The sequence below is a fragment of the Kitasatospora sp. NPDC002040 genome (assembly GCF_040296785.1).
Classification (GTDB): domain Bacteria; phylum Actinomycetota; class Actinomycetes; order Streptomycetales; family Streptomycetaceae; genus Kitasatospora.
Window position 1 is genome coordinate 398,766 of the sequence record NZ_JBEOXV010000004.1, and the last position, 55,937, is coordinate 454,702.

Annotated in this window: 53 protein-coding genes, 2 tRNA genes and 1 riboswitch (2 of these 56 cut by a window edge); of the genes, 14 read left to right on the forward strand and 41 right to left on the reverse strand. The window is 70.8% G+C overall.

All coding sequences use genetic code 11. The features are described from left to right. On the forward strand, positions 1–20 hold the 3' end of the coding sequence (locus ABT118_RS14890; RefSeq protein WP_350668467.1) for a hypothetical protein. The gene continues 1,027 nt to the left of window position 1, outside the view; the window shows 20 of its 1,047 coding nt (coding positions 1,028–1,047); its start codon lies beyond the left edge, outside the window; the stop codon is at positions 18–20. Between the two features lie 71 nt (positions 21–91). Here the strand turns inward: ABT118_RS14890 and clpX are convergent, their stop codons facing one another. From clpX to ABT118_RS14920, 6 genes are all read right to left on the reverse strand, one after another. Continuing rightward, complete coding sequence (clpX, locus tag ABT118_RS14895) at positions 92–1,381, reverse strand: ATP-dependent Clp protease ATP-binding subunit ClpX (protein ID WP_350668469.1); 1,290 nt, start codon at positions 1,379–1,381, stop codon at positions 92–94. A 236-nt stretch (positions 1,382–1,617) separates the two neighbouring features. Beyond that, positions 1,618–2,265 carry an ATP-dependent Clp protease proteolytic subunit gene (locus ABT118_RS14900; protein ID WP_184919476.1) on the reverse strand — a complete coding sequence of 216 codons (648 nt, stop codon included), beginning with the start codon at positions 2,263–2,265 and terminating at the stop codon, positions 1,618–1,620. A 55-nt stretch (positions 2,266–2,320) separates the two neighbouring features. Continuing rightward, on the reverse strand, positions 2,321–2,938 hold the full coding sequence (locus ABT118_RS14905; RefSeq protein ID WP_502884554.1) for an ATP-dependent Clp protease proteolytic subunit: 618 nt from the start codon (positions 2,936–2,938) through the stop codon (positions 2,321–2,323). 309 nt (positions 2,939–3,247) lie between these two features. After that, entirely contained in the window at positions 3,248–4,618 is a 1,371-nt protein-coding gene (gene tig / locus ABT118_RS14910; protein WP_350668471.1) for a trigger factor, read from the reverse strand. Positions 4,619–4,869: 251 nt separating this feature from the next. Further along, positions 4,870–6,312: an MDR family MFS transporter gene (locus ABT118_RS14915; RefSeq protein WP_350668472.1), complete on the reverse strand. Its 1,443-nt coding sequence runs from the start codon at positions 6,310–6,312 to the stop codon at positions 4,870–4,872. Positions 6,313–6,423: 111 nt separating this feature from the next. Continuing rightward, positions 6,424–6,497, reverse strand: a tRNA-Pro gene (locus tag ABT118_RS14920). Positions 6,498–6,671: 174 nt separating this feature from the next. On the opposite strand from ABT118_RS14920, the gene ABT118_RS14925 reads away from it, so the two are divergent. Continuing rightward, a tRNA-Gly gene (locus ABT118_RS14925) sits at positions 6,672–6,745 on the forward strand. Positions 6,746–6,882: 137 nt separating this feature from the next. Here ABT118_RS14925 and ABT118_RS14930 read toward each other — a convergent pair. From ABT118_RS14930 to ABT118_RS14990, 13 genes are all read right to left on the reverse strand, one after another. After that, on the reverse strand, positions 6,883–7,371 hold the full coding sequence (locus ABT118_RS14930) for a hypothetical protein (RefSeq protein ID WP_350668473.1): 489 nt from the start codon (positions 7,369–7,371) through the stop codon (positions 6,883–6,885). Positions 7,372–7,494: 123 nt separating this feature from the next. Continuing rightward, positions 7,495–8,643: a tyrosine-type recombinase/integrase gene (locus ABT118_RS14935; RefSeq protein ID WP_350668474.1), complete on the reverse strand. Its 1,149-nt coding sequence runs from the start codon at positions 8,641–8,643 to the stop codon at positions 7,495–7,497. Continuing rightward, positions 8,643–8,858: an excisionase family DNA-binding protein gene (locus tag ABT118_RS14940; protein ID WP_350668475.1), complete on the reverse strand. Its 216-nt coding sequence runs from the start codon at positions 8,856–8,858 to the stop codon at positions 8,643–8,645. Before ABT118_RS14940 ends, ABT118_RS14935 begins: the two co-directional genes overlap by 1 nt. Then, positions 8,851–10,191 (reverse strand): replication initiator, encoded by a 1,341-nt coding sequence (locus ABT118_RS14945; protein WP_350668476.1) that lies wholly within the window; start codon positions 10,189–10,191, stop codon positions 8,851–8,853. Before ABT118_RS14945 ends, ABT118_RS14940 begins: the two co-directional genes overlap by 8 nt. Next, on the reverse strand, positions 10,188–10,376 hold the full coding sequence (locus tag ABT118_RS14950) for a hypothetical protein (protein ID WP_350668477.1): 189 nt from the start codon (positions 10,374–10,376) through the stop codon (positions 10,188–10,190). Before ABT118_RS14950 ends, ABT118_RS14945 begins: the two co-directional genes overlap by 4 nt. Positions 10,377–10,474: 98 nt before the next feature. Continuing rightward, on the reverse strand, positions 10,475–11,023 hold the full coding sequence (locus ABT118_RS14955) for a GGDEF domain-containing protein (RefSeq protein ID WP_350668478.1): 549 nt from the start codon (positions 11,021–11,023) through the stop codon (positions 10,475–10,477). A 91-nt stretch (positions 11,024–11,114) separates the two neighbouring features. Further along, a complete protein-coding gene (locus ABT118_RS14960) occupies positions 11,115–11,651 on the reverse strand; it encodes a DUF6197 family protein (RefSeq protein ID WP_350668479.1) in 537 nt (178 codons plus the stop codon). Between the two features lie 14 nt (positions 11,652–11,665). Beyond that, a complete protein-coding gene (locus ABT118_RS14965; RefSeq protein WP_350668480.1) occupies positions 11,666–11,854 on the reverse strand; it encodes a hypothetical protein in 189 nt (62 codons plus the stop codon). 15 nt (positions 11,855–11,869) lie between these two features. Further along, positions 11,870–12,061 carry a mobile element transfer protein gene (locus ABT118_RS14970; protein ID WP_350668481.1) on the reverse strand — a complete coding sequence of 64 codons (192 nt, stop codon included), beginning with the start codon at positions 12,059–12,061 and terminating at the stop codon, positions 11,870–11,872. 14 nt (positions 12,062–12,075) lie between these two features. After that, positions 12,076–12,726, reverse strand: coding sequence for a DUF2637 domain-containing protein (locus tag ABT118_RS14975; protein ID WP_350668482.1), 651 nt, complete (start codon positions 12,724–12,726; stop codon positions 12,076–12,078). Positions 12,727–12,803: 77 nt separating this feature from the next. Next, the gene (locus ABT118_RS14980) at positions 12,804–14,177 is read right to left on the reverse strand and encodes an FtsK/SpoIIIE domain-containing protein (protein ID WP_350668484.1); all 1,374 of its coding nucleotides are present in this window, start codon (positions 14,175–14,177) and stop codon (positions 12,804–12,806) included. Positions 14,178–14,182: 5 nt separating this feature from the next. Next, positions 14,183–14,524 carry an SCO3933 family regulatory protein gene (locus ABT118_RS14985; protein ID WP_350668485.1) on the reverse strand — a complete coding sequence of 114 codons (342 nt, stop codon included), beginning with the start codon at positions 14,522–14,524 and terminating at the stop codon, positions 14,183–14,185. A gap of 139 nt (positions 14,525–14,663) precedes the next feature. Next, entirely contained in the window at positions 14,664–15,443 is a 780-nt protein-coding gene (locus tag ABT118_RS14990; protein WP_350668486.1) for a GntR family transcriptional regulator, read from the reverse strand. Positions 15,444–15,461: 18 nt separating this feature from the next. On the opposite strand from ABT118_RS14990, the gene ABT118_RS14995 reads away from it, so the two are divergent. Further along, a complete protein-coding gene (locus ABT118_RS14995; protein ID WP_350668579.1) occupies positions 15,462–15,932 on the forward strand; it encodes an NUDIX hydrolase in 471 nt (156 codons plus the stop codon). Between the two features lie 393 nt (positions 15,933–16,325). On the opposite strand, the gene ABT118_RS15000 is transcribed toward ABT118_RS14995, so the two are convergent. Both ABT118_RS15000 and ABT118_RS15005 read right to left on the reverse strand, forming a co-directional pair. Then, complete coding sequence (locus tag ABT118_RS15000; protein WP_350668487.1) at positions 16,326–17,171, reverse strand: TIR domain-containing protein; 846 nt, start codon at positions 17,169–17,171, stop codon at positions 16,326–16,328. 337 nt (positions 17,172–17,508) lie between these two features. Further along, a complete protein-coding gene (locus tag ABT118_RS15005; protein ID WP_350668488.1) occupies positions 17,509–18,510 on the reverse strand; it encodes a M23 family metallopeptidase in 1,002 nt (333 codons plus the stop codon). Between the two features lie 3 nt (positions 18,511–18,513). Further along, positions 18,514–18,666: riboswitch (cyclic di-AMP (ydaO/yuaA leader) on the reverse strand. A 358-nt stretch (positions 18,667–19,024) separates the two neighbouring features. Here ABT118_RS15005 and ABT118_RS15010 point away from each other — a divergent pair. Beyond that, positions 19,025–19,759, forward strand: a complete 735-nt coding sequence (locus ABT118_RS15010) for a DUF6348 family protein (protein ID WP_350668489.1) — start codon at positions 19,025–19,027, stop codon at positions 19,757–19,759. 31 nt (positions 19,760–19,790) lie between these two features. Here the strand turns inward: ABT118_RS15010 and ABT118_RS15015 are convergent, their stop codons facing one another. Then, positions 19,791–19,985: a hypothetical protein gene (locus ABT118_RS15015; RefSeq protein WP_350668490.1), complete on the reverse strand. Its 195-nt coding sequence runs from the start codon at positions 19,983–19,985 to the stop codon at positions 19,791–19,793. A gap of 344 nt (positions 19,986–20,329) precedes the next feature. Then, positions 20,330–21,478 carry a PP2C family protein-serine/threonine phosphatase gene (locus ABT118_RS15020; protein ID WP_350668580.1) on the reverse strand — a complete coding sequence of 383 codons (1,149 nt, stop codon included), beginning with the start codon at positions 21,476–21,478 and terminating at the stop codon, positions 20,330–20,332. 277 nt (positions 21,479–21,755) lie between these two features. Here ABT118_RS15020 and ABT118_RS15025 point away from each other — a divergent pair, with 277 nt between their 5' ends. After that, positions 21,756–23,036 (forward strand): GNAT family N-acetyltransferase, encoded by a 1,281-nt coding sequence (locus tag ABT118_RS15025; protein ID WP_350668491.1) that lies wholly within the window; start codon positions 21,756–21,758, stop codon positions 23,034–23,036. 74 nt (positions 23,037–23,110) lie between these two features. On the opposite strand, the gene ABT118_RS15030 is transcribed toward ABT118_RS15025, so the two are convergent. Together ABT118_RS15030 and ABT118_RS15035 are read right to left on the reverse strand one after the other, a co-directional pair. Further along, positions 23,111–23,596 carry a ribose-5-phosphate isomerase gene (locus ABT118_RS15030; RefSeq protein WP_057238497.1) on the reverse strand — a complete coding sequence of 162 codons (486 nt, stop codon included), beginning with the start codon at positions 23,594–23,596 and terminating at the stop codon, positions 23,111–23,113. Between the two features lie 51 nt (positions 23,597–23,647). After that, entirely contained in the window at positions 23,648–24,247 is a 600-nt protein-coding gene (locus ABT118_RS15035) for a biotin transporter BioY (RefSeq protein WP_350668492.1), read from the reverse strand. A 362-nt stretch (positions 24,248–24,609) separates the two neighbouring features. On the opposite strand from ABT118_RS15035, the gene ABT118_RS15040 reads away from it, so the two are divergent. Beyond that, entirely contained in the window at positions 24,610–25,911 is a 1,302-nt protein-coding gene (locus ABT118_RS15040) for an amino acid permease (RefSeq protein WP_350668581.1), read from the forward strand. A 68-nt stretch (positions 25,912–25,979) separates the two neighbouring features. On the opposite strand, the gene ABT118_RS15045 is transcribed toward ABT118_RS15040, so the two are convergent. Then, positions 25,980–26,615: a mycothiol-dependent nitroreductase Rv2466c family protein gene (locus ABT118_RS15045; protein ID WP_350668493.1), complete on the reverse strand. Its 636-nt coding sequence runs from the start codon at positions 26,613–26,615 to the stop codon at positions 25,980–25,982. Positions 26,616–26,786: 171 nt separating this feature from the next. Here ABT118_RS15045 and pepN point away from each other — a divergent pair, with 171 nt between their 5' ends. Then, entirely contained in the window at positions 26,787–29,351 is a 2,565-nt protein-coding gene (gene pepN, locus ABT118_RS15050; RefSeq protein WP_350668495.1) for an aminopeptidase N, read from the forward strand. Between the two features lie 54 nt (positions 29,352–29,405). Here pepN and ABT118_RS15055 read toward each other — a convergent pair whose 3' ends face one another. From ABT118_RS15055 to acnA, 5 genes are all read right to left on the reverse strand, one after another. Beyond that, on the reverse strand, positions 29,406–30,350 hold the full coding sequence (locus tag ABT118_RS15055; RefSeq protein ID WP_350668497.1) for a carbohydrate ABC transporter permease: 945 nt from the start codon (positions 30,348–30,350) through the stop codon (positions 29,406–29,408). Between the two features lie 12 nt (positions 30,351–30,362). After that, positions 30,363–31,295 carry a carbohydrate ABC transporter permease gene (locus tag ABT118_RS15060; protein ID WP_350668498.1) on the reverse strand — a complete coding sequence of 311 codons (933 nt, stop codon included), beginning with the start codon at positions 31,293–31,295 and terminating at the stop codon, positions 30,363–30,365. Between the two features lie 83 nt (positions 31,296–31,378). Further along, the gene (gene ngcE / locus ABT118_RS15065; protein WP_350668499.1) at positions 31,379–32,779 is read right to left on the reverse strand and encodes an N-acetylglucosamine/diacetylchitobiose ABC transporter substrate-binding protein; all 1,401 of its coding nucleotides are present in this window, start codon (positions 32,777–32,779) and stop codon (positions 31,379–31,381) included. Positions 32,780–33,153: 374 nt separating this feature from the next. Then, positions 33,154–34,458 carry a glycoside hydrolase family 18 protein gene (locus ABT118_RS15070; RefSeq protein ID WP_350668500.1) on the reverse strand — a complete coding sequence of 435 codons (1,305 nt, stop codon included), beginning with the start codon at positions 34,456–34,458 and terminating at the stop codon, positions 33,154–33,156. 136 nt (positions 34,459–34,594) lie between these two features. Then, positions 34,595–37,240, reverse strand: coding sequence for an aconitate hydratase AcnA (gene acnA, locus ABT118_RS15075; protein WP_350668501.1), 2,646 nt, complete (start codon positions 37,238–37,240; stop codon positions 34,595–34,597). Positions 37,241–37,550: 310 nt separating this feature from the next. On the opposite strand from acnA, the gene ABT118_RS15080 reads away from it, so the two are divergent. The 4 genes from ABT118_RS15080 (at position 37,551) to ABT118_RS15095 (ending at position 40,107) form a co-directional block, all read left to right on the forward strand. Next, on the forward strand, positions 37,551–38,066 hold the full coding sequence (locus ABT118_RS15080; RefSeq protein ID WP_350668502.1) for a SigE family RNA polymerase sigma factor: 516 nt from the start codon (positions 37,551–37,553) through the stop codon (positions 38,064–38,066). 21 nt (positions 38,067–38,087) lie between these two features. Further along, positions 38,088–38,945: a hypothetical protein gene (locus tag ABT118_RS15085; RefSeq protein ID WP_350668503.1), complete on the forward strand. Its 858-nt coding sequence runs from the start codon at positions 38,088–38,090 to the stop codon at positions 38,943–38,945. Positions 38,946–39,078: 133 nt separating this feature from the next. Then, positions 39,079–39,483: a type II toxin-antitoxin system VapC family toxin gene (locus ABT118_RS15090; RefSeq protein WP_350668504.1), complete on the forward strand. Its 405-nt coding sequence runs from the start codon at positions 39,079–39,081 to the stop codon at positions 39,481–39,483. A 102-nt stretch (positions 39,484–39,585) separates the two neighbouring features. Further along, positions 39,586–40,107: a superoxide dismutase family protein gene (locus ABT118_RS15095; RefSeq protein WP_350668505.1), complete on the forward strand. Its 522-nt coding sequence runs from the start codon at positions 39,586–39,588 to the stop codon at positions 40,105–40,107. 13 nt (positions 40,108–40,120) lie between these two features. Here the strand turns inward: ABT118_RS15095 and argF are convergent, their stop codons facing one another. The 3 genes from argF to ABT118_RS15110 all read right to left on the reverse strand — a co-directional run bounded on the left by argF (position 40,121) and on the right by ABT118_RS15110 (position 45,515). Continuing rightward, a complete protein-coding gene (argF, locus tag ABT118_RS15100; RefSeq protein ID WP_350668506.1) occupies positions 40,121–41,122 on the reverse strand; it encodes an ornithine carbamoyltransferase in 1,002 nt (333 codons plus the stop codon). Positions 41,123–41,298: 176 nt separating this feature from the next. Next, positions 41,299–43,899, reverse strand: a complete 2,601-nt coding sequence (locus ABT118_RS15105; RefSeq protein ID WP_350668507.1) for a polynucleotide kinase-phosphatase — start codon at positions 43,897–43,899, stop codon at positions 41,299–41,301. Then, positions 43,896–45,515: a 3' terminal RNA ribose 2'-O-methyltransferase Hen1 gene (locus ABT118_RS15110; protein WP_350668508.1), complete on the reverse strand. Its 1,620-nt coding sequence runs from the start codon at positions 45,513–45,515 to the stop codon at positions 43,896–43,898. The genes ABT118_RS15105 and ABT118_RS15110 overlap by 4 nt, the downstream gene beginning before the upstream one ends. Before the next feature lie 126 nt (positions 45,516–45,641). Here ABT118_RS15110 and dapD point away from each other — a divergent pair, with 126 nt between their 5' ends. Further along, a complete protein-coding gene (gene dapD, locus ABT118_RS15115; RefSeq protein ID WP_502884552.1) occupies positions 45,642–46,631 on the forward strand; it encodes a 2,3,4,5-tetrahydropyridine-2,6-dicarboxylate N-succinyltransferase in 990 nt (329 codons plus the stop codon). A 294-nt stretch (positions 46,632–46,925) separates the two neighbouring features. On the opposite strand, the gene ABT118_RS15120 is transcribed toward dapD, so the two are convergent. The 7 genes from ABT118_RS15120 to ABT118_RS15150 form a co-directional block, all read right to left on the reverse strand. Next, a complete protein-coding gene (locus ABT118_RS15120) occupies positions 46,926–47,855 on the reverse strand; it encodes a DUF6099 family protein (RefSeq protein WP_350668511.1) in 930 nt (309 codons plus the stop codon). Between the two features lie 172 nt (positions 47,856–48,027). Beyond that, positions 48,028–48,348: a nucleotide pyrophosphohydrolase gene (locus tag ABT118_RS15125; RefSeq protein ID WP_350668512.1), complete on the reverse strand. Its 321-nt coding sequence runs from the start codon at positions 48,346–48,348 to the stop codon at positions 48,028–48,030. A 2-nt stretch (positions 48,349–48,350) separates the two neighbouring features. Further along, on the reverse strand, positions 48,351–49,628 hold the full coding sequence (locus tag ABT118_RS15130; RefSeq protein ID WP_350668513.1) for an AAA family ATPase: 1,278 nt from the start codon (positions 49,626–49,628) through the stop codon (positions 48,351–48,353). Between the two features lie 125 nt (positions 49,629–49,753). Then, positions 49,754–50,614 carry a putative RNA methyltransferase gene (locus ABT118_RS15135; RefSeq protein ID WP_350668515.1) on the reverse strand — a complete coding sequence of 287 codons (861 nt, stop codon included), beginning with the start codon at positions 50,612–50,614 and terminating at the stop codon, positions 49,754–49,756. A gap of 43 nt (positions 50,615–50,657) precedes the next feature. After that, positions 50,658–51,089, reverse strand: coding sequence for a fic family toxin-antitoxin system, toxin component (locus tag ABT118_RS15140; protein WP_350668516.1), 432 nt, complete (start codon positions 51,087–51,089; stop codon positions 50,658–50,660). After that, positions 51,086–51,322 carry a toxin-antitoxin system HicB family antitoxin gene (locus ABT118_RS15145; RefSeq protein ID WP_057238448.1) on the reverse strand — a complete coding sequence of 79 codons (237 nt, stop codon included), beginning with the start codon at positions 51,320–51,322 and terminating at the stop codon, positions 51,086–51,088. Before ABT118_RS15145 ends, ABT118_RS15140 begins: the two co-directional genes overlap by 4 nt. 154 nt (positions 51,323–51,476) lie before the next feature. Continuing rightward, positions 51,477–52,712, reverse strand: coding sequence for a calcium:cation antiporter family protein (locus tag ABT118_RS15150; RefSeq protein WP_350668518.1), 1,236 nt, complete (start codon positions 52,710–52,712; stop codon positions 51,477–51,479). 166 nt (positions 52,713–52,878) lie between these two features. Between ABT118_RS15150 and ABT118_RS15155 the strand changes: the two genes are divergently transcribed. Beyond that, a complete protein-coding gene (locus tag ABT118_RS15155) occupies positions 52,879–55,380 on the forward strand; it encodes a hypothetical protein (RefSeq protein WP_350668519.1) in 2,502 nt (833 codons plus the stop codon). Then, positions 55,377–55,937: the 5' portion of a phosphotransferase family protein gene (locus ABT118_RS15160; protein ID WP_350668520.1), read on the forward strand. It continues 429 nt past the right edge of the window; 561 of the gene's 990 nt are visible here — the first part of the coding sequence; the start codon lies at positions 55,377–55,379; its stop codon lies beyond the right edge, outside the window. The genes ABT118_RS15155 and ABT118_RS15160 overlap by 4 nt, the downstream gene beginning before the upstream one ends.

Consider the following 55,937-nt stretch of genomic DNA (forward strand, 5'->3'; position numbering starts at 1 on the left):
CCGTGGTGGTCGCCAAGTAGTCCGCTCCGGCCGGTGCACGCGGAAGGCCCCGCACCCTGACGGGTGCGGGGCCTTCTTCGTCGGCTGCGGGTCAGGCGCTCTTGTCGCGCCGCTCGCGCTTGATCATGTCGCGCGGGACCAGGGTCGGGATCGCGTGCTTGGAGACCACGTCACCGGTGACCACCACGCGGGCGACGTCCTGCCGGGACGGCACCTCGTACATCACGGACATCAGCACCTCCTCCATGATGGCCCGCAGGCCACGGGCGCCGGTGCCGCGCAGGATCGCCTGGTCGGCGATCGCCTCCAGCGCGTCGCGGGTGAACTCCAGCTCCACGCCGTCCAGTTCGAAGAGCTTGCGGTACTGCTTGACCAGCGCGTTCTTCGGCTCGGTGAGGATCTGCAGCAGCGCCTCGCGGTCCAGGTTGTGGACGCTGGTGATCACCGGGAGGCGGCCGATGAACTCCGGGATCATCCCGAACTTCACCAGGTCCTCCGGCATCACCTGACGGAAGTGGTCGCTGCTGTCCGACTCGCGCTTCGAGCGGATGTTGGCGCCGAAGCCGATGCCCTTGGCACCCGCCCGGCCCTCGACGATCCGCTCCAGGCCGGCGAAGGCGCCACCCACGATGAACAGCACGTTGGTGGTGTCGATCTGGATGAACTCCTGGTGCGGGTGCTTGCGGCCGCCCTGCGGCGGCACGCTCGCGGTGGTGCCCTCCAGGATCTTCAGCAGCGCCTGCTGGACACCCTCGCCGGAGACGTCGCGGGTGATCGACGGGTTCTCGCTCTTGCGGGCGACCTTGTCGATCTCGTCGATGTAGATGATCCCGGTCTCGGCCTTCTTGACGTCGTAGTCCGCCGCCTGGATCAGCTTCAGCAGGATGTTCTCGACGTCCTCACCGACGTAGCCGGCCTCGGTCAGCGCGGTGGCGTCGGCGATCGCGAACGGCACGTTCAGCATCCGGGCCAGGGTCTGCGCGAGCAGCGTCTTGCCGGAGCCGGTCGGGCCGAGCAGCAGGATGTTGGACTTGGCCAGCTCGATCGCGTCCTCGCGGCCGTTCCCACCGCTGCGCCCGGCCTCGCCGGCCTGGACGCGCTTGTAGTGGTTGTAGACCGCGACCGAGAGCGACTTCTTCGCCGTGTCCTGGCCGACCACGTACTGGTCCAGGAACTCGTAGATCTCGCGGGGCTTCGGGAGCTCCTCGAAGCGCACCTCGGAGGTCTCGGCGAGCTCCTCCTCGATGATCTCGTTGCAGAGGTCGATGCACTCGTCGCAGATGTACACGCCGGGGCCGGCGATGAGCTTCTTCACCTGCTTCTGGCTCTTGCCGCAGAACGAGCACTTGAGCAGGTCGCCACCGTCTCCGATGCGTGCCACGAGGTGCTTCCCCTTCGCCAGGGGCCCCGCGGGGGTTCCGGGGCCTGGTGCTGTGGACCGGTTCGCCGTCGAGCGATCGGTCTCGCTATCCGACGGTACTCTGCCGAGCCGGTAATTCCGCCGTCTTCGACAGCTCTGCCGTACGCCCAGGGCGAATTGATACCGAACAGATGCCGTCGAAGACACGGGCGGAGCATGGCGCGGGGCCATGCTCCGCCCGGTGAGCCCGGCCGGGCTCAGGAGGTCAGAGAAGACTTCCGGGTCGAGATGATCTGGTCGATCAGCCCGTACTCCAGGGCCTCCTCGGCGGTCAGGATCTTGTCCCGCTCGATGTCCTCGCGGACCTGCTCGACCGGCTTGTTGGAGTGCTTCGAGAGCATCTCCTCCAGCTGCTCGCGCATCCGGAAGATCTCCCGGGCCTGGATCTCCAGGTCGGAGACCTGGCCGCGGCCGGTCTCGGTGTAGGGCTGGTGGATCAGGATCCGGGCGTTCGGCAGCGCCATCCGCTTGCCGGGGGTGCCCGCCGCCAGCAGCACGGCCGCCGCGGAGGCCGCCTGGCCCATGCAGACGGTGGTGATGTCCGGCTTGACGTACTGCATGGTGTCGTAGATCGCGGTGAGCGCCGTGAAGGAGCCACCGGGCGAGTTGATGTACATCTGGATCTCACGGTCCGGGTCCATCGACTCGAGGCAGAGCAGCTGCGCCATGATGTCGTTGGCCGAGACGTCGTCCACCTGGGAGCCGAGGAAGATGATGCGCTCCTCAAACAGCTTGGCGTACGGGTCGTACTCGCGGATGCCCTGCGAGGTGCGCTCGACGAAGCGCGGGACGATGTAGCGGCCCTCGGCCCTCGGGGCGGTGAACTCGGTGCGCGCGGTGTTCATGGGGTGTTCGGTCCTCCGAAGCGTGACGGTCGGTTGGGTCTGCTGCCGGCTGCTGTCAGGCGCCGGTGCCGCCGCCGCCGGGAACGTCCGCGGCGCTGTGCATGATCGAGTCGATCAGGCCGTACTCCTTGGCCTGCTCCGGGGTGAACCAGCGGTCCCGGTCGGAGTCCGCGGTGACCCGGTCGAAGGACTGGCCGCTGTGCGCGGCGATCAGCTCCGACATCCGCTTCTTGGTGCGCAGCAGCTGCTCGGCCTGGATCCGGATGTCGGTGGCCGAACCGCCGAGACCGGCGGAGGGCTGGTGCATCAGGATGTTGGCGTTCGGCAGCGAGAACCGCTTGCCCTTCGCGCCCGCGGTCAGCAGGAACTGGCCCATCGAGGCGGCCATGCCCATCGCGATGGTGACCACGTCGTTCTTGATGTACTGCATGGTGTCGTAGATCGCCATGCCCGCGGTGATCGAGCCACCGGGCGAGTTGATGTACAGGTAGATGTCCTTCTCCGGGTCGGCCGCCAGGAGGAGGAGCTGGGCCGTGATCTTGTTGGCGATGTCGTCGTCGACCTGCTGGCCGAGGAAGATGATGCGCTCGTTGAGCAGTCGGTTGTAGACCTGGTCGCCCAGGCCGCCGAGCACGTCACCACCGGCGGCGTGCGGCGCCATCAGGCCAGGCATCTGCATCTGCGGGAACGTCACTTAGCCACCTGCTCAGTCGAATTGGACGGCCGCGCTACAGCCGCCGCTCTGTCGCACAGCTAGATATCACTGCGTGAATGTCACTGTCTAAGGACCCTAACGCGCAGGCCCGGCCGCAGAATCCCCCACGCAGAACTGTTCGCTGTGAGCGCAGGGTCGGGGCGGGCTCCCGGCGGGCCCCGAGCGGGCCCGGAGCGGCCTCCCGAGGGGTCCTGGTGCGGGAGAACGCAGAACGGTCCGGACACCCCGTCAGCGGGGTGTCCGGACCGTTCTCTACAGCGGTGGGGATCAGGCCTCGGTGGTCTCGGCGGTCTCGCCGGACTCCTCGGTCTCCTCGTCGTCCTCGAACGAGACGACCTCGCCGTTGGTGTCGGTGACCTTGGCGGCCTCGACGACCAGCGCCAGCGCCTTGCCGCGGGCGACCTCGCCGACGAGCAGCGGCACCTGGTTGCCCTGGACGACCTGCTGCGCGAACTGGTCCGGCGTCATGCCGGAGCCCGCCGCACGGCGGATGAGGTGCTCGGTGAGCTCCTCCTGGTTGACGCCCAGCTTCTCCTTGTCGACGATCTCGTCGAGCACGAACTGGGTCTTGATGCCCTTCTTGGCCTGGTCCTCGGTCTCCTGGGCGAAGTCCTCGACGGACTTGTCCTGGGTGGCGAGGTAGGTCTCGAGGGTCAGGCCCATGGGCTCGAGCTGGTGGTGCTCGAGGTTGTGCTTGCGGGTCTCGACCTCGTCCTTGAGGAGCTTCTCCGGGTAGTCCATCTCGACCAGCTTCAGCAGCTCGTCGAGCACCCGCTCCTGGGCCTGGGTGGCCTGGTCGAACTCACGCATGCGCTCCAGGCGCTTGCGGGAGTCGGCCTTCAGGTCCTCCAGGGTGTCGAACTCGCTCGCCAGCTGGGCGAACTCGTCGTCCAGGGCCGGGAGTTCCTTCTCCTGGACGGCGGTCACGGTGACGGTGACCTCGGAGCTCTGGCCGGCCTGGGTGCCGCCCTTGAGCTCGGTGGTGAAGGTCGCGGACTCGCCGGCGGACAGGCCGACGACGGCCTCGTCGATGCCGTCGAGCAGGCGGCCGGAGCCGATCTCGTAGCTCACGCCGGTGGCGGTGCCGTCGTCCGGCACCTCACCGTCGACCTTGGCCTCCAGGTCGACGACCACGACGTCGCCCTCGGCGGCGGCGCGCTCGACGTCCTTGACCGAGGAGAAGCGCTCGCGCAGCTGCTCCAGGGACTTCTCGACGTCCTCGTCCTCGACCACGATCGGGTCGACGACGACCTCGATGCCGGCGAAGTCCGGGAGCGTGATCTCGGGACGCACGTCGACCTCGGCGATGAAGCTGAGGTCACCGCCGTCGGCGAGGTTCTCGACACCCTGGATGTCGGTGATGTCGGGCTGTCCGAGGACCTCGATCTTGCCCTCGTCGACGGCCTGCGTGTAGAAGCGCGGCAGCGCGTCGTTGACGGCCTCTTCCAGCACCGCGGCACGGCCGAAGCGCTGGTCGATGACGCGGTTCGGGATCTTGCCCTTACGGAAGCCCGGGACCGAGACCTGCGAGTTGATCTTCTTGTAAGCCGCGTCGAGGCTCGGCTTGAGCTCCTCGAAGGGCACCTCGACGGTGAGTCGAACCCGGGTCGGGTTCAGAGTCTCGACGGCGCTCTTCACGGTTTGGTCTCCTAGGGGCTTGCGGTCAGGTTGTCTCCGCCCTCGGCCGGCCGGCCGTGGGCCGATCGGGTTCGGGCGAGACGGGCGATGGGCGGTTGGAGCTGCATCTCCCGTACGGGGGTGGACGGTGAGCGTGACTCCTCGCCCTCGGGCGGCTTGACCTGTACACATGCCACAGGGACGACCGCCAGCGGCCCATCCTACCGGTACCACGAAAGGCGGACGCCAGGGCGCCGCGCTTCGGGTCGTACTCAGACCTCGACGGGCTCCGGCGCGGTGCGTTCCGCCGGGCCCCGCATGGTCGCGGCGGCATCCGAATCCCGCACGAACAGGGCCGCGACGGCCGCCACCAGCGCGAGCCCCGCCGCGGTCAGGAAGGCCGCCTGGTAGGCGGCCAGGTTCGCCGTCGGCGTACCCGCCGCCGAGGTGGTGACCGTCCCCACTCCGGCCAGCACCGTGCCGAGCACCGCGACCCCCAGCGCGGAGCCGAGCTGGCGCTGCGCGTTGTAGAGGGTGGAGGCGGCGCCGGTCGCCGCCATCGGGACGGTGGCGAAGGCCGCGGTCTGCGAGGGCATGAAGACGTGCGCCATCGCGAAGCCGGTGACGAAGAGCAGGGCCCGGACGGCCCACAGGTTGCTCTCCGGGCCGATCGTCGCCATCAGCGCCAGGCAGACCGCCACCGCGGTTGCCCCCGCCACCAGCAGCCGGCGCGGGCCGAACCTCGGGTAGAGCCGACCGGCCACCTGCGAGGCGATCATCACCCCGATCGCCTCCGGAAAGACCATCAGACCGCTGTGCAGGGCATCCATGCCGAGTGCGTCCTGCATCAGCAGCGGGATCAGGTAAAGCATGCCGAGGAAGGCCGCACCGGAGAAGAGGGAGAGCAGGTTGGTCGTCCTGAAGATCCGGTCCCGGAACAGCCGGAGGTCCAACATCGGTGCCGCGCTGCGGAGTTCGACCAGCACCAGGGCGACCAGCGCGGCGCCGCCGACCGCTGCGGCGGTGACGATGCCGGGGCTCCCCCAGCCCTGGCCCGCCCCCTCCGAGAGCGCGTACATCACCAGGCCGAAGCCGGCCGCGGCGAGCAGGAAGCCGGCCGCGTCGAAGCGGCCGGCCCGCTCGGTGCGGTAGTCGGGCAGGAAGAGCAGGCCGAACACCAGGGTGAGCACGCCGATCGGGATGTTGACGATGAAGACCCAGTGCCAGGACCAGCCGTCCACCAGCCAGCCGCCGAGCACCGGACCGAGCGCGGGGGCCACGGCGGTCGGCAGCATCAGCACCCGGGTCGCCCGCATCCGCTCCTCCTGCGGGAAGGCCCGGAACAGCATGGTCATCCCGACCGGGGTGAGCAGGCCGCCCGCCGCCCCCTGGAAGATCCGGTACACCGTCAACTGCCCGAGGCTCTGGGCACTTCCGCACAGCAGCGAGGCCACCGTGAACAGCGCCAGCGAGACCAGGAACACCCGCCGGGTGCCGTACCTGTCCCCCAGCCAGCCGGACAGCGGCACGAACACCGCGAGGCTGACCAGGTACCCGACGTTGATCACCCCGACCGAGGCCGGATCGACGGAGAACTGCCGCCCGATGGAGGGGAGGGCCACGTTCACGATGGTGGTGTCCATGATGGACATGAACAGGGAGGCCACGAAGACCACGCCGACGGCGATCCTGGGCTCGACGGTGCGGACGGACATCTCTGCGGGCTCCGGTGCGACTGGTGGGTGAATGCTCAACATTCCACCTTGCCCGCCCGACCCCCGAAACGCCAACAGGGCCCCGCTCGTCGACGAGACCCTGCCGCACTGTCGGGGTGGCCGGATTCGAACCGACGGCCTTCCGCTCCCAAAGCGGACGCGCTACCAAGCTGCGCCACACCCCGTGGTGCCGAGAGGAAGCGTACACGCCGCCCATGCCGCCCCAGCGGTCATATCGGAGACCCGCCGAACCGCCCCGACCCCCAAAGCGGTGTGCAACCAACCGACCCGACCAGGTACGCTGACCCTGTCCTCGCGACCGGCAACGGCCCGGGGTCACTCTGTGCCCAGGCACACACGCGGGTGTAGCTCAATGGTAGAGCCCCAGTCTTCCAAACTGGTCACGCGAGTTCGATTCTCGTCACCCGCTCCACCAACTCGGCCCCAGGTCAGCGACATTGTCGCCAGCCTGGGGCCGAGGTCGTTTGAGGGTCCGTCAGAGCGCTGTGCCCGTGGCGTGCCCGTCCAAGCCGGGCTTGGTGCCGGGGTCCGGGTCGGGCTCCAGGCCGGCTAGGTCGCCGGGCTGAGTGCACCCGCTATTCCAAGGTCCGAGCGTGCCCGCCCGTGGAACTCGCCGAGGGCCGCGATCAGCCCCGCACCGACGCTGTCCCAGTCGCTGTCCTCGCCCTGCTGGCGGCGAGCCAGGCGAAGGGCATCCCAGAGGCGGCCGTTCACGGCGTTCGCCGCTGTGATCGCCGAGGGCTCGGCCAGCAGGATGAGGGTCTCGAAGAGCACCGACCGCCGGCTCTCGGCGTCATCCATCTCGGCGAGCAGAGCCACTGCTTCATCCGGAGTCTGTCTGGCCTGGAACGCCGCCTTGGCCGCACGGTGGGCTTCCTTCACCACCGACGCGTACTCGACGTAGGTGTTGAGCTTCCGCTCGTCCCACCGGGTGTCCATCGCCCTGCGGTGCCGAGCCCGCTCGGAGGCTGAGGTCACGAAGTACGACGTGAGGGCCCCAGCCAGCACGCCAAGCAGAGTAACGACCTGACTGATCACACAATTCAACGTATCAGCGGCGCACCTGCGCCCCGTCCCCTTTGGCGAAGGCCGCCGAGAGCAGCAGACCGGCCCCGGTCGGCGATGTGATCACCTGACCAGGGCCGGTCCGTCGAGCGTCTTTCAGGGTGCTGAGTCGTCGAGCGCCTCCGGCGCTTTGGGGTTGCGACTCTCCGGCCGGGCCTTTCTCACCAGGTCGCTCACTGCCTTGGCAATCGAACGTTCGCGCTCGGCCGTGGCGTGCTGGTAGATGAGCGCCGCCCGAGTGGTGCTGTGCCCCATCCGCGCCATCAGCTCCCTGAGACTCGCCCCGGTCGAGGCGGCCAGCTGGTTGCCGAGGTGCCGGAGGTCATGGAAGTGCAGGCCGTTGACGCCCACGGCGGCGCAGGCCCGGCGCCACAGCCGGTTGAAGTGGTTGCGGCGCGGCGTCGCCCCCTTCTCCCCCACGAACACCCGGCCGTCGGACCCCGGCTCCGCGAAGGTAGCCATGTGGTGCCGCACCTCGGCCAGGATCACGTCGGGCAGGCCGACCGTGCGGACGCCGGCCGCAGACTTGGGCAGCTTGGCGACGCGCTCGCCGTTCGACAGCTCGGCGATCGAGCGGCGGACCCGGATCGTCCCGGCCTCGGTGTCCACGTCGCGGCGGGAGAGGCCGATCAGCTCGCCCCAGCGCAGCCCGCAGAATGCGGCGATGAGGACCAGGGCGCGGTACCGCTCCGGCATCCACTCGGCGATGGCGTACACCTCGGGGACCGTGGCGGTCGGGCGCTCCGGGGTCTCCTCTTTACTTCCGCCCTTGATCTGGCAGGGGTTCCGGCGGATCAGCCGGTCGGCCAGCGCAGTGTTCAGCACCGAGCGGAGCAGCGCGTACGACTTGGCGACCGTCGAAGCGCCCGTGCCTGCTGCGAGTCGGCCGGCCCGCCAGGCCCGGACGGCGGCCGGGGTGATGTCGGCGACGGCCAGGTGCCCAAAGGTCGGGGCGAGATGCAGCCGAAGGAGCGAGTCATAGAGCTGGACTGTCCGGACGCCCAGGCCGCGCTCGGCGATCCAGGCTTTCGCGAAGGTCTCGAAGGTGACCCGCCCGGCGTCGGGGTCGAACCAGTCCCCCACCCGCAGCTCGGTCTGGGTGGCGGCTAGCCAGTCGTCCGCTTCCTTCTTGGTGGCGAAGGTCTTGGGCGCCGGGCGGTCGATGCCGTCCGGGCCCGGGTAGCGAGCCTGCCAGCGGCCGGAGGGCAACTTGCGGACCCGGCCGAAGGTGCGCTTCCTGGCCATCAGGCAGCCACCCCCAGCCCAGTACGGCGAACGGTCGGCCGCACGGTGTTCGCCTCGATGAAGGCGGCCAGGACCGAGGCCCGGATGCGGACGTGGCGACCGACCTTCACGAAGGTGATCCGCCGTTCCTCGATCAGGCGGCGAGGGAAGCGCGGGGTGGTGCCGAGCAGCTCGGCGACCTGGTCGACGCTCAGCAAGGGGTCGAGGTCAGGCATGGGTGGGTTCTCCTTCCGTTCCGGGGGCTGGTTGCAGGGCGGCGGCGAGCCAGGACTCGCCGGGGGTGAATCCTGTGCCGGCGTAGACCCAGTGGGCGAGGACGAGGGTGGTCTCCTCGACCGCCGGAGCATCGGGGCCGTGGAGGCGTTCGAGGGTCCGGGCTCGGCGCCAGGCGGTTCGGGCGTCGCGGAGTGCGCCGAGGGTGGTGGAGTAGCGGCGGGTCTTCGTTGAAAAGTGGCCCCGGAAGCCGAGCATGTGAGCCCAGGCCCGGAGGCGAAGTTCTTCAAGGGCGGGGTGGCGGCCGAGGTTCCAGCAGGTACGGATCATGCGGCGGGCGTGCTCGGGGACGTCAAGGTGGGCGATATCGGCGAGGAACTTCACGGGGCGGTCGAGGGCGCCGGTGGCTGTCTCGGCGCCCTTGGTCGCGTACTTGGCGATGTACGCGGCGACTGCCCGTTCGGTGATCTGGACGGGGCCGGTGAAGTCGGCGCTGCGGATGGGACGGATGTCGAGCTGAGTGCCGAAGGCGAACCGGTGGTCACGGCCGTCGAGGTACGGGCCGGGGATCTCAGTGCGGTAGGTGGCGGCGCGGATCGCATCGGTGAGCAGTTCGGCCGACGCCCAAGCCGGTGGACGGTCGATGTCGCCTTCGGGGCCGTCGAGGCGGATGACGGCGTGGAAGTGGATGGCGCCGCGCTTCTGGAACTCAGCGACCTTGCCGAAGGAGACCCGGGCGTGGTCGCGGAACTCGCGTTGCGTCAGCCCGGCTCGCTTGGCGATCTCGCGGCGGAGGTGGATGGAGAAGCGGGCCCAGAGCTTGCCCGCGTGGGCGTTCCAGAGCACCGCGGCTTCGTAGTCGTAGCGCTCCGGGTCCAGCGGTGAGCCGAGTAACGGGTCGTCGGCCGGGTGGGTAGCGCCGCAGCGGCAGCGCCCGGAGGCGGACCGGTTGTGGACCGGGCCGAAGCTCGGAGCGGTGAAGGTGGCGAACACGCGGGGGTGGGTGGCAACGCTCTCGGGAGTGCCCTTGCCGCCGGTGAGTCCGGCGGTGATCAGGTGGAAGGTGTCGCGGCGGTAGGTCTCGGCACAGGACGGGCAGCGGGAGGTGCGGCGGTTGCCGCAGCGCACCAGCAGGTGGCCGGCGGGGAGTTCGGCGGACTCCAGGTGGTGCAGGACCTGACCCGTCGCAGCGTCGGCTTCGGTCCGCCAGCCGTGCAGGCGGATGGGGGTGGTGCACCCGGCGAGGCCGGAGAGCTGGCGCATCAGCGCGGGCATGGTGCCGAGTCGGGCCAGGCCGAGCAGGTCGGCGACGGGTGGCGCTGTGGTGGCGCTCATGCGCGGGAGCCGACGAGGGCGACCGGGCGGGCGACGGTGCCGAGGCCGTGGCAGGTCTGGCAGTTGACGCCGGTGGTGTCGCGGGTGCCGTCGGGGCGGGTGAGGCCGGTGGCGATGTGGGCGCGGCCGAAGCCGTGGCAGTCGCGGCAGATCCGGGCGTGGGGTGCGGTGGGTCGGGGCATCATGTGGTGGTCTCCTTCGTCGGGCTTCGGTTCGGGAAGGGGTGCGGCTCCGGGGCGGTGGGATGCTTGGCGGCTTTTGCCGCCCCGGGGCTTTTCGCTGTTCAGCGGCAGCGGGAGGTTCGGCCGTCGGCCTTGCGGGTGTACATGTCGCGGTCCGCGATAGCGAGCGCGTCCGTGAGCAACGGATGCAGCAGGTCGGCCAGGCAGCAGACCCCGACCGAGGCGCCCACTGTGATCTCCCGGTCAGCGAGCGACATCCGCCTTGTAAGGACGGCGCTCAGCAGCTCAAGCCGGTCGGAAGCGTCAAGGACGACGGCGGCGAACTCGTCCCCGCCGAGGCGGGCGGCGATCCCCTTCGGGCCGCACCAGGCGGTGAGCCGATCGGCAGTGTCGGCCAGGACTGCGTCACCGGCGGCGTGGCCGTAGGTGTCGTTGACGTGCTTGAAGTCGTCCAGGTCGATCAGCAGGACCGTGGTGCGCTCCGGGTGGGAGCGGATCAGCTTCTCGGCGCGGGCGGTGAAACCGTCCCGGGTCAGCAGGCCGGTCAGCGGGTCGCGGCGGGCTGTGGCCAGACGCCGGACCAGGAGGGTGCTGTGGGCGCTCCAGCCGATCAGCGGGACGCCGGCGGCGAGCAGCGGTGCGAGGTCCATCGGGCGGTTCCTTCCGGGACGGTTCACGGAGGGGTGCGGGTCCGGGGTCGGTGGGATGCTTGGCGGCTTGTCCGGCCCCGGGGTCTGCGCTTCAGATGCCGAGCGACAGGGCGCGGGCAGCGGCGCGGTCGAGCAGGTGGTGCACGTCGGCCTGACGGGTCGTCGGGGCGTCGTTGAAGGCGTCCGGCGAGGTGACCGGGCGGCCGGTGGCGTGGAGGACCTCCATCACCTGGTTGCGGGCCCGGCCGACCGTGTGCGGGGTACCGAAGCCGTGGGCCAGGACGGCGGCCTGAGCGCCGAGGAGGCAGACGCGGCCCTTGTGGTCCCACAGGGCGCCCTGGGTCCAGCCCGCGTGGTGCAGGTAGCGGGAGGTCAACCGCAGGTGATCCGCCACGCTCACCAGCACCGGCCGGGCAGAGCGCCGGGCAAGGCGGTCGAGCAGCGTCGGAGCTGGGAGCGGGAAGCCGATGTGCCAGGACTGCACCGTGCTGCCGAGCGGGCAGACGTACGGCACGACGACCTGGGCGGGGACGGGGAGGGAGGCGAGGTACGCCTCGATCTCGGCGACCAAGCCCGAGACGTCCGGGCCAAGGTCCAGCGGAGGGAGTGTCAGAAGATCGGTCTTCATGGCGACTCCCCCGGTCACTTCGAGGTGACGGCGTTGACGCCGGAACGAGTGGTCTCCTCGATCACCGGGGCGATGAAGGTCCCGGCGACGTAGAAGCCGAAGAGGGCGATCAGGGCGGCGACCCACAGCCGGATGCCGAGAAGCTTCATGGCGGTCCAAGTGGCGGCGCCGAGGACGACAACCAGGGGCAGGGTGACGTTCATGAGGTGGGTCTCCTGTCAGCGGACGGTGCAGCGGTGGGTGCGGGCAGCGATCTCGGCGGCGGCGCGGGAGTCGTAGTCGGCGGAGAATCCGCAGCGCGGGGCGGTGCAGACGGCGGCGTGCTTCTCGCGGCCCCGGCCGTCGAAGTAGGTGGCGACCTGGACGGGGCCGATGCGGATGCTGTTGCGGGGACGGATCGGACGAGGCACGGTCTGACCTCCGGTCAGGTGAGCTGGGCTGCGATGGCGTCGGCAAAGTGGGCGGGGACGCCGAGCCGGACGCGCAGGGCTTCCGAGTCGATCGGCGTTCCGGTGCGGGTGTGGTGCTCGGCGGCGACCTTGCGGGCGTGCTCGATCAGCGCGGCGGGCACCGCAACGGCCGGCGGAACGGGCGGGAGCGCGGGCGCCGGCTCGGGCGCTTCGACGACTTCGGTCTCTGGCTCGGCCAGAGGAGGTGCGGGCTCGTAGAGCGGGAGTTCCGGCTCGGCTCCGGCGGGGCGGGTATCGCTCGCGCCGTGGGCGAGCAGGGTGCCGCCGAAGAAGGCGAGTGCGGGCCAACCAGCGACGAGGATGCGGAGCCAGGCCGGGACCTCGCCGAGGTCGAGCAGTCCGGCCGTGGCGACGTTGGCACCGAGCGAGGCACCCAGGGCGATGGCGAACCAGATCCAGGCGGCCGAAGCTGGGGCGCCGGTGGCTCGGAGGACGCGCATCCGGTGCCAGGCAGCGACCAGGAGCAGGTCGACCGAGACCGGGTAGGCCCAGGCTTTCCAGCCGTCCTGTCCGGCGGCTTGGGCAAGGTCATGGAGGTGGGCGAAGGACAGTGCTCCGGCGATGGCGGCTTGCACAAGCACGGCGTCCGGGCGGGGCAGTCGCATCAGGGGCATCCCTTTCGGACATGGCAGGGGTAGGGACCTGGCGTGAAGTTCCGTCACGCCGCGCGGGGTTGAGGTGGTCAGTCGGCGAGGGGATGCGGCTTGAGCAGCCGAGCGCCATCAGCCGAGGCGTGTACAGCGACGGGGCGGAAGGCCGCCAAGCCGGGCAACACGGGAGCCAAGTGAGCGGTCTCCCGGCAGATCCGGGCGGTGTCCGCGAGGGACAGGTTCGGTGTCCGGATGCGGGACCAGCCGCCGGAGGAGTCGCCTGCCACCGCCATGCCCGGCATCTCCGGGGCGATCTGGGTAGCGGCGAGCACCGCCTCGGGTGAGATGTCGCCGAGCCCCATCTCGGCGGTCGGCTTGTCGTTGACCCGGTGGACCACCCGGCCGGTGAGCTGAGCCCGGAGCATGGTGGCACCCTTGCCCAGCTCGGAGCCGAACCGCTGGCCGCAGACCTCCAGGAACATCCCTGCAGCGCGGCCCAGCTGGGCGAGGCGGATCAGCTGCGTGACCATGTGGTCGCGCCGCTCCTCGTCCTTGCGAGAGGCGACGAGGAACAGCTCCGCGACCTCGTCCACGATCAGCACCAGCGGCACCGGCCGCAGCTCGACCGGCAAGCCCCAGACGTCCGAGGTGATCTCTTCGTCCAACACCATGCCGGGAATGCCCTGGTGGTCGCGGATCAGGTCGTACCGGGCTTCCATCTCCTCAACCAGCTTGTCCAGCAGTGCACTGGCCTGCTGCGAGTCGGTGGCCAAGGCTGAGAGCCGGGGTGCGAACGGCGCCTGTTCGACGCCGAGCTTGCAGTCGATCCCGACCAGGGCGACCTTCCGCCGGGCGAGCCCCGCGATCAGGTTGCGCATGAAGACGGACTTGCCGGAGAGGGTCGTGCCCAGGGTCAGGCAGTGCGGGATGACCCGGTAGTCCCGAACGAAGGCAGTGCCGTCGTCCCGCACAGCCACCGGGACCAGCAGGTCATCGGTCGGCAGGCCGCGCGGCATCCGCACTTTGCGGAGCACGTCGAAGCCGGTCATCCGTAGCTCCACCACGCCAGGCTTCACGATCGAGACGTGCATGGCGTGGACACCCCACGCATGGCGAAGACGTTCCGCCGAGGCGGCCACGTCGGCCGGTTCCTGACCGGGTGCCAGCCGCAGCTGGATCCGCAGGCCCGTCGAAGTCGGGCGGACTCGGCGGACCTTGGGCGGCACCGGCCGGATCTCCCGCCGGGTGAGCGCCCGGGTCACCAGGACCCGCAGCCGGGACGGTTCGACGGTCAGCCCGCAGGCGTCCATGGTGCTGCCGTAAGTGGCGGAGAACCGCACTGCCGTGACCGGCAGGCCGATCGCCGACCAGTACAGGGCCGGGGTCTTTGCCCGGGCGACCATCGCACCGCCGGTCACGGCGGCCAGCGGCCCACCCACCTGAGCCAGCGTCAGCAGCTCGGACATGGCGATCAGCTCCGCGCCGGGGCGAGGGCGGTGATGGCCATGGCGCGGAACGAGATCCCGTGCCGCTTCTGACCGTTGAACTCGTTCTCCCAGTCCCGGGCCTTGAGCGCGGTGACCGCTACCGGCATGCCGACCGTCAGCCCGTCCGAGATGCCGGTCTCGGGGACGGTGACCGTGTAGAGGTTCGCTTCACCGTCGTCCGCGATGGTCAGACCCACGGTCAGCAGCTTGGCTCCGGTCTCACGGTCGAGGGCGATCTCGCCGGTCTGCTTGTTGACCAGCTTGGGCGCCGGGGGCACGACGACGAACACGAAGGCGGTCGAGGTGTCGATCTTGAAGGTAGCCACTCGGGTCCATCTCCTCTAAAAGAGGCGACCTCATGCACTCATGTACATGAGCTGATGGATAGAGAGTGCCCGACTCCTGTACATGAGTCAACCCACTACGAGAACAATCTCGTAGTGGGTTGCGGAAGTTGATCGTCCGTCAGTCGCGCGCGGCGAACCGGTAGTCCAGAACGAACTGGTCAGCGGCCATCACCGTGTCACAGACCTCAACCACGCGACCGGCGGAAGTCGTCGCATCTCGAACCAGATGGATCACCGGGGAGCCAGGGCTCACCGCCAGGGCAGCAGTCTCGGGCTTGGTCGCCAGCCGGGCCCGGACCGTCTCGGTGAACTCCGCGAGCGCGTAACCGTGTTCTTCGAGCCGGGCGTAGATGCCGCCGCCGCCAGGGTTCTCGGCGAACATCTCCGGGATGTCCTTCACCACGTCCCACGGCAGGTAGGAGGTGGCCTCCTCGGTCGGTGTGCCGTCACGGAAGTAGCGCCGCTTCCGGGCGAGCACCTTGGTGCCGGCCGGGATGCCCAGCCGCTCAGCGATCTCGGCGGGCGCGTCGACGGCGCCAACGAAGAGGACGTTGACCGAGGGGGTACCGCCGGACTGCTCGGCCTCGGCCAGGTACGCAGCCTTGCCCGCCAGGCGGTGAGCCCGCCGGAACCGGTCCGAGGACTTGCGCTGCACCGGGGGCCGGGAGCGGACGAAGGAGCCCCGGCCATGGTGGGTCTCGATCAGCTGGGTCGTCCGCAGCTCGGCCACCGCCTTCCGGACCGTGCCGGACGCCACGCCGTAGCGCTCCATCAGTTCGGTTTCGCTCGGGACCGCAGCCCCGGGACCCAGAGCCCCCGAACGGATCTGCGCCGCAAGGTCATCCGCGATCTGCAGATATTTCGCTTTGGCCGTCGAGGCCGCTTCACCGCTCGCCATAGTTGTTCTCGGGCTCCTATTCTCCTGTACATGAGTAGCAGCCCCTCACTTCAAGCGTCAACGCCTCTCCACTCCGTGTCGGTGGCCGGCGTCGTGGTCCGGGAGGACGGCCGGGTCCTGGCGATCCGCCGAGCCGACAACGGAACCTGGGAGCCGCCGGGCGGGGTGCTCGAACTCGGGGAGACCGTCGAGGACGGGGTACGGCGCGAGGTCTTCGAGGAGACCGGCATCCTGGTCCAGGTCGACCGGCTCACCGGGGTCTACAAGAACATGGCCAGGGGAATCGTCGCCCTGGTCTTCCGCTGCCACCCCGAGAGCGGGCACGAGCGCCTGTCCGACGAGTCCACCGCCGTCGACTGGCTGACCCCGGACGAGGTCATTGCCCAGATGGGCGAGGTCTATGCGGTCCGCATCACGGATGCACTCCAGGACGAGCCGCCCCATGTCCGTGCCCATGACGGGCGAACGTTGACGATGTCGGGGAGTTGAGTAAAAACCTTCTCTACGGGTTCAAGGCGCCTCGCTCCGCTCGGCGCGCGCTTGCCCGGCTCGACGCCGGGCCGTGCGCTCCTGTCTCCGCCCCGCTTCCCGGCCCGGCCGCCGGCCGCGCGCCTGAGCGAGAGCACCATGACCGGTCGAAGGACCAAACCCAAACGGGGCTGAGGGCGGGCGGCTCCGCGGTTTTACCCACCTGCCAGGACCGGGCCCCGCACCGAGCAAGACCGGGGGGCCACTCGGCCAAATTGCGGTCAGGCCCAAAAGCCCTGACCGAGACGCGGCGAGCTTACGGCCCCCCGATCATGCTCGGCCCCAGACCAGACAGGACACCGGCCAAAACCGCTCCACCACCCGCGCGGTGACGCTCAGCGCGGCATCCATCTGTTAGCCGAGGGTCCGGTCAATCGAAGCGTCGATGCCAGCCGCACGAAGCTCGCTCACGACGCCCATCCTCCACGCCTTGTAGGGGTCAAGTTCAACGTAGGTGACGCCTAGGAAGTCGCTGGGGATCTCAACTCCCGGCTCGTACAAGGCCATGACGTTCTGGCGACCGAGCAGGCCCAAGAACAGGCCGAGCTCCAAAATCACGTTCTGGCGCGCCCGGGGCTTGAGGTCACCCTCGCCTGCCAGGCGGCCCTCATCGTCTCCTGTCAGAAGCACGATGGCGTAGGCAGCCTTCTGGGCATGGTTCAGGAGCTTCCCAAGGATGTCGGCTCCCTTACCTGCCTGCTCATCAAGCACGATCACGTCTCGCGAGGCGACCTGCTGCAGGAAGCTGCGAACAGTCTCGCGGGTTGCGTGATCTCGACCATGCACCAGGAAGATCGCATCGCCCGAAACGTGACGCGGCACTGGTGGAGCAGCCTCAACCCAGATCTCAAGACGATCATTGATCGACTCCAGCACCCGCAACTTCTTCTCAAGGGTCGCCAGGACTGAAGACCTCACGGCCTCAGCTGTCTTGGCCGTTCCGTACTTGACATCAAACACACCAAGATCAAGGGCGATGAACTCACCGGGCGGCGCTGATGTCAGTGCTCCCTCAACCTTGAAGCTCATCGTCAGGAGAGTCTGCGTGTACTCGTTCCAAGTGAAGAAGCTCGACTGGAATGTCTCGACCTCTGCAACACTCGCACGAGGAAGGTCCAAGAGCGCCCTGCCCTTGACGAGCTGAACGTCGATCTTCTTACTCAACACTTCATGGCTACCGATGAGTGCGACCTTCGTCATGGCTGGATGCTACTCCTGCAGGCAGTCGGAGCCCAGCCACGTGCCCGTTGCGTGCCCGGTCCGCCAGCTAGCCCCGGGGAACCACAGGGAATCATGGCGACGAACTCGCTCCCCTGCTAGTCAGAGAGTGCGCTGCTCAAGGGCCAGGTGGTGGCTACGTCTTCCAAACTGGTCACGCGAGTTCGATTCTCGTCACCCGCTCCACCCACTTCGGCCCCGGGCCGGCGACCAAGTCGCCGGCCCGGGGCCGAAGTCGTCTGTGCGGCAGGGCGGGTACGCCTTCGGCCCCCGGATCGGTGATCCGGGGGCCGAAGGCGTCTGAGACGGGGTCAGACCGTTACAGGCTCACGCCGTGGGCGCGGAGGTACGCGACCGGGTCGATGTCGGAGCCGTAGGACGGGCCGGTGCGGACCTCGAAGTGCAGGTGCGGGCCGGTCACGTTGCCGGTGGCGCCGGAGAGGCCCAGCTGCTGGCCGGCCGAGACGGACTGGCCGACCGAGACGGAGATCGAGGAGAGGTGGGCGTACTCGGAGTACTTGCCGTCGGCGTGCTTGACGACGACCTCGTTGCCGTAGGACCCGCCGTTGCCGGCCGAGACCACGGTGCCGGCGGTGATGGCCTTGACGCTGGTGCCGGTCGAGGCGCGGAAGTCGACACCGGTGTGGTAGCCGCTGGACCAGGAGGAACCGGAGGCGTGGTACGCGGTGGAGGTGCCGCCGCTGACCGGGGCGACGTAACCGCCGGTGGCCACGGTGGCCGGCTTGGCGGCGGCGGTGCTCGGCGCGGTGGTGGCCGGCTTGGCCTTGGGGGCCTCGACGGCCTTCGGGGCGACGGCCGACTTGGAGCGGGACGCCTTGGTGGAGGTGTCCGCGGTGGAGTTGGTGGAGGGCTTGGTCTCGGCCTTGGGGGCCTCGGCGGCCTTCGGCGCGACGGCGGCCGCGGCCTTGCCGGAGAGCGAGAGCTGCTGGCCCGGGAAGATCAGGTTCGGGTTGCCGCCGACCACGCTGCGGTTGTCCTGGTAGAGCTTCTCCCAGCCGCCGTCGACCTGCTGGGCCGTGGCGATCTTCGAGAGGGTGTCGCCGCCGACGACCTTGTACTGGCTCGCCGCCGGGGTGGCGTCCGCGACCGGGGCCACGGCCGGGGTCTCGGTGGCGGTCTCGGTGGCGAGAGTGCTCGCGGCAGCCGGGGCGGCCTGCGGTGCGACGGCGGTGGCGTGGCCCTGGTGGGCGCTGGCGGCGGCCACCGGAAGCGCGAAGGTGGCGCCGAGGACGCCGGTCGCGACGGCGATCCGGGTCAGGTGGGACAGCTGGACGCGACGGTGCTTGCCCTGTGCGGACATGGGTGGTCCTCTCCGACGCCTACGAGGTGAGCTGTCGGGTTCGGGCTGGAGTTGCCCGGCCGCAGGAATGCGGCTTCACCCCAAGCCGGACCGGTCACACCGGTTCGGCGACTTACCTTGGGTCCCCCGCTCCTGCCATGCGTGCCTTGTTCGAGGCGCCGGGCGGCGGCAGGACTCGGCGTTCCGCCCGGTTGAGCCCGTCCGGTCGTTCACCGGACAGGCCTCGAATAGAAGCCGATCCTCCGCTTGCTGGCAAGCCCCGGTTGAACGGTCAATAAGGATGATCAGGGACGAAGGTCACGCTCCGGACGGGACCTGGGCCTCTGGGGGCCCGATTCGCTGACGCTTCGTCCCCGGCCCGCCCACGGAGGGTGGCGGAAATCGCCGTGCGTACCCGCTCGATCCCGCTCCGCCAACCTTCACCGTGACACCGCTCACGTCGGGCCGATACGCTCGCGGCGTTCGAGCATCGAGAGCCGCTGTTCGAAGTGCTGCGAAGCGAGGAGACCCGTCTGTGCGCCCCGAGGAGCGGCTGGCCGTGGTCCAGCGCGGTGTGGTCCGCGAGATGGCCGGGCTGGGTCAGGAGTTCACGGTGGACGGTGCGGTGGTGCGCGGACCAGGCACCACGGCGGTGGCGTTCCGCGAGCACACCGAGCCCGGCACCGGCGGCCACCTCGACCTCGGCTACGTGCTGCACCTCGGCCGGGGCGACGCCCCGGTGATCTGGGACTGTGCAGCCGGCGTAGGCGGCACCGAGGTGGAGCAGCTCGACAGCGCGGTCAGGATGTGGGCCGGGACCACGGCGACCACCGTGGTCGGGCTGCTCGGCGGCAGCGGTGCGCACTGCTCCACGCCCGACTTCCCCGGCTGGCACGTGGTGCAGGGCCCGGCCGCCGTCTTCGGAGCCGACACCGGCCCGCTGACCGACTGGCTCGCCGGGCGCGAACTGACCCCGGTGCTGACCGCCGCCGAGCTGCCGGAGCTGACCGACCGCCAGGTGAACGGCGTGAAGCTGTTCTTCGGCGGCAAGACCGGCCATGACGTCGCCGAGGTCCGGGTCAACGGCGCGGTGTGCCAGGCGGCTTCGGCGGCCCTGCGGGCGCAGGACTGGCCGCGCGGCGAACGGCTGCGCTGGGCCCGGCTGTTCCTGCTGATGGTCGCCGAGCACCCCGGTGCCGTGGCCCCGCCGCAGGCCGAACCCGTGCCACCGCGTGGACGGTTGGGTCGCTGGTGGCGGGGCCGTCGCTAGCGGACCGGAAGGCCCGAACGGCGCTGACGGATCAGCTGGCGACCGAGGAGATGGTCTGCGCGAGCTGGCTGAGGAAGTCCTGGATCGGCTTGGCCGCCGTGGACTGGCTCAGCATGAAACCGAAGAGCGCGGCGATGATCGCATGGCTCGTCTTCAACTGCTTGTTGCGGATGAAGATGATGACGATGATCCCGAACAGGACCAGGGCAGAGACGGAGAAGGCCACCCGGACTCACTTCCTCATTCTTTCGTAGCGAGGCTTCGTGGCGGGCCCAATCCCCCGAGACCCCCGAGAACCGACCGTCCCACCCGGACTCAGTGTGGTCGTTCGTGCGGACTGCGTAAAGGACTTGCCGGAAGGCAGCCGCGAAGATCCTGCGATGTGAGACGAATTTCCGCCGACCGAGACGATAGCCCAGCCGAGCTGACGGTCCGTCGGACGGGTGCCCCCAACTGGAAGTTGACCGTTCCCGTGCTGGTGGGGGCCGACCTAGATCCACTCCGCCCGGCGGCGATCAGGAATGGCCGAAGACCGGCGCACCGACTTGACACACACCGGCCACCGGACCGTCACCCGCGCCAGAGCAGCAGCACCGCGCGGTCGTCGTTCACGTCCTTGGCCACCGACTCGATCAGCTTCACCGCCGAGCCCCGGCCGCCGTGTTGGGAGAACGCGGCGCCGCCGACCAGCCGGTCCGCCTCGCCCATCAGCCGGTCCATCCCCTCGGTCAGGTCCCGGCCCGGGATCTCCACCATGCCGTCGGTGCAGAGCATCAGCACATCGCCCCGGTCCAGCCGGCCGCGCACCGCCTCGAACACCGCGCCGTCGTACACCCCGAGCAGCGCGCCCTCGGTGGACTCCTTGACCTCCCAGCAGCCGGTGCCGGCGTGCCGCTGCATCCCGGGCAGGTGTCCGGCCGAGAACAGCTCGTACTCCCCGGTGTCCAGATCCAGCACCAGGTGGACCGCGGTGGCGAAGCCCTCCTCCCAGTCCTGCCGGAGCAGGTAGCCGTTGGCGGCGGGCAGGAACTGCTGGGCGGGCAGCGAGCCGAGCAGGCCGCCGAAGGCGCCGGAGAGCAGCAGCGCCCGGGAGCCCGCGTCCATCCCCTTGCCGGAGACGTCCGCCAGCACCACCTCCAGGGTGCGGCGGCCCGGGCCGGTCCTGGCCGCGACCACGAAGTCGCCGGAGAAGGACTGGCCACCGGCCGGGCGGAGCGCCATGTCGGCGGACCAGTCCTCGGGCAGCGCGGGCACCCGGCTCTGCACCCGCAGCCGCTCGCGCAGGTCGAACAGCATCGAGCCGCCGCCCCGCCAGGGCACCCCGACCCGGCTGCGGAACTGGGCCAGCAGCAGCCCGGCCACCCCGACCGCGCCGACCACCAGGGCGGCGCCGGGGGTGACGCCGTAGACATAGGTGTCGGGGCTGGTGCTGGCGACCCGCTCGCCGGTGTGGATCAGCGACTCGACCGACAGGCCGAGCGCGGCCGCCGCGTAGAGCAGCACCAGGGTGCCGGGCCGCAGCAGCAGGGCACCGGCCAGGATCGGCAGCACCAGCGCGGTGGGCGGCGCCCAGGCCGGGATCAGCACGTTCAGCAGGACCAGCAGCGGGACGGCCGCGAACAGCACCGCGAAGGCGAGCCAGTCGGAGGCGTCGCCGCGGAAGTAGTCCACCCCGGTCCGGCGCAGCACTCGGCGGACCCGGTAGAGCCTGCTGCGCAACCGGGCCGTCCACGGGGTGTCGGCCGCCTGCGCGCCCGGGCCCGTCTCAGTCGGCCGGGGCGTCGCGCCCGGCGTGCTGCCAGCCATGGCCTCTGACCTTATCCACCGCTGTGGCCCGCCGTCGACGGTTGGGGCGCCGCCGGGCGCACGCGCGTGCACCGGCCCGGCGGGTTTCGGCCGCCGGAGCCGCCCGGGAGCCCCCGGGAGCCCGGACACGTCACGTCAAGCCGCCGAAAGTCGGTCGCGCACGACGCAGGTCGGTGGTAGCTGTTGGCATATGACCGCTGAGACCGGACCCTTTGACGACGCAACAGTTGACGGCCTGACGGTACGTACCTTGACGGCCGAGGAGTGGGACGACTGGTACCGGGCCCTGGAGGTCGCCTTCGGCGGCCCGGAGGAGCAGCCCGAGGAGCGCGCGCTCTGGAAGGCGCTGACCGAGCCGGCCCGCTCACTGGTGGTCCGGGACGGCGCGACCCCGGTGGCCTGCGCCGGGGCGTTCTCGCTGCGGATGACCGTTCCGGGCGGTGCGGTGGTCCCGGTGGCCGCCGTCACCATGGTCGGCGTGCTGCCGACGCACCGGCGGCGCGGGATCCTGACCGGGCTGATGCGCCGTCAACTGGACGGGCTGCGCGACGGCGGCGAGGCGGTCGCGGTGCTGACCGCCTCGGAGTCCGGCATCTACGGGCGGTTCGGCTACGGCCTGGGCAGCTGGCGGATGGCGCTGACCGTCCCGACCGGCAAGGTCAGGGTGCAGGCCCCGGTGGACCGGAGCGTCCGGCTACGGCTGGCCGATCCGGCCGCGAGCGGCCCGGCCTGTGAGGAGCTGTACGCCAAGCTGGTCCCCGGGCGGCCCGGGATGCTGGAGCGCCGGCCGGGGTGGGAGCAGCTCCCGCTGCTGGACCCGCCCGGCGGGCGGGACGGCGCCTCGCCCCAGCAGTGCGTGCTCGCCGAGGACCGCGCGAGCGGCCAACTGCTCGGCTACGCCCGGTACTCCGTGTCCATGGTCTGGGGCACGGACGACCTCGCGGACGGCACCGTGCGGGTCCGGGACGTCGAGGCGCTCACGCCCGGGGTGTACGCGGCGCTGTGGGAGTACCTGCTCGACCTGGACCTGATGGAGCGGGTCACGGTCGCCAACCGTCCGGTGGACGACCCGGTGCTGCACCTGGTCGACGACCCCCGGCGGCTGGACCCGCGCCCGGCGGACGCGCTGCACGTGCGGCTGGTCCGGGTCGGGGAGGCGCTGGAGCTGCGGGAGTACGCGGCGGCGGTGGACGTGGTGCTGGAGCTGACCGACGCCTTCGCGCCGTGGAACGCCGGGCGGTGGCGGCTGCACAGCGAGGGGCCGGGGAAGGGCGCGAGCTGCGTCCGCACCGGTGACGCGGCCGATCTCGCGCTGGATGTACGGGAGTTGGGGGCGGCCTATCTGGGCGGGGTCCGGCTCGCGGCGCTCGGCCGGGCCGGGCTGGTGCGCGAGCTCTCCGACGGCGCCCTGGCCGAGACCGACCGGGCCTTCGCCTCCGCCCTGGCCCCGTGGCTCCCGCACGGCTTCTGACCGAACGGGCAGGGGCGCGGCGGACCGGTAGGTCCCCCGCGCCCCTGTTCGTCGATCCCGACCGGTCCGGGGGGTCAGACCTGCGGGTGGTGGGCGGGGATCGGGGGGAGCTCGCCGGTGGTCTCGTACTCGGAGAGCATCTCGATCCGGCGGGTGTGCCGCTCCTCGCCGCTGTACGGGGTGTTGAGGAAGATCTCGACGAAGCGGGTGGCCTCGGCCTCGGTGTGCATCCGGCCGCCGACGCTGATCACGTTGGCGTTGTTGTGCTCGCGGCCGAGCGAGGCGGTCTGCTCGCTCCAGGCCAGCGCCGCCCGGACGCCCTTGACCTTGTTGGCCGCGATCGCCTCGCCGTTGCCCGAACCGCCGATCACGACGCCGAGCGACTCGGGGTCGGCGGCGGTGCGCTCGGCCGCCCGGAGGCAGAACGGCGGGTAGTCGTCCACGGCGTCGTAGATGTGCGGGCCGCAGTCGACCGGCTCATGGCCGTTCTCCTTCAGCCACTGGACGAGGTGGTTCTTGAGGTCGTATCCGGCATGGTCGGAACCCAGGTACACGCGCATGGGGGGAATTGTGGCATGCGCGGGTACCCGGGCCCGTGCCGGTCCGTCAGATCAGGAGGCGCGTCGCAGCAGCTTCCAGGCCAGCGGCAGGGCGCCCATCGCCAGCACCAGCTTGAGGGCGTCGCCCACCAGGTAGGGGTAGAGCCCGAGTTCGGCCGCGCGGGCCAGCGGGACGCCGAGCGAGGCGGCCAGGTAGGGGACGCCGACGGCGTAGATGGTCAGTGTGCCGAGCAGCATCGCACCGGCCGTCCGGAGCGGGCTGCGGTCCGCGCCGCGCCGGGCCAGGGCACCGACCAGTCCGGCCGCGAGCACGAAGCCGATCACGTAGCCGAGGCTGGGCATGGCGAAGCCCGAACTGCCGTCGGCGAACCAGGGCATGCCCGCCATCCCGGCCAGCAGGTAGAGGCCGAGGGCGGCGATGCCGCGCCGGGTGCCGAGCGCGGTGCCGACCAGCAGGGCGGCGAAGGTCTGGCCGGTGACCGGGACGGGCGAGCCGGGCACCGGGACGGAGAGCTGGGCGGCCAGTCCGGTGAGCACCGCTCCCCCGGCGACCAGGGCGAGTTCGCGGGCCTGGACGCCGAGGCGGGAGCCGGCCTGCGGGAGCAGGTCGGCGAGGACCGGGGTGGTGGACGGGACGGTGGCGGTGGCCATGAGCAGGTCTCCTGACGGCTCGTTCGGTGAACACTTGTGAACCTATGCCGCCCGCCGGGTCGGCGAGGGCGTCGGGTCCGGCCAATGGTCAGTACTCCGACTTGTCGTGTTCGACCTGTTCCGGCCAGTCAGCGTGAGGATCGGATCACTTTCAGTCAGATAAGTGTCCGGATGGCGGTCCAGCGGCGTCACTCATTGGCATGCCCACCGTTCATGCCGAATAGTGAACAGATCCTTCCGCTATCCGTACAGTCTGGACCCGCCTGATGCCGCCCTCCTCCCCCCAGCCGACGCTGGAGCCGACCGAGCACCCCGTCGCCGGTGACAAGCTGACGCACGGCCTGAAGCAGCGCCACCTGTCGATGATCGCGCTCGGCGGCGTGATCGGGGCCGGCCTGTTCGTCGGCTCCGGGGCGGGCATCGCCGCCGCCGGCCCCTCCATCGTGCTGGCGTTCGCCGCCTCCGGGCTGCTGGTCATGCTGGTGATGCGGATGCTCGGCGAGATGTCGGCGGCCCGCCCGGCCAGCGGCTCCTTCTCGGTGCACGCCGAGCGGGAGATCGGCCCCTGGGCCGGGCTGACGGTGGGCTGGCTGTTCTGGACCCTGCTCTGCGTCGGCGTCGCCGCCGAGGCGATCGGCGCCGCCGGGATCATGGGGAGCTGGCTGCCCGCGGTGCCGTCCTGGGTCTGGGTCGCCCTCTTCATGACCTTCTTCTGCGCCACCAACCTGGCCGCCGTGAAGAACTTCGGCGAGTTCGAGTTCTGGTTCGCCGCCGTGAAGGTGGCCGCCATCGTGGCCTTCCTGGTGGTCTGCGTGCTCGCCATCTGCGGCCTGCTGCCCGGCACTTCGGCTCCCGGCAGCAGCAATCTGACCGGCCACGGCGGGTTCTTCCCGAACGGTGCGGGCGGCCTGGTCACCGGCCTGCTCGCCTCGGTCTTCGCGTACGGCGGACTGGAGACGGTGACCATCGCGGCGGCCGAGTCCGAGGACCCCCGGCGCAGCGTGGCGGGCGCGGTGCGCACCGCGATGTGGCGGATCGCGCTGTTCTACGTCGGCTCGATGGCCGTGATCGTGACCCTGGTGCCGTGGGACGACCCCGAGGTGGTCGGCAGCGGCCCGTACGTCGCGGTGCTGGACGCGCTGGGCATCCCGGCGGCCGCGCAGGTGATGAACGTGGTGGTGCTGATCGCACTGCTCTCGGCGATGAACGCCAACATCTACGGCTCGTCCCGGATGGCGTACTCGCTGGTCCAGCGCGGCCAGGGCCCCCGGGTGCTGGCCAAGGTGCAGGGCGGCGTGCCCCGGCTCGCGGTGCTGGCCTCCTCGGCCTTCGGCTTCGCCGCGGTGCTGCTCAGCTACGTCTGGCCGGAGACGGTGTTCAGCTGGCTGCTCAACATGGTCGGCGCGGCCGTGCTGGTGGTCTGGGGCTTCATCGCGGTGGCCCAGCTGCGGATGCGGCGGCGGCTGGAGCGCGAGGAGCCCGAGCTGCTGACCGTCCGGATGTGGCTGTTCCCGTACCTGACCTGGCTGGCGCTGGCCGGGATCGTCACGGTGCTGGCGCTGATGACCTTCGACCAGGCCAACCGGATCCAGCTCTACTTCACGGCCGGGCTGGCCGTGGTGCTCGCCGTCACCGGGTGGGTCCGGCAGCAGCGCACCGGCTGACCCGACGACAGTGGCCCCGTACCCGTGCCGGGTACGGGGCCACTGTCACGCCCTCGGCTGTCGCACCGTCACTCGAACGACGGGCCGGCCGTCCTGGTGCGCTTGATCTCGTAGAAGCCGGGCGTACCGGCCACCAGCAGGGTGCCGTCCCACAGCCGGGCGGCGGCCTCGCCGCGCGGGGTGGGGGTGACCACCGGGCCGAAGAAGGCGACCCGGCCGCCGTCCGGGCCGTCGACCGCGATCACCGGGGTGCCGACGTCCTCGCCGACCAGGGTGATGCCCTCGGCGTGCGAGGCGCGCAGCGCCTCGTCGTACTCGGTGGAGTCGGCCGCGTCGGCCAGCTCGACCGGCAGACCGGCCGCGATCAGGGCCGCCTCGACGGTGGCCCGCTCGTTGGGCAGGCCCTGGTTGTGGAAGCGGGTGCCGAGCTCGGTGTAGAGCGGGCCGAGCACCTTCTCACCGTGCGCCTGGGCAGCGGCGATCAGCACCCGGACCGGACCCCAGCCGGCGGCCAGGAAGGTCTTGTAGCGCTCCGGCAGGTCCTCGCGGTTCTCGTTCAGCACCGACAGGCTCATCACGTGCCAGCGGGTCTCCACCGGGCGGAGCTGCTCCACCTCCAGCATCCAGCGGGACGTCATCCAGGCCCACGGGCAGGTGGGGTCGAACCAGAAGTCGGCGATCTTCTTGGAGTCTGCGGTCGTCACTGACGGCGTCCTTCGGTCGGGTACGGGCGGTTCCACGGATCAGCAACAGCGGAGCTGCGCCGCTGATTCCGGGTGCCCGGTGCAATGGCACCGAGCGGCGCACGTGAAAGGATGCTCCTCCGGGAGGACCTCCCGAACACACCGTGCGAGCCGGACAAAGGAGTACCGCCCGTGCCGGGCAAGAACCTGAGCCGCGAGGAAGCCCAGCACCGGGCCGCCATCCTCTCGGTGGACAGCTACCGCGTCCACCTCGACCTGACGTCCGCCGTCGACCCGACGGCCGCCACCTTCCGGTCGACCACCACCCTCGCCTTCCGCAGCAGTGAGGCCGGGGCGACCAGCTTCGCCGACCTGCTCGCCCCCGCCGTGCGGGCCGTGACCCTGAACGGCCGGTCGCTGGACCCGGCCGAGGTCTTCGACGGCCACCGGGTGCTGCTGGCCGACTTGGCCGAGCAGAACCTGCTGGTGGTCGAGGCCGACTGCGCCTACAGCCGGACCGGCGAGGGCCTGCACCGCTTCGTCGACCCGGTCGACGGCGAGACCTACCTCTACACGCACTTCGAACCGGCCGACTCCCGGCGGGTGTTCGCCAACTTCGAACAGCCCGACCTGAAGGCCCCGTTCACCTTCACGGTGACCGCCCCGGCCGCCTGGGACGTGTACGCCAACGCGGTCCACACCTCGGTCACCGGCGACGACGCCGCCCGGGTCTGGGAGTTCGCGCCGACCCAGCCGATCTCCACCTACCTGACCGCCGTCGTGGCCGGGCCCTACCACGTCGAACGCGACCACTACAGCCGCGAGTCGGCCGACGGCTCGAAGCTGGAGATCCCGCTCGCGGCGACCTGCCGCAAGTCGCTGGCGAAGTACTTCGACGCCGACGAGATCTTCACCGTCACCAAGCAGGGCCTGGACTTCTTCCACACCGAGTTCGACTACCCGTACCCGTTCGGCAAGTACGACCAGTGCTTCGTCCCCGAGTACAACATCGGCGCGATGGAGAACCCGGGCTGCGTCACCTTCCGGGAGGAGTTCGTCTTCCGCTCGAAGGTCACCGAGGCCGCGTACGAGGGCCGGGCCAACGTCATCCTGCACGAGATGGCGCACATGTGGTTCGGCGACCTGGTCACCATGAAGTGGTGGGACGACCTCTGGCTGAAGGAGTCGTTCGCCGACTTCATGGGCTCGTACGCGCTGATCGGCGCGGGCACCAAGTACAAGGCCGCCTGGATCACCTTCGCCAACCGGCGCAAGGCCTGGGCGTACCGGCAGGACCAGTTCCCCACCACCCACCCGATCACGGCCGACATCCGTGACCTGGAGGACGCCAAGCTCAACTTCGACGGCATCACCTACGCCAAGGGCGCCTCGGTGCTCAAGCAGCTGGTGGCGTACGTCGGCGCGGAGGCGTTCTTCGAGGGGGCCCGGCAGTACTTCAAGCGGCACGCCTTCGGCAACACCGTGCTGGGCGACCTGCTCGGCGCGCTGGAGGGGACCAGCGGGCGGGACCTCGGCTCCTGGGCCGCCGCCTGGCTGCAGACCTCCGGGGTCAACTCGCTCACCCCGCAGCTCACCGTGGACGCCGAAGGCCGGATCACCGAGCTGGCCGTGCTCCAGGACGGCGCCACCCTGCGGCCGCACCGGATCGCGATCGGCTTCTACGACCGCGACACCGACGGCGCGCTGGTGCGCACCGAGCGGGTCGAGCTGGACGTGGACGGCGCCCGCACCGTGGTGCCCGAGCTGGCCGGTCGGCCGCGCCCGGCGCTGGTGCTGCTGAACGACGACGACCTGACCTACTGCAAGATCCGGTTCGACGACCGGTCGTTGGAGACCCTGCGCGAGGGCCTCGGCGAGATCGACGAGCCGCTGTCCCGCGCGCTGGCCTGGTCGGCGGTGTGGAACCTGACCCGGGACGGGCTGATGCCCACCCGCGACTACCTCGCCCTGGTGGACCGGTTCGCGGGCACCGAGTCGGACATCGGCGTGCTGCAGTCGCTGCACCAGCAGGCCAAGGGCGCGCTCGACCTGTACGCCGCGCCGGACCACCGGGCCGAGGGCGGACGGCAGTTGGCGGCCTGTGCGCTGCGCGAGCTGCGCGCCGCCGAGCCGGGCAGCGACCACCAGCTGGCCTGGGCCCGCTTCCTGGCGCTGACCGCCGACGGGGCCGAGCACCTGCTGCTGGTCGAGGGCCTGCTGGCCGGCACCGCCCGGATCGACGGTCTGGCCGTCGACCAGGAGCTGCGCTGGGCGCTCTGGCTGGCGCTGGCCTCGGCCGGCCGGGCCGAGCCCGAGCAGCTGCGCGGCGAGCTGGAGCTGGACAACACCGCGAGCGGGCGCCAGCACCTGACGCACTGTCTGGCCGCACTGCCCACCCCCGGCGCCAAGGCCACCGCCTGGGCCGCCGTGGTGGACTCGGACGAGCTGCCGAACGCCCTGGTGGAAGCCCAGATCGCGGGCTTCGCCCAGCCCGGCCAGCGCGAGCTGACCGCGGGCTACACCGCCGGGTACTTCGAGGTGATCGAGTCGGTCTGGGCCCAGCGCTCGATCGAGATCGCGATGCGGATCGTCGGCGGCTTCTTCCCCCGGTTCCAGACCGACGGGGCGACCCTGGCCGCCACCGACGCCTGGCTGACCGGGCACCAGGACGCCGCCCCCGCGCTGCGCCGCCTGGTACTGGAGTGCCGGGACGACCTGGACCGCGCGCTGCGCGCCCAGGCCGCCGACCGGGGCTGAGCATGAAGGAGGGGCCGCCCCGACCGGGGCGGCCCCTCCTTCATGCGCGGACGGTTACTTGAGGGTGGCCGAGGTCAGACCCGACTGCACCTGCCGCTGGAAGGACAGGTACACCACCAGCACCGGCAGCATCGCGATGGTCATACCCGCGAACAGCGCCGGGGCGTCGCTCTTGTAGCCGGACTGCAGGGCGAGGTTGACCAGGCCCTGGGCCAGCATCGAGTGGTCGGCCTCGCCGGCCGAGGTCGGCTGCATCAGGGTGACCGGCAGGATGTACTGGTTCCACTGCCCCAGCACGTTGAAGATGCCGACGCTGATCAGGCCGGGCTTGGCCATCGGCACCATCACCTGGAAGAACGCCCGCGCGTGCGAGCAGCCGTCCAGCATGGCCGCCTCGTGGATCGCGGTCGGCAGCGTGCGGAAGAACGAGTGCAGGAAGAACACGGTGAACGGCAGCGAGTACGCCGTGTACACCAGGATCAGGCCGCCGTAGCTGTTCAGACCCAGGTAGGGGCTGATCTCGCCGAGGTTGCGGACCATGAAGAACAGCGGGACGAGCGCGAGGTAGACGGGGAACATCGCGCCCGCGACGAACAGGAAGTAGATCGCCCGGTTGCCCTTGAACTCGTAGCGGGCCAGCACGTAGGCCGCCATCGCACCGAGCAGCATGGTCAGGGTGAGCGAACCGGCCAGCACGATCAGGGTGTTGGCGAAGAAGCCGCCGATGCCCTTCTCCCAGGCGCTGCCGAAGTTCTTGAAGCTCCAGGAGGTCGGCCAGCTCCAGGCACTGGTGTTGATCTGGGTGTCGGTCTTGAAGGAACCGAGCACCACCCAGGCCAGCGGGAACAGGATGAGCAGCGCCCAGATGGCCAGGAAGCCGTGCGAGAACACGTTCAGCACCCCGCCGCCGTCGGCGAAGCGCGCCTCCTTGGCCGGCGGCCGGGGCTTGACGGAGCGTTGGGCGGGAACGGTCGTGGTCTTGTCGATGCTGGTACTCATGCCATGCCCCGCTCAGTACTCGATGCGCTCGCGCCGGGTGACCCGCAGCGAGACGACGGACAGGATGAGGGTGAAGAAGAAGATCACAACACCCATCGCGCAGGCGTAGCCCGCCTCACCGAAGGCGAGGAAGTTGCGCATCAGGTACGTCGACATCAACTCGCTGTGGTGGTCCGGGCCACCGCCGTAGGTGCGGCCCGGGGTCATGCTGGCCACCAGCGCGAAGGCGTCCATCGCCACGATGGCGAGGTAGACCCAGGCGGTCTGGATGGTCTCCCAGAGCAGCGGCAGAGTGATCTTGAAGAAGGTCTGGCCGCGCTTGGCGCCGTCCAGCAGCGCCGCCTCGTAGATGTCCTTCGGGATCGACTGCATGGCCGCCGAGAAGAGCACCAGGTAGAAGCCGACGCCGCCCCAGATCAGGACGCCCATGATGCACCAGAGCACCAGGTTCGGGTCGTTCAGCCACTCGACCGGGTGCTGCGGGTCGCCCAGGCCGAGCTTCAGCAGCGCGCCGTTGGCCAGACCGGCGCCGTCGCTGCGGTACACCGCCTGCCAGAGCACCGCCAGGATGGCGATCGACAGGACCTGCGGGAAGAAGAAGACCACCTTGTAGAAGGCGGCACCCGCGACACCCTGGACACCACCGGTGCCGCCCTTGCCGCCCACGTTGAGCATGAAGGCGAAGAACAGCGCGATCAGGATGGTGGCGATCGGGAGGACCGCGAGCAGGAGCAGGTTGTGCCAGAGCGCGCCGAGGAAGACCTCGTCACCGAGGAGTTTGGTGTAGTTGTCCAGGCCGACGAAGTTCATCTCCTGGCTCTGTCCCGACCAGTCGGTCAGGGAGTATCCGAACGTCTGCGCGTAGGGCCAGAGCACCAGGCCCACGTACAGCAGGATCGGAAGAAAGAGGAACCCCACGATGAAGGGGTACTTGCCGTGACGCATGGTCACATCTCCTGTCCGTCAGGCGTGGGCGCACCGGGGGCCTGGTGCGGGAGGCCCCCGGCGCGCCTATGTCACTTCGCCGGTCAGGCGCCCTTGTTCTTGGTGGCCGACTCCTTGGCGCGCTTGATCCACTCCGCCGGAGTGATGCGCTTGGCCAGCAGCTCGCCGGAGGCGTTCTGCAGGTCCTCGTCGAACTTGCTCGCGGTGTTCGGGTACTGGAAGTTGAAGACCTTGTCGCCCGCGGCCTTCAGCGCCACCACGGTGGACTTGGTGCCCGGCTTCAGCTGGACGTCCGGGCCGACACCGTCCTTGAGGCAGGTGAGGCTGTTGGCGGCCTGGGCGAACTTGCCCGACGCCTCCTTGGTCAGCATCATCCGGAGGAACTCCAGGCCGCCGGCCACGTTCTTGGCCTTGGTCGGGACCACGAACGGCTCGCCGGAGCCGGCCCGGATGGCTTCGAACGGAAGCTTGTCGCCGGGGAGCGACGGCATCGGCAGGAAGGTCATCTCGAAGTCGGCCGGGGTGGAGGAGAGCTGCTCGTTCTCCAGCCAGGAACCGGACGGGATGAAGACGGCCTTGTACTGGTTCCACGCGGTCTGCGACTCGGTGTGGGTCATGCCGTTGGTGCCGGGGAGCAGGAAGTCCTTCTCCACCACCTGGAAGAACGCCTCGACGGCGGTCTTGACGGCCGGGTCGTCCCACGCGGTCGGGTCGAGCTTGTCGATCCGGGCCATCAGGTCGAGGCCGCCCTGCTTGGCGATCATGTCCAGGATGGCGACGTTGATGTAGTACGGGTACTTGCCCTGGTGGGCGAGCGGGGCGATGCCCTTGGCCTTGGCCTGCTCACAGATGGTGATGAACTCGGCCCAGGTCTTCGGCGCGGTCCAGCCGTTGTCCTTGAAGAGCTTGCCCGAGTACCACAGGCCCCACATGGTGTACGCGTACGACAGGTTGTAGACCTTGCCGTCGATGGTGCCGGACTCGATGGTGCCGGGCATCAGGACGTCGCGGACCTTCTTCGACGGGTCGTCGATGTACGGCGCGTCCAGCAGCGGGGCCAGGTCGACCAGGCTCTTGTCCTTGGCCAGGACGTCGAGCTTGATCTGCTTGTTGCCCGAGTCGTCGATGACGTCCGGCGGGGAGCCGGCGTTGAAGCGCGGCTGCAGCTTCCCGGTGATGTCCTTGTCGGCCTGCTGGTCGATCTTGGCGTCCGGGTACGTCTTGGCGTAGATCGCGGCGAAGGCGGCCAGGTAGTCCTTGCCGTAGCCACCGTCGAAGATGAAGACCTCAAGACCCTTCTTGGCGTCCACGCCGAACGGGTTCTTGGCGTCCTTCAGGTTGTACTCGCCGGCCTTCTTGCTGTCACTGCTGCTGCTGCCGCCGGCGCAGGCGGCGAGCAGCGAACCGCTGCCGGCCGCGAGCACGGTGATGGCCGCGGCGCGCTTGAAGATGTCCCGGCGGTTGTACTCGGTTGCAGAGCCCATGAGTGCCCTAACCCCTCGGTGTGGTCCAGAAGATGCATACAGGGACTGACGGATCGTCAATTCCTGCCAGTGAGGTGCGCCCAGCGGCCAAGGGGCCGGTCAGAGGCGGTTTCTGTGATGCGCAAAGGTATAGTCCACTGTTCATCTGGCGGCAATAGCCGGACCGCCCGATGCGACCCCTGGGGGCCAAAGTGTTGTCGGCGGTGCAGCATGTGCAATGTGCAGGGCACCTGCATATTTACCCGTGCGACCCGTCGGCGAGGGAGAATCTAGCGCGCTTGTGCGCGTTTGAACATAGAAACGCGCAGCTTCGCGCATCACAGAACAGTGACGCACGGAGCTGCGCGTGGCTTTTGTTACGGGTTGAGCACCCGTCAGAACTTCAGGCCCTTGTCCAGGGCCTTCACCAGGGTGCCGTTGCTGTCGTCGTTGTCGAGCGCCCAGGCCATCACACCACCCAGACCGGCGATCCGGGAATAGGCCGCCTTGTAGGCGAGCACCTCCGGGGTGTCGTAGGTGTACAGGGCGGTGCCGTCGTACTTCCAGCTGGCGCCGCGCAGCCAGTCCGTGTGGACCGTGCCCGGCAGGTCCTTCACGTCCCTGTAGGGCAGGTCGGCGGCCGCGGCGGCGGCCGGCTGGTAGAGGCCGTTCCGCTTCGGCCCCGACTGCACGCCGGTCCAGCCGTGGGCGTAGAACGGCACCCCGAGCACGGTCTGGCGGGCCGGCAGGCCGCGCTCGACGTAGTGCCGGACCACCTTGTCCCCGCTGCGCTGCTTCGGTGACGGGTCGGCGGCGTCCGCGAACAGGTTGGCCTGGTGGGCGGTCGGCCCGGTGCCCTCCCAGGGGCCGTGCAGGTCGTACGTCATCAGGTTGAGCCAGTCCACCGCCTTGGCCACCTGCGGGAGCTCCAGGCGGTCCGCCACGGTCTCGTTGGCGGCCACGGCGGCGGTCAGCAGGTAGTGCTTGCGCGCCTTCCCGCCCAGCGCGTCCAGCTGGCGCCGGAACTCCTGCACCAGCAGGGTGAAGTTCCGCCCGTCCTCCGGGCGGGAGACGTTGCCCGGGTCCCCGCCGCCGCCCGGGTACTCCCAGTCCAGGTCGATGCCGTCGAAGACGCCGAGGGCGGCCCCCGGCCCGCCCTCGGCCGAACCGAGCTGCGGCAGGTTGCCCTTGAGGTAGAGGTCCAGGCAGGAGGAGACGAAGGCCTTCCGGGACGCGTCGGTCAGCGCGGCGTCCGAGAAGTACTTCGACCAGGTCCAGCCGCCCAGCGAGATCACGGCCTTCAGCTGCGGGTTCTTCGCCTTGAGCTTGCGCAGCTGGTTGAAGCTGCCCTTCAGCTGCTGCCCCTCGGCGTCGGCCCTGCCGTCCACCGACTCACCGGCGCCGACCGGGCGCTGGTAGTCGGCCCAGGCGTCGCCCACCCCGGCCTCGTTGGCCTCGAAGCACTTGCCCTCGGCGCTGACGTTGCCGAAGGCGTAGTTGATCACGGTGAGCTTCCCGGCCTGGCCGGAGGTCTGGACGTGCTTGAACTCGAAGCCGCCGTAGACGCCCCACTGGGTGAAGTAACCGACCCGCTGGCCGTTCAGCTGCGGCACCCGGCCGTCGTGCGCCTGGGCGGTGACGGGGGCCAGGACGGCGGCCGCCGTGACGGCCGCGAGCAGTGCAGAGGTTCGTCTGGGCATTGCGGACCCACTCTCTGAAACAGCGTCAAATGGTCTGGACCAAGTGCTGGTTGAGAGGTTTAGTCCATTGAGCGCGAACGCACAAGAGGCCCGGACCATATCGGTCCGGGCCTCCTGGTCAGTCCTTGGCCGTGGATCAGCCGATCAGGCTGCGCAGCACGTACTGCAGGATGCCGCCGTTGCGGTAGTAGTCCGCCTCACCGGGGGTGTCGATGCGCACGACCGCGTCGAAGCTGACGTCGCCCGCGGTGACCTTGACGGTCTTCGGGGTGCGGCCCTCGTTGAGCTCGGTCACGCCGGTGAAGGAGAAGGTCTCCTCGCCGGTCAGACCCAGCGACTCGGCGGTCTGGCCCTCCGGGAACTGCAGCGGCAGGACGCCCATGCCGATCAGGTTCGAGCGGTGGATGCGCTCGTACGACTCGGCGATGACGGCCTTGACGCCGAGCAGCGCGGTGCCCTTGGCGGCCCAGTCGCGGGACGAGCCGGAGCCGTACTCCTTGCCCGCCAGGACGACCAGCGGGATGCCGGCGGCCTGGTAGTTCTGCGAGGCGTCGTAGATGAACGACACCGGCGCGTCGGCCTGGGTGAAGTCGCGGGTGTAGCCGCCCTCGGTGCCCTCGGCGATCTGGTTCCGCAGCCGGATGTTGGCGAAGGTGCCGCGGATCATCACCTCGTGGTTGCCACGGCGCGAGCCGTACGAGTTGAAGTCGCGCTTCTCCACACCGTTCTCGGTGAGGTACTGCGCGGCCGGGGTGCCCGGCTTGATGTTGCCGGCCGGGGAGATGTGGTCGGTGGTGACCGAGTCGCCCAGCTTGGCCAGCACGCGGGCACCGGCGATGTCGTTCACCGGGCTCGGGGTCTTGGCCATGCCCTCGAAGTACGGGGGCTTCCGGACGTAGGTGGACTCGGCGTCCCACTCGAAGGTGTTGCCGGTCGGGATCGGGAGCGACTGCCAGCGGTGGTCACCGGCGAAGACGTCCTGGTAGCCCTTGTCGAACATCGCCTCGTCGATCGAGGACGCGACGGTGTCGGCGACCTCCTTCTCGGAGGGCCAGATGTCGGCGAGGAAGACGTCGTTGCCGTCCTGGTCCTGGCCGAGCGCGTCCCGGGTGATGTCGATGTTCATGTTGCCCGCGAGCGCGTAGGCGACCACCAGCGGCGGGGAGGCCAGGTAGTTCATCTTGACGTCGGGGTTGATCCGGCCCTCGAAGTTGCGGTTGCCGGAGAGCACCGAGACGACCGCCAGGTCGGCCTCGTTGACGGCGGCCGAGACCTCCTCGGGCAGCGGGCCCGAGTTGCCGATGCAGGTGACGCAGCCGTAGCCCACCAGGTTGAAGCCGAGCTTCTCCATGTAGGGGACGAGGCCGGCCTTCTCGTAGTAGTCCATGACGACCTTGGACCCGGGAGCCAGGGTGGTCTTGACCCAGGGCTTGACGCGCAGGCCCTTCTCCACGGCCTTCTTCGCCAGCAGGGCGGCGCCCAGCATGACGGAGGGGTTGGAGGTGTTGGTGCAGGAGGTGATCGAGGCGATCACGACCGCGCCGTTGTCGATCTCGTACTGCGAGCCGTCGGGGGCGGTCACCGCGGTCGGCTTCGAGGCCTCGGCCGAGTAGGTCGGCAGCGCCTCGGCGAACTTGGTGGCGGCCTCGGCCAGGATCACCCGGTCCTGCGGGCGCTTCGGGCCGGAGATCGACGGGACGACGGTGGAGACGTCCAGCTCGAGGTACTCGGAGTAGACCGGCTCGACCGACGGGTCGTGCCAGAGGCCCTGCTCCTTGGCGTACGCCTCGACCAGCGCGAGCTGCTGGGCCGAACGGCCGGTGAGCTTGAGGTAGCTGATCGTCTCGGCGTCGATCGGGAAGATCGCACAGGTCGAGCCGAACTCCGGCGACATGTTGCCGATGGTGGCGCGGTTCGCCAGCGGGATGGCGGTGACGCCGGCGCCGTAGAACTCGACGAACTTGCCGACCACACCGTGCTTGCGCAGCATCTCGGTGATGGTGAGCACCAGGTCGGTGGCGGTGGTGCCGGCCGGCAGCTCACCGCTCAGCTTGAAGCCGACCACGCGCGGGATCAGCATCGAGACCGGCTGGCCGAGCATCGCGGCCTCGGCCTCGATGCCGCCGACGCCCCAGCCCAGCACGCCCAGGCCGTTGACCATGGTGGTGTGCGAGTCGGTGCCGACACAGGTGTCGGGGTAGGCCACACCGTTGCGGACCATGACCGTGCGGGCCAGGTGCTCGATGTTGACCTGGTGGACGATGCCGGTACCCGGGGGGACGACCTTGAACTCGTCGAACGCGGTCTGGCCCCAGCGCAGGAACTGGTAGCGCTCCTTGTTGCGGCCGTACTCGATCTCGACGTTCTGGGTGAACGCGTCCTGGGTGCCGAACTTGTCGGCGATCACCGAGTGGTCGATGACCAGCTCGGCCGGGGCCAGCGGGTTGATCTTCGCCGGGTCGCCGCCCAGCTCCTTCACGGCCTCGCGCATGGTGGCCAGGTCGACCACGCACGGGACGCCGGTGAAGTCCTGCATGATCACGCGGGCGGGCGTGAACTGGATCTCCTCGCTCGGCTGGGCGTTCTCGTCCCAGTTGCCGAGCGCCCGGATGTGGTCGGCGGTGATGTTCGCGCCGTCCTCGGTGCGGAGCAGGTTCTCCAGCAGCACCTTGAGGCTGTACGGCAGCCGCTCGGAACCCTCGACGGCGGAGAGCTTGAAGATCTCGTACGACTCGTCGCCCACCTGCAGCGAGCTGCGGGCGTCGAAGCTGTTCGCGGACACGACTGACTCCTTCTGGATCCACCCAGTGGTAAGGTGACCCTAACTTGGGCCCACCCGGGCCTCCGGTGGCGGCGTACGCCTCTCGGAAAGTATCTTGACGTCAAGATAAACCATAGCGCGAGTTATCTCGATGTCGAGATAAACCATAGTGCATGCCCGGGCGAGCCCTGCGTCAGGCAGGCCCCTGTCTGACGAGCCTGCCCCAATACCTCTCCAAACTTCCGTCCCCGCCCCCGTAACGCAACTTCGACGCTCGGGCGTCTGAGTTCCGGCAGTCCGGCAGCAGGCCGGACCGGCGAGGGGGTCGGAGTTGAACGGAAGCGGGCGACGGGCGGAGGCCCGGCTGGAGTTCGAGGAGTTCGCGCACGCCAGGGGCGGGGCGCTGTTCCGTACCGCACTACTGCTGTGCGGGGACTGGCATCTGGCGGAGGACCTCACCCAGAACGCGCTGGCACGGATCTACGCCTCCTGGGCCCGGGTCCGCCGGGCCGACTCGCCGGAGGCGTACGCGCGCGGCGTCCTGCTGCGCTGTTTCCTGTCCCACCGCCGGCTCAAGCGGTCGGGCGAGCGACCCTCGCTCGGCGCACTGCCGGAGCGGTCCACCGCCGACAGCGACCCGACGCTGCGCGTCACCCTGCTCGAGGCCATGGCCCGGCTGCCGCCGAGGGACCGGGCGGTGCTGGTGCTCCGGTACTGGGAGGACCGCAGCGTCGAGGAGACCGCGGCCGAGCTGCGCGTCAGCGCCGGAGCCGTGCGCAGCCAGAGCCACCGGGCGCTGGGGCGGCTGCGGGCCGCTCTCGGACCGCTCGACCAACTCGCCGTGTAGACCTTTCCGAGGGGATGACAGATGGACCTGAAGCAGGTGTTCGACGAAGCGGTCGGGGACGCCTCGCCCGAGCTTCGACCGCTGGTCGCCGGGGCACTCCGGGACGGGGCGGCGCTCCGGCGGCGGACGGTGGGGACGGCCGGGGCCGTGGCGGCGGTCGCGGTGGCGGTCGCGGCCGTGGCGATCGGCGGCGCGCTGATGGCCGCACCGGAGCGGGGCGCCGTGCTGGCGGCGACCCCGACCGGGGGGACGCCGGGGGCGGGCTCGGGGGCGGGGGTGGCGTCGGCAGCCGCCGAGCAGGTGGCGCTCGGCGGGCAGGCCGCCGTCCAGACCCTGCTCGGGCTGCTGCCGGCCGGGATGCCGGTCGGCCAGTACGTGGGCCGGGACGGCCTGCCGGGCCAGGCCCAGCCGGAGGTCCGGGCGGAGGTCAGTTACCGGAGCGGGCCGGGAACCGCCTCGATCGGGGTCACCGTGACGCCGCAGTTCGCCCCGGACGGCAAGCTCGACCTGGGCATCGACGGTCTCTACGACTGCGCCCATCGCGGCCCCAGCTCCGCCGTGACCTGCCACAGCACCGTCCGGCCGGACGGCAGCAGGCTGCTGGTGTGGCAGTCACTGGTCCGGGGGCAGGTGAACCGCGGTGCCGACGTCCTGCGGGCCGACGGCGTGCGGATCACCGCCGCCACCGAGAGCCTGATGGACAGCGGGCACGAGAAGGTGCTCCGGGCGGAGCCGCCGCTGACCACGGAGCAGCTGGAGGCCCTCGTGCTCAGCCCGGCCTGGCAGGCCCGGATCACCGCGGCACAGGCCGCCCGGGCGGCGGCCGAGATCACGCCCTACACCGACGGCCGCGCGACGATCAGCCCGAAGGCCCCCTGAGGCACCGTTCGGAGCCCGGCGGATCCGGTGGGGCCCGGCCCCAGCCCCGGCGGCCCCGGCATCCCTTCCTGGCGGCCCGTCAGGCTACGGTGTGCGAGGTCCGCCGGGCCGGTCCGTCTGTTGGGAGTCACCCGTGATCGTCGTCGATGCTTCCGCGCTGGTGCTGGCGCTGGCCGACCAGGGACCCCGGGGCGACGCCGCCCGGGCCGAGCTGGCGGCCGATCAGGAGTGGGCCGCACCGGAGCACGTGCTGATCGAGGTCATGCAGTCCCTGCGCGGGCTGTACCTGGCCCGGGAGGTATCGGCCGAGCGGGTGGGCGAACTGGCCGCCGAACTGCCCGGGCTGGCGATCCGCAAGGTCTCGGTCGCCCCGCTGCTCGGGCGGGTCTGGGAGCTCAAGGACAACCTGACGCCGGACGACGCCGCGTACGTGGCCGTCGCCGAGCAGCTCGGGGTGCCGCTGGTGACGGCGGATCTGCGGCTGATGCGGGCCACCGGGCCCCGGTGCGAGATCCGGGGCATCGGCCCGGTGGGGTGACCCACCGGGTCTCGTACGGGTGACTTGCGTGGCCGGGGCATGCCGGGCGCCGGACGGACCTGACAGCTTGGGGCTGCGCACCCACTCCGGAAAGGCCCGCCCATGTACGCCGCCCCCGTCCTGGCCCTCGCCCTGCTGCATCCGCTGCTCCCGCCGGTCAGCACGGTGGAGGCCGCCTTCGACCGGACGGACGGCATCGTGCCGGCCACGGCCGTCAGCTTCGCGCCGGACGCCGTCCCGTACGGTGCCGGCGTCCGGGTCGTGGTGCAGCGGGCGGAGGGGCGCACCACCGTGTCGATGACGGTGGACGGGCTGACGCCCGATCACCTCTACCCCGTGCACGCGCACGCGCGCGCCTGCGGGACCGCCCCGGCGGACTCGGGCCTGCACTACCAGGACCGGCCGGACCCGGTGCAGCCCTCCACCGACCCGGCCTACGCCAACGACCGCAACGAGGTCCGGCTGACGCTGGCCACCGACCGGCAAGGCCATGCCGCCGCGAGCACCACCGTGGACTGGGAGTTCCGGGCCGGGGAGGCCGGGTCGCTGGTGCTGCACGCCGGAGCGGACGGGCAGGGGCACGCGCTGGCGCAGCGCGTCGGCTGCGTCAACGTGGACTTCTGAGCGCTCCTCAGGATCAGGACCCCAGGGTCGCGACCAGCACCGCCTTGATGGTGTGGAGGCGGTTCTCGGACTGGTCGAAGACCACCGAGTGGACGGATTCGAAGACCTCGTCGGTGACTTCGAGCTCGCTCATGCCGGTCGCCTCGTGGATCTGGCGGCCGACCGCGGTGCCCAGGTCGTGGAAGGCCGGCAGGCAGTGCAGGAACTTCACCGCCGGGTTCCCGGTCGCGCGGACGGTCTCCATCGAGACCTGATAGGGCTTCAGCAGCTCGATCCGCTCGACCCAGACGTCCTTGGGCTCGCCCATCGAGACCCAGACGTCGGTGTAGAGGAAGTCGGCCCCGGCCACGCCCGCGGCCACGTCCTCGGTGTAGGTGATCCGGGCGCCACTGGTCTCGGCCAGCGCCTGGGCTGCCTTCTGCACGTCCGGGCAGGGCCAGAGCTGCTTCGGCGCGACGATCCGGATGTCCATGCCGAGCAGGGCGCCGGTGACGACCAGTGAGTTGCCCATGTTGTAGCGGGCGTCGCCGAGGTAGACCAGGGTGGTCTCCTCCAGCGGCTTGGTGCTGTGCTCGATGATGGTCAGGATGTCGGCCAGCGCCTGGGTGGGGTGCCACTCGTCGGTCAGGCCGTTCCAGACCGGCACGCCCGCGTGCGCGGCCAGCTCCTCCACCAGCACCTGGCCGTGGCCCCGGTACTGGATGCCGTCGAACATCCGGCCGAGCACCCGGGCGGTGTCCTTGATGGACTCCTTGTGGCCGAGCTGCGAGCCGGACGGGTCCAGGTAGGTGGTGCTGGCACCCTGGTCGTGGGCGGCCACCTCGAACGCGCAGCGGGTGCGGGTGGACGTCTTCTCGAAGACCAGCGCGATGTTCTTGCCGGTCAGTCGGGGCTGCTCGGTCCCCGCGTACTTCGCGGCCTTGAGCTGGGCGGACAGGTCGAGCAGGAAGCGGAACTCCTGCGCGGTGAAGTCCAGCTCCTTGAGGAAGTGCCGGTTCCGGAGGTTGAAGGCCATGCCGGGCTCCTGGGTTGCGGGGACGGTGGGACAGTGAGACGGGAAGTGTATACGACTCCTGACATTCTTATGCAGCAAGGGGCGGGCGCGGCGGGCCACCCGCCCGTCGGGGAAGGGTGGCCCGCCGCGATCCAGGCTCGGGTCGGAACCGGGCCGGCGTCGGAGGTGGGCCTGCGTCAGAGCCGGGGGTCGACCGGCTCCGACTCCAGGGCGAGGACGGCGAAGACCGCCTCGTGCACCCGCCAGAGCGGCTCGCCACCGGCCAGCCGGTCCAGCGCCTCCAGGCCGAGGGCGTACTCGCGCAGGGCGAGCGAGCGCTTGTGGCCCAGGAAGCGCTGGCGCAGCTGGTCCAGGTGCTCGGTGTAGTCCGGGCCGTAGATGATCCGCAGGTACTCCCGGCCGCGGACCTTCACCCCGGGCTGGACCAGGTTCCCCCGGCCGCTCGTGCTGCCCCGGACCAGCGAGGCCAGCGGCTTGACCACCATGCCCTCGCCGCCGGCGGCGGTCAGCTCCTCCCACCAGGCGACACCGGCCGCGACCGACGCCTCGTCGGAGGTGTCGACCAGCAGGCGGCCCGTGCGGTGCAGGATCGGTGCGGACGGGTCGTCCGCCGCCACCAGCCGGTCGATCCAGGCGAGGTGCTCGTCGTGCGAGCGGACCGCGAGGTTCGCCCCCTCGGCGGCCAGCACCTGGAACGGGGCCAGCCGAAGACCCGTCAGACCCTCGGTCGGCCAGCAGTAGCGCCGGTAGGCGACCGTGAACGCCTCGGCATCCGCCGCCCGCTGCCGCTGACGGCCGATCAGCTCGCCGAGCGGCAGACCGCGGGCGGCGCCGCGGTCCAGCGCGGAGAGCACCTCCGGCAGGGCGGCACCGGCCGCCGCACCGACGGCCGCGTACTGACGCCGCAGCAACTCGACCGCCTTCAGCGACCAGGGCATCAGCTCGGCGTCCAGCAGCAGCCAGTCGGTGGCCAGCTCCTCGAACAGCCCGGCCTGCTCGGCCGCCGTGCGGAGCCGGTCCAGCACCGCGCCGGTCAGCTCCTCGTCGTTCAGGAAGGCCCGGCCCGTCCTGGTCCAGATCGCGCCCGGACCGGCCACGCCGAACCGGCGCTCCAGCGCCGCCCCGGTGCGGGCCACCAGCACGACCGCGCGGGAGCCCATGTGCTTCTCCTCGCAGACCACCTGCTGGACCCCGTCCTTGCGGTAGCCCAGGAAGGCCTCCTCCGGGTGCTCCAGGTAGCCGGGCCGACGCGAGGTGTCGACCGGCGCCATGGTCGGCGGCAGGTAGGCCAGCAGGCGCGGGTCGAGCGCGAACCGGCTCATCACCTCCAGCGCGGCGGCCGCGTTCTCCTCCCGGATCGAGACCCGGCCGTGCTGGGCCGTCTCCACGATCCGGCGGCCGGCCACGTCCTGGAGGTCCAGCGGACGGCCCTCCCGGGCGCCCGGCGCGTCGGTGCGCAGCGGGCGGACCGGCGCGTACCACTCCTGCTCGGCCTCGACCGAGACCAGCTCCCGCTCGGGGTAGCGCAGCGCGGTCAGGCTGCCGCCGAAGACGCAGCCGGTGTCGAGGCAGACGGTGTTGTTGACGAAGCTCGCGGTCGGCACCGGAGTGTGGCCGTAGACCACCAGGGCCCGGCCCCGGTACTCCTCCGCCCACGGGTAGCGGATCGGCAGACCGTACTCGTCGGTCTCACCGGTGGTGTCGCCGTAGAGGGCGTGCGAGCGGACCCGGCCGGAGTTCCGGCCGTGGTACTTCTCCGGCAGACCGGCGTGGCAGACCACCAGGGCGCCGCCGTCCAGCAGGTAGTGGCTGACCAGGCCGCGCATGAAGGCGCGGACCCGGGTACGGAACTCCTCGGTCTCCCCGGCCAGCTGGTCGATGGTCTCCTGGAGGCCGTAGGCGATGGTGACCTTGCGGCCGTCCATCCAGTGGCCGAGCTTGTTCTCGTGGTTGCCGGGCACGCAGATCGCGTGGCCCGCCTCGACCATGCCCATCACCAGCCGGAGCACGCCCGGGCTGTCCGGGCCCCGGTCGACCAGGTCGCCGACGAAGACCGCGGTACGGCCCTCGGGGTGCACGGCGTCCACCGGACGGCCCTGCTCGTCCCTGGCCAGGGTGTAGCCGAGGGTCGCCAGCAGGGTCTCCAGCTCGGACCGGCAGCCGTGGATGTCGCCGACGATGTCGAACGGGCCGGTGAGCTCGCGCAGGTCGTTGTAGCGCTTCTCGGTGACCACCTCGGCGGCGGCCACCTCGGCCTCGCCGCGCAGCACGTGCACCTTGCGGAATCCCTCGCGCTCCAGGCCGCGCAGCGAACGGCGCAGCTCGCGGTGCTGACGGGGGATCACGTGGGCCCCGAACTGGCGGTCCGCCCTGGCCCGGTTCCGCTCGGCGCAGACCTCCTGCGGGAGGTCGAGCACGATCGCGATCGGCAGCACGTCGTGGTCACGGGCCAGCTTGATCAGCTGCTTGCGGCTCTCCGGCTGGACGTTGGTGGCGTCCACCACGGTGCGCCGGCCGGCCGCCAGGCGCTTGCCGACGATGTAGTGCAGCACGTCGAAGGCGTCGGCCGAGGCCGACTGGTCGTTCTCGTCGTCGGCGACCAGGCCCCGGCAGAAGTCGGAGGAGACCACCTCGGTCGGGCGGAAGTGGCGGCGGGCGAAGGTGGACTTGCCAGCGCCGCTGGTGCCGATCAGGACGACCAGCGAGACGTCGGTGACGGGAAGGGAGCGGGTGGACGGGCGCTCGGACGGGGTGCCGGTATCGGTGTCGGCGGTCATCGGGCTGCGCTCCCTTCGGTGGTGACGGTCTCGGTGGTGCCGGTCTCGGTGGTGCCGGTGCGGCTCGCGGTCCGGTCGGTGCGGCCTTCCGGGGTGCGGCGGAACAGGGCGAGCTGGGTCGGCGAGCCGACCTGCTCGTCCAGCGGGCCGACCGGGCGGACGGTGACGGCGTACCCGTAATCGGCCGCAATCCGCTCGGCCCAGGCCAGGAACTCCGCCCTGGACCACTCGAAGCGGTGGTCGCTGTGCCGGACGTGCCCGGCCGGGAGGGTCTCCCAGCGGACGTTGTACTCGACGTTCGGGGTGGTCACCACGACGGTACCGGGGCGGGCCGCCCCGAACACGGCGTACTCCAGCGCGGGCAGCCGGGGCAGGTCGAGGTGCTCGATCACCTCGGAGAGCACTGCGGCGTCGTAGCCCTTGAGCCGGTCGTCGGTGTACGTCAGTGCGCCCTGGACCAGCCGGACCCGCGCCGCCTGACGCTCCGACATCCGGTCCAGCCGGAGCTTGCGGGAGGCGGCGGTGAGGGCACGGGAGGACACGTCCACGCCGAGCACCTCGGTGACCCGGCGGTCCTTGAGCAGCGCTGCCACCAGCTCGCCCTGTCCGCAGCCGAGGTCCAGCACCCGGGCGGCGCCGACCTCGGCCAGCGCGGCCAGGATCGCCTCCCGGCGGAGCACCGCCAGGCCGACCGGCTTGGCCTCCTGGTCTTCCCGGTCCTCCTGCTTCTCCTGGTCCTCCGTCGGCTCCGACGAAGCCGTCTGCTGCTCCGCCTCCTCGGTGTCGGGCGCGTCGTCGACGGCGTTGTCCAGCTCCTCGGCCTCGCGGTCGTCGGCCTCGGCCAGCCGGGCCAGCTCGATCCGCTCCAGCGCCGTCCTGGTCAGCGACCAGCGGCGGGCCAGGTACCGACGGGTGATCAGGGCCAGCTCCGGGTGCGCCCCGAGCCAGCCCTCCCCTGCCGCGAGCAGCTTGTCGACCTCGTCGGGCGCGACCCAGTAGTGCTTGGCCCCGTCCATCACCGGCAGCAGGATGTAGAGCTGCTGCAGGGCGTCGGCCAGCCGGAGCTCGGCCGAGAGCTCCACCCGGACGTAGCGGGAGTCGCCCCACTCGGGGAAGGACTCGTCCAGCGGGATCGCCTCGGCCTTGACCTGCCAGCCCAGCGGCTCGAACAGCCGCCGCACCATGCCGGGGCCGCCCTCCTCGCCCGCTCCGTTGGCGGGCACCGCAGGCAGCGAGATCCGCAGGGGCTGCGGCTGCTCCGCGAGACCGGGGCGGAGCTCGCAGACCCCCTTCATCGCCGTCCGGAACACCGTCCGCAACGCCACCGCGAGCAGCGAGGAGGCTGCGTAGGGGCGATCGTTGACGTACTGCGCCAGCGCGAAGTCGGGGGAGCCCCCGCGGCCCTTGCCCCGGCCCTTGCGGACCAGTGCGATCGGGTCGATGTCCAGCAGCATCGCCGCCGTGCAGGACTCGACACCGGTCTCCGGATAGAAGACGTGGGCCGTGCCGTGCGAGGTGGAGAACTGCTGCACCTTGTCGGGGTGCTTGTGGAGCAGGAAGCCCAGGTCGGAAGCCGGGCGTTCGGCCGTGCCTGTGGTGGAGATCGAGATGAACACCCGTCCGAGTATTGCCCAGAGCGGGGTGAGGGGGACATCGGGTTTTCCCCGAGGTGAGGGGTGGTGCACTGTCCGCACGGTGAGCGTGTTCGTCAGCCCGGGGGGTGATTCGTTAACGTGCTCGATGTGACTGCTGAAACCTCCTCCCTCGCAAGTGGTGCCGTGGCCGTCGGCCTGGCGACCATCGCCACCGACGGCACCGTCCTCGACACCTGGTACCCCGCCCCGGAGCTGGCGGCCGCCCCCGGCCCGGCCGGCACCGTCCGGCTGACCGCCGAGGAGGCGGAGGCCGCGCTCGGCGCCGGCGCCGCCGAGGCGCTGCGCACCGATGCCCGCCGGGGTGTCGAGGTGGTCGCGGTGCGCACCACCATCTCCTCGCTGGACGAGAAGCCGATCGACGCGCACGACGCGTACCTGCGGCTGCACCTGCTGAGCCACCGCCTGGTCAAGCCGCACGGCCAGAACCTGGACGGCGTCTTCGGCCTGCTCGCCAACGTCGCCTGGACCTCGATCGGCCCGGTGCCGGTCGACCAGGTCGAGCGGGCCCGGCTCGCCGTCCGCGCCCAGGGCGGGCAGCTGGCCGTGTACGGGATCGACAAGTTCCCCCGGATGACCGACTACGTCGCGCCGAGCGGCGTCCGGATCGCGCACGCGGACCGAGTCCGGCTCGGGGCGCACCTGGCCGTCGGCACCACCGTGATGCACGAGGGCTTCGTGAACTTCAACGCGGGCACCCTGGGCACCTCGATGGTCGAGGGCCGGATCAGCGCGGGCGTCGTGGTCGGCGACCACAGCGACATCGGTGGCGGCGCCTCGATCATGGGCACCCTCTCCGGTGGCGGCAAGCAGGTCGTCTCGGTCGGCGAGCGCTGCCTGCTCGGCGCCAACGCGGGCATCGGCATCTCGCTGGGCAGCGACTGCGTGGTGGAGGCCGGTCTGTACGTGACCGCCGGCACCCGGGTCACCACTCCGGACGGGAAGATCGCCAAGGCGGTGGAGCTGTCCGGCCAGGACAACCTGCTGTTCCGCCGCAACTCGCAGAGCGGCGCCGTCGAGGTCATCGCGCGGTCCGGCTCGTGGGGCGGGCTCAACGCGGAGCTGCACGCGCACAACTGATCTCCCGTCAGGGCAGGTCGTACAGGTGGGACCAGGGAGGCGCGGGACCAGGCGACCGGACCCGCGCCTCCGGCATGTCTGGACGTGTCCGGTGAGTCCGGTGAGTCCCGATGGCAGTTGAAGGGCATGTAGCCGAGGAGGCGGGCGAGCCGCAAACCCGGATCACTCCGGAGACTGACCGAAGGCGGGTGTTGGACCTCTACGAGTGGTCTGCGGTGACCGGACGTCGGCAGAGGTCGTTGGACCCGGAGGGCCGCTTGCCCGAGCGGCGGCCTGCCACCGACGTCCGTCGGTTCACACCGCACTACCGAGCTGGAGGGGTCCGCTCATGTCCGAGCCCTGGTCCGAGGCACCCGTTACACCGCAGCAGGACGCGCCCACCCCGGCCGCCTCCCCCGGAAGTCTGCTGGAGCAGATGCAGCAGATGCTCGCCGACCTGAACGCCAACCTCGCCGGGCTGGACGCCGATCTGCAGTCCTCGGCCGACCGGACCGGCGAGCAGCGTGGGACGGACGGCCGCTCGGCCGAATCCTCCGCCCGGGGCTGACCGCCCCGAGCCGTGGCCGGCGGCCCCAGCGGTACGACCAAGGTCGGCACCCCCTGGCACCCCGCCGGTCCGGCCCCGGCCCCGGCTCCAGCCCCGGCCTCAGCTCCGGCGGAAGACTCCGTCCGCGCAGCCGATGCGGTCCGCCCGACGGTCTCTGCCGCCGCCACCGCGTCCGGACCCTCGGCCGCCGCCTCGCTGCGGAGGGCCCGGAGCAGCTCCACCACCACGTCCTTGCACTCCGAGCCGGCATCCACGCCGTCGATGCAGCGCCAGTAGAGGCTCTCCCCGTCCGCCCCGCAGGCCAGCACCACCAGGGCTTCGGCCATGTCGTGCAGCAGCAGGCCCAGCTCGGTCAGGGCCGGCTCCAGCTCCCCGAGCTCGTCCAGCCGGGCGGCCCGGCCGTTACCGGCCCAGTCGGCCCGGTGCCACTCCGGGTCCGCGGTCTCGCCCACGCCCTCGGCCGGCTCCGGCTGCTCCAGGCAGCTGACCGCATGCGCGCCCGCGTCGCACAGCAGCTGGCCGAGGGCGGCCAGCTCCCCGCTCTCCCGCTCGGCGATCCCGGCCCCGACGGCCTCGGTGAGCAGCCCCGCCTGCCAGGCCTCCACCAGCGCGTCCGGAACGCTCCGGGCCTCCGCCAGGGCGTGCCGGGCCGTCTTGATCAATCGCAGCGCGTCCATGCCTCGCCGCTCCCCTCGCTCGCGTCCGACCGTCCGACCGCTGTCGCCGACGGTGTGTCATGCGGCAAGAGTGCGGCGGACCGGATCGGTGCGCGGGAAACAGCCCGTGGCCTGTGGACAACCCACCCCCTGTGGACAACTTCCGTCACCCACACGAGGGAAGGACGGCGGCTCAGACCGGGAAGCGGATCTCGTTCCGCTCGATCTTGGCCGCCAGCGCGGCCGCCGGGTCCACCCCGACCGCCGTACAGAACTGGAGCAGGTAGGCCAGCACGTCGGCGACCTCGTCCCGGACCCGGTGCGCGCTGTCCGGGTCGGCCATCACCGTCGCCGCCTGCTCCGGCGTCAGCCACTGGAAGATCTCCAGCAGTTCGCCCGCCTCCACGCTGAGCGCCGCCGCCAGGTTCTTCGGGGTGTGGAAGGGTTCCCAACCGCGGGCGGCCGCGAAGTCGGTGAGCCGCTGCTGGAGTTCGTCGATGGTCTTGTCCGTCACGACTACAGGTCTACCCCATCGGGCCCGCTCCGGGCTCCCTGCACCGGCACCCGGGCCGTCTCCGGCCGCAGCACGCTGTGCCCGCTGGCCGGATCGCGCCGGCACTCGATCAGCTCGGCACCGAGGCCCGGCTCCCGGGCCGGGGCCGGGTCCTGCACCGCCGCCAGCAGGCGGATGTCCTCCTTCTCGCACACCTCCCTGGCCAGCCGCAGCAGCGCCGAGATCTGCTCCGCCCCGAGACCGGCCGCCAGGTCCTCGGCCAGCACGGTGAGCTGACGGTGCGCCGACGGGATCTCGGCGGCCGGGTCGACGTCCAGCACCCCGGCGCCGGTGAGCAGGACGGCGGCGAAGGCGAGCAGGCGCAGCATGCCGTCCGAGGCCTGGTCCGCGCCGGTCCGGCCGAGCACGCCCTCGTCGAAGACCGCGAGCAACTGCTCGCTCGCCTCCGGGCCGCGCCGGGCCACGTCGAGGCCGAGCAGCGGGTGCGGGGCGGCCTGCTGGACGGCCTTGAGCAGCCGGCCGTACCGGCGGGTGCACTCCTGCTTCACCCGGGCCAGCACCGGGGAGATGTTGGCGGCCGAGGCGACCAGCCGGGCGTCCGGCTCGGGCTCGGCCCAGTCGCGCATCAGCGCGGGCACCGGGTGCAGCGGGAAGACCTCGCGCAGGGCGGTGAGCAGCTGTTCGGCGGCGGCCAGCACCTGGCGCTCGCCGTTCGAGGAGCCCGCCACCCGGAGCGGGATCTGCGCGGTGATCAGGCTGTCGTTGGGGAACGGCGCCCGGATGTCGCCCTGCCGGGAGTCGTTGTGCCAGGTGACGTTGACCCTGCCGTGGGCGACGTCCTGCTCCCCGGTCTCCACCAGGGTCTGCCCGGCGCAGGTCAGCCACTCCCGGGCGACCCGGACCGGGCCGTCGGTGCGCACCACCAGTTCGAGCCGGATCAGCCCGGCCGGGGAGCGGACGGTGCAGCCCAGGATGATCGCGTTCCGCCCGTGCGGGACGCAGCCGAGCAGCCCGCCGCGGATCGGCAGCGCGAGCGGGCCGGTGCCGCCGAGGCCGTCGAGCGAGGGACCGATCGACTCGCCGAGGGCGAGCCGGGAGAGGGCGGCCAGCGCGTCCAGTGCGTTCGACTTGCCGACGCCCGAGGGGCCGTGCAGGACGGTCAGCGGGGAGAGCGGCAAGGTGGTCCGGCGGTAGGACTTGAAGGAGGTGAGGCGCAGCTCCTCCACGGTGGGGCGGAGGACAGGGCGGACGGCTGCGGGACGGACGACTTCGCTGGTCACTCGGGGGACGTTAGCCGCCGCCAACTCTGCCGAAACGTGCCTGCTGCGGATGTTCATCCCAACGAGTCCCGGACGGGGGAAGGGAGTTGGCGACCGTCCAGCGACCGGCGGTCAGTGCCGGGTGGTCAGTGGTAGGTGGTCAGCTGGACCGAGCCGGTCACCACGACCGGGTCGGGCAGCCCGGCCAGCGCGGCGGCGAGCCGGGCCGGGTCGGTGTGCCAGGCGTTGGGGCCCATCGCGACCACCTCGGTGGCCTCGGCGTGCGAGAGGCGGAGCTGGAACTCGACCTCGGTCCGGTCGGCCCGGGTGAGCCAGGGGCTGAGCTTCTCGTCGGTGCGGCGGTCCTTGTCCTCGTCCACCGAGAGCAGCCCCAACGCGTCCACCAACTCCCGGAGGTGGCGGGAGGTCGGCGAGACCAGCAGCATCCGGCCGCCCGGGCGGAGCACCCGGCGGATCTCGGGGCCGTTGCGCGGTGCGAACACATTGAGCAGCAGGTCGGCGGAGCCGTCCAGGAGCGGAAGGGGGCGCCAGGCGTCGCAGACCACCGCGCCGATTCTCGGATGCGCCTTGGCGGCGCGCCGGAGGGCGAACTTGGAGATGTCGAGGGCCGCCCCGATCCCGCCGGTCCGCTCCAGGACGTGGGCCAGGTAGTAGCCGGTGCCCGCCCCCAGGTCGGCGACCAGGCCACCGGCCCCGCCCGTTGCGGCACCGGACCCGCCCGTCGCCTCGGCGGCCTCGCCCGCGGCGTGGGCGAGTGCGTCGGCGATCGGGCGGTAGTGGCCTGCGGCCAGGAAGTCCCCCCGGGCGGCGACCATGTCGGCGGTGTCACCGGTGCCGGTGTGGGCGTCGCCGGCGAGCAGGCTGACGTAGCCCTGCTTCGCCTGGTCGAAGCTGTGGCCTGCCGCACAGCGCAGGGTCCGACCGTCCAGGGTCAGCGGCCGGGCACAGTGCGGGCAGGCCAAGTAGCGCTCGATGTCCTGCAGCAACGTGGATGGTCCTCGCCGGTGTGGGGGTGGACCACCAGGCTACTCAATCCGCTTCGCCCTCTTCGCCGTCGTCGTCCCCGCTGACCTCCTCGTCCTCGGGGTCGTCGACGATCCAGCCGCCCAGCCGCTCGGCGACTCCGCTGACGCTGAGCTTGCCCTCGCGGATGGCCCGGGCCAGGCTGCGTACCTCACGGGCGGTGGTGGCGACGGTGCAGCCGCTGGCCACCAGGTAGGAGTAGGCGACGGCGGTCGCGAAGAGCTCGTTGGTCCGCTCCAGGGCCGGGACGCGGATCAGCTGGTGCATCAGGGCCGCGGCTCGGTCCTGCGGCTCGGGGTAGACGGCGATGTCGAAGATCTCGGCCTGGTGCCGGGCAACCGAGGCGAGCAGCGATCCGTAGTCGGTCACCTGCGGGTCGCCCGGGGTGTACTGCTCGGCTGTCATGAGCAGCCAGGACAGGTCTACCTCAAGTTTCAACGGCGCACGTCCTGCAGCTCGGCCCCGCGCTCGAACTCGGCGAGGAAGGCGGTCTCGTACTCCTTCATGAACTGCGCGGCGGTGTCGACGAACAGTCGCCCGGCCTCGCCCATGTCCTGCTGTACCAGTCGTTCGATGTACTGGTTCATGCTGATCCCCTGCTGCTCGGCCCGCTCACGGGCGATCTCGGCGGTCGTGGCATCCACCCTGACGTTCAGCTGCTTTTTGGCCATGCTTCACGCTAGCGCCGATGTGCTAGCACAACAAGGGCGCATTCCAGCCCCCGCACTCCCCCGCACTCTCCGTCCACGCCCGAGATGCTGCTGCCGGTCTCCTACCCAGCACCGGCGAAGTTCAGCCACCGGACCGGTCACCCGCTCGCCCGGGTCAGTGCCGGTCGCCCTCGACCAGGCCGGCCAGGGCCCGGGTGGTCGGGGCGAGTTCACGCCAGTACCGGGTGAGCAGGACGACCGCCAGCCCCAGGTAGACGTAGCTCAGCATCAGCCGGGCACCCTCCCCCGGCAGCACGAACTGCACCACGAACAGGCCGAACAGCAGCCCCGCCTTCCACGGCAGGAAGCGCAGGTCCAGCAGCAGCACGACGGCGAGCACCGTCTGGGCCGCCGTCAGCATCACCTCGTCCACCTGCCGCTCGACCAGCGGCAGCGCCCAGCTGCCGCCGCCCGCCGCGTACGCCAGCGGCAGGCAGGCGATCAGCAGCGTCCACTGGTTCACCTTGCTGGAGAGCAGCGCACCGAGCCCGTCGTCGCCGCGCAGCCGCCACGCGAACACCACCGCCACGATCAGCTCCGGTGCCTCCGAGGCCAGCGGCGCCAGCCACTGCACCAGCAGGAACCGGTCGATCCCGAGCGAGGCCCCGGCGTCCACCAGCGCGGTCGCGAACGGCTCCGCGCAGGCGAACACCACCCCGGCCGCCACCGCGAACACCAGCACGGTCGTCATCCGCCGTTTCGTGGTGGGCAGTTGGGCCAGCCGGGCCGGAACCCCGATCATCTCCTCCTCGTCGGTCTCGCTGCACCGCCCGATCCGGAACAGGTAGTAGGCGTACCAGGCGATCAGCACCACGGCCACCGTCCAGGAGATCTCCCTGGTCAGCGGCATCACGAAGGCGAACAGCGCCGCCGCCCCGAGGAACGCCACATCGATCCGCCGGTGCTCCCGCAACCCCACCCCGGGGCGCACGCCCGCACGCCGCGCCGCGAAGTACGCCGCCAGCGCCACCAACGGCCACCCCACGCCCACCAGCAACCTGTTCGCGCCGGTCATGTTGGCCGCCGCGTACGCCGCGTACTCCGGCCTGGTCCCGGCCGTGTACGCGAACCACAGGTCCACCGCGTACTCCGGCAGCACCGCGATGAACGCCAGCAGCGCCAGCGCCAGCGGCCCGGCGATGTCCGCCCGCGCCGTCTCCGCCGCCCACATCAGCAGCAGCGCCGCCGACAGCACCCCCAGCCCGAACACCGCCATCCCCACCACCGGCTCCGGATGCACCCCGCCCAACCGCAGCACCACCGCAGGCGCAGCTCCGACACAGGCGGCGCCGAGGCGCAGGGCAGTGGTCCGCACGGACGGCGGGACGGCTGACGGAGGATCGGAGACCATCCCCGCAGGCTAGGTCCGGTACGCCCGGGTCCGGCTCCGACGCAGCGCAGCACCGGCGCACACGACCCGGACGGGCCATCATGCGCACCCGAATCCCCTGTTCCCGGCGGCACCGCGATGGGTAGCCTCGTGACCGCACCGTGCTGGGTAGTTGAGGGGGATCATCTTGCCCATCAAGCCGCGCTATCGCCGGGTTTCGGCGCTGCAGCGACAGTTCTTCAACCGCGAGGAAATGCTCGCGATCCACGACGAGGAGTTACGGGGGATCTCCGCGGAACCACGCGTCCTCAATGTCGTGGGAGTCGGCGGAATCGGGAAGTCCCGGCTGCTCCAGGAGCTGCGGACCCGCACACCGGACACGTACCGCACCGCCCGGCTGGACCTGCAGTTGCCGACGCTGCGTCAGCAGGAGGACGCGCTGGCCGTGCTGCGCAGCGAACTCGGCGCCCAGGGAGTCAAGTTCGACCGCTTCGACATCGCCTACGCCGTCCTGTGGCAGCGGGTGCACCCCCAGTTGCAGCTGGACCGGAAGAACACGCCCTTCGCCGAGGAGAGCGAGGTGCTGTCGAAGATCCTCGACGATGCCATGGGGCTGCCGATCTTCGGGACGGCGGCCGGGCTGGTCCGGCTCACCGGCCGGGCGGTGGCCAACCGTCAGCGCAGGCACCGGATCGAGTCGGATCCGACCCTCCAGGAACTGGACAGCCTCTCCAACGCTGATCTGGGGCACGCGGTCACCTACCTGTTCGCCCAGGACCTGCAGCGGTCAGCGGAGGAACGGCCGTACGTCATCCATGTGGACGCGTACGAGGCCATGGCCCCCACCTCGCTGTCAGGAGGGCGGAACCTGCGTTCCGACGCCTGGCTGCGGGATCTGCTCGGTCAACTGGGCGGCGGCCTCACGGTGCTGGCGAGCCGTGAACCCCTCACCTGGGCCGCCCACGACAGCGACTGGGCGACCGTGATCCGGAGCATCCTGATCAGGGGGCTGCCGATGCCCGCCCGGCTCGCCCTGCTCGCCCAGGCGGGCATCGTCGATCTGCCCCGGCAGCGGTCGATCGCCGACGCCAGCGCCGGGGTGCCGTTCTACCTCCACCTCGCCGTGGACACCCACCTGCAGAACCCCACCGGCTCGGTGGCGGCCGCCACCGCCGAGGAGATCGTCCAGCGCTTCCTGCAGCACGTGGCGCCGGACGAGGTCCGGATCCTGGAACTGCTCGGCGTCGCACGCACCTTCGACCTGGACGTGTTCCGAGTGATCGGCAGGGCGTTCGACCTGCCCACCAACCTGCTCACCTGGGAGTCGCTGACCTCCTACTCGTTCGCCTATCCGCTGCCCGGCGGCTGGTACCGGCTGCACCAACTGATGATCGGCGCGCTCCAGCAGCACCTCTCCCCTGCCGTGCGCCGACACGTCCACGCGGTCCTGCGCGGGCACTGGGAGCAGCTGGCCGGCCGGATGGAGGCCGGCACGGAGCAGTCCGGGGTGACCCGCTCATCGCCGCTCCGCGAGGCCGTCCACCATGGGCTGCACGCGGAGAACATCTCCCCCGAGGAGATCCAGCGGCATGCCGACCGCGCCGTACTGATGAGTGGCCGTCAGGCGGTGGACGGCATGGTCAAGGACCTTCGCGACTACCTGGCCGCCGCCACCGACACCGATCCGGCCAACGCCGTACTACCGGACATCCGGGATGCTGCCGACTGCCTGGAGGCGGAGTCGAAGCTGGAGATCGGCGACAGTGCCGCCGCCATCGCGCTGACCCCTGAACTCGACCGCCCCGTCCGGTCGGTCGTCGCCGCACGGCTCGCGTTGGCCGCGGCCAACGCACGCCGGATCGCGGGCCAGAGCACCCTCGCGGCGGGCATCTTCGAACGGGTCTGGGACGAGCACACAGGCGCCGCCCGGACCTCGGCCGGACTGTGCGTGGCGGACATCAGGATGTGGCAGGGCGACTTCGCCGGCGCCTTCGCCCTGGCGACCGAGGTGCACGGCATCTGTGCGCCGCACGAGCGGGTGATCCGGGGCGACCTCCAGCGGCTGATGCACCTCGGGCACCGCTTCCTGATGGACTTCGACCGGTCGGCCGAGCTGCTGGCGGAGGCCGAGCAGGAGTACCGGGCCGCGGGCTCGGTCGTGGGTCTGGCCAACATCAGGACCAACCGGGCGGAGCTGCTGGCCTTCACCGATCCCGAGGGAGCTGTGGCGGAGGCCACCGCCGCTCTCGACGTGCAGCGCGATCTCGGTGCCCAGCACGAGATCGGCAAGGCGTACACCGCGATGGCCATCGCCCAGATCCGGTTGGGCCAACTGGACCGGGCCGAACTGTCGTTCCGCAACGCGCACACCGCACTCGACCGGGCCGGCTACCGGTCGGGGCGGGCCCGGGCGGACATGTTCCGGGCCTTCCTGCTGCTGCGCCGCGACGAGCAGGAAGCCGCCCGTGACCTGCTGCTGCACGCCGCGCAGGAGTTCGAGGCCTGCCAGGTCTACCCCTCCCTCGTGCTGGCCATCCACCGTGCGACCGAGCGGCTCGGACTGGGGTCACCGGAATTCGCGGCCGCGGCCGAACGGGCCCGGCCGCTGCTCCGGCCGCTCGGCAGCCCCGAAGAACTGAACCGCCGGACCGAGGACCTGCTGTCGATGTTTCTCGAGGTGACCGCATGACCTGGCTGGGTCTCTACGAACAGGCGCTGGGGGCGGAGGCGGCCGCCGGTTACTACAACCGCAACGTCGGGGTGCCGACCCCCGAGGGCAAGGTCAACGTCCGCATCCCGCTGGCTGCCGCGGACGCCATGGATGTCCGGCTCTGGCCCGAGGAGCAGGTGCTCGCCTGCATCAGCCCCTATGTCGGCCGGGTACCCGAGCTGCGGCACGTGAGTGAGCACCCCAGGTTCCAGGTCCACCACTTCATCGAGGGGCGGGTCCTCGACGCCTTCTCGCCGCGCGGCAGCTCGGTCCCCGCGCATGTGCTGACGGACATCGTGGCACTGCTGGAGCGGTTGGTCCGGGTGCCGCAGGAGAAGGCGCCCGCGCTGCCGCCGGACTGGCCGGTCTCGGGCGACAGCCCGGGCTTCGGCCGCGTGCTCTCCGGTCTCACCGACCGGATCCACCGCAAGCACCTGGCGGAGTACCGGGAGGTGTTCGCCGGCTTCGGCATCCCGGAGGAGCCGCTGGCCGTGGTCGAACCGCTCTGGGACGGCCTCACCTCCCGGCCCTTCGCA

Excerpts from the sequence above, each read along its gene's own strand:
- ABT118_RS14900 (WP_184919476.1), bottom strand. The coding sequence starts at position 2,265 with ATGAACACCGCGCGCACCGAGTTCACCGCCCCGAGGGCCGAGGGCCGC.
- ABT118_RS15150 (WP_350668518.1), bottom strand. The coding sequence starts at position 52,712 with ATGGTCTCCGATCCTCCGTCAGCCGTCCCGCCGTCCGTGCGGACCACT.
- ABT118_RS15025 (WP_350668491.1), top strand. The coding sequence starts at position 21,756 with ATGACCGCTGAGACCGGACCCTTTGACGACGCAACAGTTGACGGCCTG.
- argF (WP_350668506.1), bottom strand. The coding sequence starts at position 41,122 with ATGGCCTTCAACCTCCGGAACCGGCACTTCCTCAAGGAGCTGGACTTC.
- ABT118_RS15055 (WP_350668497.1), bottom strand. The coding sequence starts at position 30,350 with ATGAGTACCAGCATCGACAAGACCACGACCGTTCCCGCCCAACGCTCC.
- ngcE (WP_350668499.1), bottom strand. The coding sequence starts at position 32,779 with ATGGGCTCTGCAACCGAGTACAACCGCCGGGACATCTTCAAGCGCGCC.
- ABT118_RS14915 (WP_350668472.1), bottom strand. The coding sequence starts at position 6,312 with ATGTCCGTCCGCACCGTCGAGCCCAGGATCGCCGTCGGCGTGGTCTTC.
- ABT118_RS15105 (WP_350668507.1), bottom strand. The coding sequence starts at position 43,899 with ATGACCGCCGACACCGATACCGGCACCCCGTCCGAGCGCCCGTCCACC.
- ABT118_RS14945 (WP_350668476.1), bottom strand. The coding sequence starts at position 10,191 with ATGAGCGCCACCACAGCGCCACCCGTCGCCGACCTGCTCGGCCTGGCC.
- ABT118_RS15035 (WP_350668492.1), bottom strand. The coding sequence starts at position 24,247 with ATGGCCACCGCCACCGTCCCGTCCACCACCCCGGTCCTCGCCGACCTG.
- ABT118_RS15005 (WP_350668488.1), bottom strand. The coding sequence starts at position 18,510 with ATGTCCGCACAGGGCAAGCACCGTCGCGTCCAGCTGTCCCACCTGACC.
- ABT118_RS14935 (WP_350668474.1), bottom strand. The coding sequence starts at position 8,643 with ATGGCCAGGAAGCGCACCTTCGGCCGGGTCCGCAAGTTGCCCTCCGGC.
- ABT118_RS14990 (WP_350668486.1), bottom strand. The coding sequence starts at position 15,443 with ATGGCGAGCGGTGAAGCGGCCTCGACGGCCAAAGCGAAATATCTGCAG.
- ABT118_RS14965 (WP_350668480.1), bottom strand. The coding sequence starts at position 11,854 with ATGAACGTCACCCTGCCCCTGGTTGTCGTCCTCGGCGCCGCCACTTGG.
- ABT118_RS14905 (WP_502884554.1), bottom strand. The coding sequence starts at position 2,938 with ATGCCTGGCCTGATGGCGCCGCACGCCGCCGGTGGTGACGTGCTCGGC.
- ABT118_RS15095 (WP_350668505.1), top strand. The coding sequence starts at position 39,586 with ATGTACGCCGCCCCCGTCCTGGCCCTCGCCCTGCTGCATCCGCTGCTC.
- ABT118_RS14980 (WP_350668484.1), bottom strand. The coding sequence starts at position 14,177 with ATGTCCGAGCTGCTGACGCTGGCTCAGGTGGGTGGGCCGCTGGCCGCC.
- ABT118_RS15085 (WP_350668503.1), top strand. The coding sequence starts at position 38,088 with ATGGACCTGAAGCAGGTGTTCGACGAAGCGGTCGGGGACGCCTCGCCC.
- ABT118_RS14955 (WP_350668478.1), bottom strand. The coding sequence starts at position 11,023 with ATGGACCTCGCACCGCTGCTCGCCGCCGGCGTCCCGCTGATCGGCTGG.
- ABT118_RS15070 (WP_350668500.1), bottom strand. The coding sequence starts at position 34,458 with ATGCCCAGACGAACCTCTGCACTGCTCGCGGCCGTCACGGCGGCCGCC.
- ABT118_RS15120 (WP_350668511.1), bottom strand. The coding sequence starts at position 47,855 with ATGGACGCGCTGCGATTGATCAAGACGGCCCGGCACGCCCTGGCGGAG.
- ABT118_RS15030 (WP_057238497.1), bottom strand. The coding sequence starts at position 23,596 with ATGCGCGTGTACCTGGGTTCCGACCATGCCGGATACGACCTCAAGAAC.
- ABT118_RS15145 (WP_057238448.1), bottom strand. The coding sequence starts at position 51,322 with ATGGCCAAAAAGCAGCTGAACGTCAGGGTGGATGCCACGACCGCCGAG.
- ABT118_RS15000 (WP_350668487.1), bottom strand. The coding sequence starts at position 17,171 with ATGACGAAGGTCGCACTCATCGGTAGCCATGAAGTGTTGAGTAAGAAG.
- ABT118_RS14940 (WP_350668475.1), bottom strand. The coding sequence starts at position 8,858 with ATGCCTGACCTCGACCCCTTGCTGAGCGTCGACCAGGTCGCCGAGCTG.
- ABT118_RS14960 (WP_350668479.1), bottom strand. The coding sequence starts at position 11,651 with ATGAAGACCGATCTTCTGACACTCCCTCCGCTGGACCTTGGCCCGGAC.
- ABT118_RS14950 (WP_350668477.1), bottom strand. The coding sequence starts at position 10,376 with ATGATGCCCCGACCCACCGCACCCCACGCCCGGATCTGCCGCGACTGC.
- ABT118_RS14975 (WP_350668482.1), bottom strand. The coding sequence starts at position 12,726 with ATGCGACTGCCCCGCCCGGACGCCGTGCTTGTGCAAGCCGCCATCGCC.
- ABT118_RS15060 (WP_350668498.1), bottom strand. The coding sequence starts at position 31,295 with ATGCGTCACGGCAAGTACCCCTTCATCGTGGGGTTCCTCTTTCTTCCG.
- ABT118_RS15040 (WP_350668581.1), top strand. The coding sequence starts at position 24,610 with ATGATCGCGCTCGGCGGCGTGATCGGGGCCGGCCTGTTCGTCGGCTCC.